At 63.4% G+C, this 57,671-nt stretch carries 41 protein-coding genes, 1 tRNA gene, 2 rRNA genes and 1 pseudogene (2 of these 45 cut by a window edge); 20 read left to right on the top strand and 25 right to left on the bottom strand.

Annotated elements, in window-relative coordinates; all coding sequences use genetic code 11:
• Positions 1–448, bottom strand: the 5' portion of a protein-coding gene (locus tag HMP06_RS04670; RefSeq protein WP_176496052.1) for a 3'-5' exonuclease. 572 nt of this gene lie to the left of the window's left edge; only the first 448 of its 1,020 coding nucleotides appear in the window; its start codon is at positions 446–448; its stop codon lies off the left edge, out of view.
• A gap of 113 nt (positions 449–561) precedes the next feature.
• Positions 562–1,383, bottom strand: coding sequence for a hypothetical protein (locus HMP06_RS04665; protein WP_176496051.1), 822 nt, complete (start codon positions 1,381–1,383; stop codon positions 562–564).
• 209 nt (positions 1,384–1,592) lie between these two features.
• Here HMP06_RS04665 and HMP06_RS04660 point away from each other — a divergent pair, with 209 nt between their 5' ends.
• Positions 1,593–1,889 carry an ArsR/SmtB family transcription factor gene (locus tag HMP06_RS04660; RefSeq protein WP_176496050.1) on the top strand — a complete coding sequence of 99 codons (297 nt, stop codon included), beginning with the start codon at positions 1,593–1,595 and terminating at the stop codon, positions 1,887–1,889.
• A gap of 116 nt (positions 1,890–2,005) precedes the next feature.
• Here the strand turns inward: HMP06_RS04660 and HMP06_RS04655 are convergent, their stop codons facing one another.
• The 4 genes from HMP06_RS04655 to HMP06_RS04640 all read right to left on the bottom strand — a co-directional run bounded on the left by HMP06_RS04655 (position 2,006) and on the right by HMP06_RS04640 (position 11,317).
• Entirely contained in the window at positions 2,006–8,134 is a 6,129-nt protein-coding gene (locus tag HMP06_RS04655; RefSeq protein WP_197940725.1) for a DUF3320 domain-containing protein, read from the bottom strand.
• Positions 8,135–8,424: 290 nt separating this feature from the next.
• Complete coding sequence (locus HMP06_RS04650; RefSeq protein ID WP_176496048.1) at positions 8,425–9,693, bottom strand: Y-family DNA polymerase; 1,269 nt, start codon at positions 9,691–9,693, stop codon at positions 8,425–8,427.
• Positions 9,690–10,142 carry a LexA family protein gene (locus HMP06_RS04645; RefSeq protein WP_176496047.1) on the bottom strand — a complete coding sequence of 151 codons (453 nt, stop codon included), beginning with the start codon at positions 10,140–10,142 and terminating at the stop codon, positions 9,690–9,692. Before HMP06_RS04645 ends, HMP06_RS04650 begins: the two co-directional genes overlap by 4 nt.
• A 332-nt stretch (positions 10,143–10,474) precedes the next feature.
• Positions 10,475–11,317 carry an SDR family NAD(P)-dependent oxidoreductase gene (locus HMP06_RS04640; protein WP_176496046.1) on the bottom strand — a complete coding sequence of 281 codons (843 nt, stop codon included), beginning with the start codon at positions 11,315–11,317 and terminating at the stop codon, positions 10,475–10,477.
• Positions 11,318–11,551: 234 nt separating this feature from the next.
• Between HMP06_RS04640 and HMP06_RS04635 the strand changes: the two genes are divergently transcribed.
• A complete protein-coding gene (locus tag HMP06_RS04635) occupies positions 11,552–12,256 on the top strand; it encodes an ArsR/SmtB family transcription factor (protein WP_176496045.1) in 705 nt (234 codons plus the stop codon).
• Between the two features lie 338 nt (positions 12,257–12,594).
• On the opposite strand, the gene HMP06_RS04625 is transcribed toward HMP06_RS04635, so the two are convergent.
• A complete protein-coding gene (locus HMP06_RS04625; RefSeq protein ID WP_232089866.1) occupies positions 12,595–13,701 on the bottom strand; it encodes a metallophosphoesterase in 1,107 nt (368 codons plus the stop codon).
• Positions 13,702–14,579: 878 nt separating this feature from the next.
• On the opposite strand from HMP06_RS04625, the gene HMP06_RS04620 reads away from it, so the two are divergent.
• The 6 genes and pseudogenes from HMP06_RS04620 to HMP06_RS04600 form a co-directional block, all read left to right on the top strand.
• The gene (locus HMP06_RS04620; protein ID WP_176496044.1) at positions 14,580–15,965 is read left to right on the top strand and encodes a hypothetical protein; all 1,386 of its coding nucleotides are present in this window, start codon (positions 14,580–14,582) and stop codon (positions 15,963–15,965) included.
• 86 nt (positions 15,966–16,051) lie between these two features.
• On the top strand, positions 16,052–18,826 hold the full coding sequence (locus HMP06_RS04615) for a phospholipase D-like domain-containing protein (protein WP_176496043.1): 2,775 nt from the start codon (positions 16,052–16,054) through the stop codon (positions 18,824–18,826).
• A 308-nt stretch (positions 18,827–19,134) separates the two neighbouring features.
• Entirely contained in the window at positions 19,135–20,727 is a 1,593-nt protein-coding gene (locus tag HMP06_RS04610) for a VPA1262 family N-terminal domain-containing protein (protein WP_176496042.1), read from the top strand.
• The gene (locus tag HMP06_RS04605; protein WP_176496041.1) at positions 20,678–22,798 is read left to right on the top strand and encodes a hypothetical protein; all 2,121 of its coding nucleotides are present in this window, start codon (positions 20,678–20,680) and stop codon (positions 22,796–22,798) included. The genes HMP06_RS04610 and HMP06_RS04605 overlap by 50 nt, the downstream gene beginning before the upstream one ends.
• A 409-nt stretch (positions 22,799–23,207) precedes the next feature.
• Positions 23,208–23,339, top strand: coding sequence for a hypothetical protein (locus HMP06_RS17970; protein ID WP_269473401.1), 132 nt, complete (start codon positions 23,208–23,210; stop codon positions 23,337–23,339).
• Positions 23,340–23,397: 58 nt separating this feature from the next.
• Positions 23,398–24,042: pseudogene (locus HMP06_RS04600) on the top strand (IS630 family transposase); the annotation flags it as partial.
• Between the two features lie 153 nt (positions 24,043–24,195).
• Here HMP06_RS04600 and HMP06_RS04595 read toward each other — a convergent pair.
• The 5 genes from HMP06_RS04595 to yhhA all read right to left on the bottom strand — a co-directional run bounded on the left by HMP06_RS04595 (position 24,196) and on the right by yhhA (position 29,497).
• Positions 24,196–25,272 (bottom strand): glycosyltransferase family 2 protein, encoded by a 1,077-nt coding sequence (locus HMP06_RS04595; protein ID WP_232089945.1) that lies wholly within the window; start codon positions 25,270–25,272, stop codon positions 24,196–24,198.
• A 487-nt stretch (positions 25,273–25,759) separates the two neighbouring features.
• Positions 25,760–26,134: a GNAT family N-acetyltransferase gene (locus HMP06_RS04590; protein ID WP_176496039.1), complete on the bottom strand. Its 375-nt coding sequence runs from the start codon at positions 26,132–26,134 to the stop codon at positions 25,760–25,762.
• An 88-nt stretch (positions 26,135–26,222) separates the two neighbouring features.
• A complete protein-coding gene (locus tag HMP06_RS04585) occupies positions 26,223–27,215 on the bottom strand; it encodes a hypothetical protein (RefSeq protein ID WP_176496038.1) in 993 nt (330 codons plus the stop codon).
• Positions 27,212–29,317, bottom strand: a complete 2,106-nt coding sequence (gene yhhB / locus HMP06_RS04580; protein ID WP_176496037.1) for a cyclophane-forming radical SAM/SPASM peptide maturase YhhB — start codon at positions 29,315–29,317, stop codon at positions 27,212–27,214. The genes HMP06_RS04585 and yhhB overlap by 4 nt, the downstream gene beginning before the upstream one ends.
• Positions 29,318–29,326: 9 nt before the next feature.
• Complete coding sequence (gene yhhA / locus HMP06_RS04575; protein ID WP_176496036.1) at positions 29,327–29,497, bottom strand: YhhA family cyclophane-containing RiPP; 171 nt, start codon at positions 29,495–29,497, stop codon at positions 29,327–29,329.
• 290 nt (positions 29,498–29,787) lie between these two features.
• Between yhhA and HMP06_RS04570 the strand changes: the two genes are divergently transcribed.
• From HMP06_RS04570 to HMP06_RS04560, 3 genes are all read left to right on the top strand, one after another.
• Positions 29,788–30,108 (top strand): hypothetical protein, encoded by a 321-nt coding sequence (locus HMP06_RS04570; protein WP_176496035.1) that lies wholly within the window; start codon positions 29,788–29,790, stop codon positions 30,106–30,108.
• A 196-nt stretch (positions 30,109–30,304) separates the two neighbouring features.
• Positions 30,305–30,499 (top strand): hypothetical protein, encoded by a 195-nt coding sequence (locus HMP06_RS04565; RefSeq protein WP_176496034.1) that lies wholly within the window; start codon positions 30,305–30,307, stop codon positions 30,497–30,499.
• 92 nt (positions 30,500–30,591) lie between these two features.
• A complete protein-coding gene (locus HMP06_RS04560) occupies positions 30,592–31,389 on the top strand; it encodes a hypothetical protein (RefSeq protein WP_176496033.1) in 798 nt (265 codons plus the stop codon).
• A 131-nt stretch (positions 31,390–31,520) separates the two neighbouring features.
• Here the strand turns inward: HMP06_RS04560 and HMP06_RS04555 are convergent, their stop codons facing one another.
• The 5 genes from HMP06_RS04555 to HMP06_RS04535 form a co-directional block, all read right to left on the bottom strand.
• Positions 31,521–31,952 (bottom strand): alpha/beta fold hydrolase, encoded by a 432-nt coding sequence (locus tag HMP06_RS04555; protein WP_176496032.1) that lies wholly within the window; start codon positions 31,950–31,952, stop codon positions 31,521–31,523.
• Positions 31,953–32,159: 207 nt separating this feature from the next.
• Entirely contained in the window at positions 32,160–33,152 is a 993-nt protein-coding gene (locus HMP06_RS04550; RefSeq protein WP_176496031.1) for a hypothetical protein, read from the bottom strand.
• The gene (locus tag HMP06_RS04545; RefSeq protein ID WP_176496030.1) at positions 33,149–35,824 is read right to left on the bottom strand and encodes a S8 family peptidase; all 2,676 of its coding nucleotides are present in this window, start codon (positions 35,822–35,824) and stop codon (positions 33,149–33,151) included. The genes HMP06_RS04550 and HMP06_RS04545 overlap by 4 nt, the downstream gene beginning before the upstream one ends.
• Positions 35,781–36,755, bottom strand: a complete 975-nt coding sequence (locus tag HMP06_RS04540) for an AAA family ATPase (RefSeq protein WP_232089864.1) — start codon at positions 36,753–36,755, stop codon at positions 35,781–35,783. The genes HMP06_RS04545 and HMP06_RS04540 overlap by 44 nt, the downstream gene beginning before the upstream one ends.
• Before the next feature lie 88 nt (positions 36,756–36,843).
• Complete coding sequence (locus HMP06_RS04535) at positions 36,844–37,176, bottom strand: hypothetical protein (RefSeq protein WP_176496028.1); 333 nt, start codon at positions 37,174–37,176, stop codon at positions 36,844–36,846.
• Between the two features lie 732 nt (positions 37,177–37,908).
• Here HMP06_RS04535 and HMP06_RS04530 point away from each other — a divergent pair.
• A complete protein-coding gene (locus tag HMP06_RS04530) occupies positions 37,909–38,841 on the top strand; it encodes a hypothetical protein (RefSeq protein ID WP_176496027.1) in 933 nt (310 codons plus the stop codon).
• On the opposite strand, the gene HMP06_RS04525 is transcribed toward HMP06_RS04530, so the two are convergent.
• A complete protein-coding gene (locus HMP06_RS04525; RefSeq protein WP_176496026.1) occupies positions 38,838–39,965 on the bottom strand; it encodes a hypothetical protein in 1,128 nt (375 codons plus the stop codon). The two genes, HMP06_RS04530 and HMP06_RS04525, sit on opposite strands and share 4 nt — an antisense overlap.
• Before the next feature lie 462 nt (positions 39,966–40,427).
• Between HMP06_RS04525 and HMP06_RS04520 the strand changes: the two genes are divergently transcribed.
• From HMP06_RS04520 to HMP06_RS04495, 6 genes are all read left to right on the top strand, one after another.
• Positions 40,428–40,715 (top strand): hypothetical protein, encoded by a 288-nt coding sequence (locus HMP06_RS04520; protein ID WP_176496025.1) that lies wholly within the window; start codon positions 40,428–40,430, stop codon positions 40,713–40,715.
• A 65-nt stretch (positions 40,716–40,780) separates the two neighbouring features.
• Positions 40,781–41,695: a hypothetical protein gene (locus HMP06_RS04515; protein WP_176496024.1), complete on the top strand. Its 915-nt coding sequence runs from the start codon at positions 40,781–40,783 to the stop codon at positions 41,693–41,695.
• Positions 41,696–41,699: 4 nt separating this feature from the next.
• Complete coding sequence (locus tag HMP06_RS04510) at positions 41,700–43,895, top strand: hypothetical protein (RefSeq protein WP_176496023.1); 2,196 nt, start codon at positions 41,700–41,702, stop codon at positions 43,893–43,895.
• 2 nt (positions 43,896–43,897) lie between these two features.
• Complete coding sequence (locus HMP06_RS04505; protein ID WP_176496022.1) at positions 43,898–45,094, top strand: AAA family ATPase; 1,197 nt, start codon at positions 43,898–43,900, stop codon at positions 45,092–45,094.
• Positions 45,084–46,991, top strand: a complete 1,908-nt coding sequence (locus HMP06_RS04500; RefSeq protein WP_176496021.1) for a hypothetical protein — start codon at positions 45,084–45,086, stop codon at positions 46,989–46,991. The genes HMP06_RS04505 and HMP06_RS04500 overlap by 11 nt, the downstream gene beginning before the upstream one ends.
• A 583-nt stretch (positions 46,992–47,574) precedes the next feature.
• Entirely contained in the window at positions 47,575–48,414 is an 840-nt protein-coding gene (locus tag HMP06_RS04495; RefSeq protein ID WP_176496020.1) for a hypothetical protein, read from the top strand.
• A 343-nt stretch (positions 48,415–48,757) separates the two neighbouring features.
• Here HMP06_RS04495 and HMP06_RS04490 read toward each other — a convergent pair whose 3' ends face one another.
• From HMP06_RS04490 to HMP06_RS04475, 4 genes are all read right to left on the bottom strand, one after another.
• The gene (locus HMP06_RS04490; RefSeq protein WP_176496019.1) at positions 48,758–49,828 is read right to left on the bottom strand and encodes a hypothetical protein; all 1,071 of its coding nucleotides are present in this window, start codon (positions 49,826–49,828) and stop codon (positions 48,758–48,760) included.
• A complete protein-coding gene (locus tag HMP06_RS04485; protein ID WP_176496018.1) occupies positions 49,821–50,921 on the bottom strand; it encodes a DUF4238 domain-containing protein in 1,101 nt (366 codons plus the stop codon). Before HMP06_RS04485 ends, HMP06_RS04490 begins: the two co-directional genes overlap by 8 nt.
• Before the next feature lie 81 nt (positions 50,922–51,002).
• Positions 51,003–52,895, bottom strand: a complete 1,893-nt coding sequence (locus HMP06_RS04480; protein ID WP_176496017.1) for a competence protein CoiA family protein — start codon at positions 52,893–52,895, stop codon at positions 51,003–51,005.
• 5 nt (positions 52,896–52,900) lie between these two features.
• Positions 52,901–53,110, bottom strand: coding sequence for a hypothetical protein (locus HMP06_RS04475; RefSeq protein WP_197940723.1), 210 nt, complete (start codon positions 53,108–53,110; stop codon positions 52,901–52,903).
• Positions 53,111–53,236: 126 nt separating this feature from the next.
• Here HMP06_RS04475 and istA point away from each other — a divergent pair, with 126 nt between their 5' ends.
• On the top strand, positions 53,237–54,724 hold the full coding sequence (gene istA / locus HMP06_RS04470; RefSeq protein ID WP_176495463.1) for an IS21 family transposase: 1,488 nt from the start codon (positions 53,237–53,239) through the stop codon (positions 54,722–54,724).
• Positions 54,725–54,741: 17 nt separating this feature from the next.
• The gene (gene istB / locus HMP06_RS04465) at positions 54,742–55,581 is read left to right on the top strand and encodes an IS21-like element helper ATPase IstB (protein WP_269473422.1); all 840 of its coding nucleotides are present in this window, start codon (positions 54,742–54,744) and stop codon (positions 55,579–55,581) included.
• A 445-nt stretch (positions 55,582–56,026) separates the two neighbouring features.
• Here istB and HMP06_RS04460 read toward each other — a convergent pair.
• From HMP06_RS04460 to HMP06_RS04450, 3 genes are all read right to left on the bottom strand, one after another.
• Positions 56,027–56,103, bottom strand: a tRNA-Met gene (locus HMP06_RS04460).
• A gap of 119 nt (positions 56,104–56,222) precedes the next feature.
• A 5S ribosomal RNA gene (rrf, locus tag HMP06_RS04455) occupies positions 56,223–56,337 on the bottom strand.
• Between the two features lie 179 nt (positions 56,338–56,516).
• A 23S ribosomal RNA gene (locus HMP06_RS04450) occupies positions 56,517–57,671 on the bottom strand; it runs 1,640 nt beyond the window's last position.

Below are 57,671 nucleotides of genomic sequence, written 5' to 3'. Positions count from 1 at the left end.
CCGTCAGCCCGGTCAGCCTGGCGATCTCCAGCGGGATCGGGCGGCCCGGATCCTCAAGCCAAGCGTAGCTACGGTCGATCGCCACGATCACACCGTCGCGGTCGTAGCGGAACCGGCGGAGAGCCAACTCGATGATCCGGTCTCTGGCGTGGTCGATCCCCGTCGTCTCCACGTCGATGGAAACGCCGATGAAGGGAGCGTCGGACGTTCCGAGGCCTGTATGTCCCTCCTTCAGTTCAAGACGCCGAAGCACCCGGTACTCGGGGTGACCTTCGAGCGCTTCGGCAAACCGCGACAGGCCGGCTGCTCCGGCATCGGGAGCCGAAGCGTCGCCGCTGTCGCGCCGCAAGGGGTGGCCCTCGGAATCGTGTCGGACGGCGCGAACCCGGTCTGGTTGTGCGACGATCCCGCGGGCTCGCGGTCCGACTGACTTTTCATTGTCGTTCATGTCGATCTCCTGGGCGCACGCGGGCCGCCTCGCCCGGGCGGACGATGCGGCAGCGGCGTGGATGTTGGAGCGGCGGGTTCTCGGGGGGGGCGCCCGTCGGGCCGGATCAGGGCTCAGGCGGCGAAGCGCTGTTCCAGGTTGAGGTCGAGGCCGGCGGCGAGCGGGCTGTCGGGTTCGGCGGCGATGAGCAGCAGCAGGTCACGGATGGCCGGCGAGACCATCACCTCTGCGAAGGTGGTGGTCGGATCGAAGCCCATGGTCACCTCCGCGACCGACGCCGGACCGGTGCCGTAGCGCCAGGCGAGGCGCTGCGCCGCTTCGATCGCGTCGGTGCAGATCGACGCATGAAACGCCTGCAGCGTCGTCGCTCCATCCTCGTGGACGAGCGTCGCGGTGAAGAGGCGCCTCGTGCCGCTCCCGAAAGGACGCCCACCACGGCCCGCGGCACTGCCGTTCCATTCCCGATCCGCGCCGCTGTCCGGGTCGGATGCATCCGCGCCCTCCTCGTCGTCCGACCCGAACGTCCCGTCGTCGTCCGGATCGGCGTCTGCGCCGCCGTCATCATCGTCGTCGTCCGGACCGTCCTCGACGAGAACGTCGATGAAGCCGGGTTCGGCATCCAGGCCGATCGAGAGCCCGTGCAGCAGAAGCGCACGCATGAAGTTCTCGCGGCCGAGCACCGCGTCGATCGCGGTGCCGCCGCCGAACAGCCGGCGCGGCGCGAGCAGCCAGGTCATCGGGTCGTGCTCCTCTCCGTCCCGCTGGAACCGCGCTCCGGTCTCGGCCGCGATCAGCGCAAGGCGGGTGAGACCGCGGCGCGTCGTGGGCATCGCGCGGTCGGACGCGGTGTCATGGTCGAGCGGGTCCTCGTAGTTCCTCATTATGGAGGGCGCCTCCAGGTTGCTGCTCCGGCGCGTCGGCATGAGTGCGGTCATCGTCATACTCCCTTCCCGGCCGTCTCCCGGGTCCCGATGGGGGTGCCGGCGGCCGTGGCCAGGATATAAGGAACGACAATTATAGTTCAACGGTTCCAGAACTGTGACGTAGGTTGTGTCCGTCCCATTCTGAATCACTTCGCTCGATCGCGGAGAATTCGGTTCCACGACGTCCTTGAGGTTAACGGCGCTTCGACTATTCTAAAGGGATGGAAAAGACTTCGGCGATGTCCGTGATGAGCGCGCTGGCGCAACCGACCCGTCTCGCGGTATTCTCGATGCTCGCAGCATCCGGTCCGGAAGGCCTCACCGCCGGCGAACTGGCAGAGCGGACCGGTACGCCCGGCAACACGATGTCCGCGCACCTCCTCATCCTGTCGCGGGCCAACCTGGCATCGTCCAGGCGTGCCGGACGCAACATCTTCTATGCGGCGGAGCCGGACGCCGTCCGGCAACTCGCGAAGTTCCTCGGACAGGTCGCGGATGGGAAGTCGCAGCATCGCTGACGGCCGCTAGCGGTTGGATCTGCAGCCATGCCGTCAATGCAAGCGTCGAGCAGTAGAAGTCGATTGGCATGCCCTTGCCAATGGAGACTCGCGACAGTTCCGCCACCCCCCGCCGTCTACGTCGCGAACCGATCTCTTATGTAGGCATGCGTCTCGCTTGGCCCGAACTCCTGGGTCGAGTTGCCTGCGCGCACGAAGAACCGTTCGGTGACGACACCCGCACGATCCGACGTGGACACGAACGCCGCAGAGCTCGAGCGGTCCATGTCGATGCGACATATCTCGACGCCTTCGTGCAGCGGAAAGCCGATCCGGATCCTGGACGCACGAAACGCCGTTCCGAAGTGCTTTATTAGCAGATTGGTTAGATGGAGCTCGAGCTTGTCGCGTCCTCCCCCGCCAAGCGTGGCGTAGTCGCGGTCCAGACCGGCCACCGTGCCGTCGTCCGCGACGCCGATCAGCAAGATGCCCCCGGAATGGTTCGCGAAGCCGGCGAGCGTCTTGACGACCACTTCCTCCAGCTTTCGGTTCACCTCGCTGCGCGCGATGTCCCAGCGGAGCGTCTCCTTGAATTCAAGGCGTTCGCCCTCCCCGCCCAGAATCAACGTCGACAATGGGCTCTTCGGACGTTCGGCCGCCTCCACCGACGGGGCCGCGGCACCGGTCACGAGCATTCCGTTGCGCCGGGCCAATCGTTCGCCGCCAACTGCACCTTCGATCACCCCGTTAAGCAGGTCCCGTAGCTGCCCGCTCGTGGATTTGAAGCCGACCGCCCGCGCTGCCGCCTGGATCACCTGGTCGTCCGTCGCACCGTAGTTCGCACGGACCACGGCCAGGATGGCCATCTCCAGTTCGGCCGGCGGAAGGCTGTCCGACTTCTTGAGCGACGGCGATCGCACGTCGGTTCGATCCCGCACCTTCGGCGACTTGCCGGGGATGGAGAGGAAGTCGCCCTCCTCGACAAGCCGTCCTTCGCGGACTGAGACGTCGATCGCCTTCTCGACCGCATCCTGGATGCGACCGCCGGCGCGCTTGAGGCCCCAGGCGTCACGGAGCCTATTGACCACCTCGAAGACATGCACCGGGCCCTCGATCCTCACGACCTGCTCCGCAAGCGCAGAAAGCGCCCCGCGTGGAGCGTCGTGAAGCTCGCACAGCAGATGCCGTGGACGCTCGATCAAAGCCTCCTCGTATATCGCCGTGGCTGGCGCCGCCTCGGTCGGCGCGAGGCCCACCTCGGTGAAACCCTCCCGCTCCACGGTGACGATCTCGACGCCCACGGTGCGCCGCTGCGAGCTGCCGGCCGCCTCGGCATCGTGCTCCGCCTTCGCCGCTTCGATTCGCGCCAACAGGAGTTCCATCTGCTCGTTCGGGCGCTGGAACCAGTCGGTGCTCCAGATGCGGTGGATCGTCCAGCCATGGCTCTCGAGCACCGACTGACGCAGACGGTCACGCTCCCGCGCCGAGCGCGCATCGTGGTAGGACGCTCCATCGCACTCGATGCCGAGGAGATAGCGCCCCGGACGCTCAGCGTCCGAGACGGCGAGATCGATGAAGAACCCGGCCAGGCCGACCTGACGGTGAACCTGATACCCTCGGGCATGCAATGTCCTGGCAACCTGCTCCTCGAACACGCTGTCGTGGTCGCGGCCAGTGCTTTCTGCCATCGTCATGCGCCCGGTCCTGGCGAAGTGCAGGAACAGCTTGAACGCAAGCACACCCTTGCGGGTCGCGGCGAAGTCGGAGTCGATGTCCTCGTCCGACATCGAGCCGAACACGTCGCAACGCTGCTTGGCACGGCTTATCAGCACATTCAGTCGCCGCTCGCCGCCATCGGTGCCAAGCGGACCAAACCGCATCGGCACCCTGCCCCCCGGCACGGTGGGGCCATAGCCGACCGAGATGAAGATGACGTCCCGCTCGTCGCCCTGCACGTTTTCCAGGTTCTTCACGAAGAATGGCTCGGATGGGTGCGACTGAAAGAAGCTCTCTACCTCCGGAGGCAGACCACGACGGATCACCTCGAGCTGATCCAGCACCGCCCGGCGCTGCGCGGCCGAGAAGGCCGCGACGCCGAGCGAGAGGTCGGGATGATCCCTGGCATGCGCCACGATCGCCTGGGCGACGATCTTCGCCTCGACCATGTTCGTCCTGGTCCCGCCCGCATCGAAGACGCCTTGCGGGATACGGTGGAAGCGAAGGCCCATCCCGGCATCGGCGGTGTAGGGGCTAGGCACGATGAACAGCTTGTTCTCGTAGAACTGCCGGTTGCTGACGGCGATCAGGGACTGGTGCTTGCTGCGATAGTGCCAGCGCAGCATCCGCATCGGGAGCCCGCGCGCCGTGAACAGCCCGAGAATGCTCTCGATGTCCGCGACCCGCGTGCCGGAGTCCTCGTCGTCGTCGGAGCCGCCACCCGTCATCTTGGAAAAGAAGGCGGTCGGCGGGAGCTGCTTGGGGTCGCCCACGACCACGACCTGCTTCGCCCGTGCGACAGCGCCGAGCGCATCGACCGGCTGGATCTGGCTCGCCTCGTCCATGACGAGCAAATCGAACTCGAAGATCCCAGGCGCCAGGAACTGCGCGACCGAGAGCGGGCTCATCATGAAGACCGGCTTAAGCGCCTGCACCGCCGGAGCAGCCCTCTCCATGAGCCGCCGGATCGGCATGTGGCCACGTCGGCGCGCTATCTCGGCGCGTAGAACTCCGAGAGGACCCACCGATCCGCCGTCCCGGGCGGGAACCCCGTCGTGGTGCGCACGGACGACCTCGAAGCTCGCGGACGCGATGCGCTGCCGGTCCATATCGGCGAACTCGCGCGCCAGCCGACCATGAAGGGTGCCATCGAAGGTGCCCAGTGCGGGATCGCGCCTGATCTGGTCTGCGTATACGGCCTCGTAATAGGCCATCTCGAACGCCGACACCGCGCCGTCCGTGCCAAGGCGCCCATCGGCCAGCCGGCCGACGAGATCGTCGCAGCCCAGAGCAGACGCACGCTCTGCCCGGTCACGATAGGCGGTCCACTGGAACAGCCTCTCACCCGAACCGTGCCATTGCCGCAGATGGGCATTCAGGACGGACAGTTCGACCATGTCGAACCGTGATACGTCGAGAGCTGCCGGAAGATCGAGCCGGAGCTGCTCGGCGACCGTGTCAAGGTCTCGGGCAATTGCCGCTGCGTCCGCCGCGAGCCGATCCGCCGACGCTGCAAGCGCCGCACGGTCGGCGATCCGGCTGGCAAGCAGACGGATGTCGCCGTTCCCGATCAGCCAATCGGCCGCCGCCCTTAAGGCCTCCCAATCCGTCCGTGCCCCCTGCCAGGCACCGCCGAATGCGCCGTGCCCCAGATCTGCCCGCTCATCGAGGATCGCGTTCCGCTGCTGCTGCTCGATGAGATCCGCCAAGCGTCGACGCCGGATCTCAAGATCCGCTGCGACATCTGCGAAGGCGACCGTGGTCGCCGTGTCGGCCGCGTGGACCCGCGCCACAACCGCCATCAGAGAGGAGATGTCGGCTCGGTCCGGCGAAAGCGCCTCGCCGAACGCCACCGTCCGCGTATCACCCAGCGCCGCCCACAGATCGGCGGCCAGTAGCGCCGCCTGACCAAGCTGATCGGAGGTCCGCTCGGCTCGCGTTCCGACCTCCACGCGGTCAGGCCGGTTGGCGGCGATCATGCGGGGTTCGGGGCCCAGGGCGTGCAGCGACCGCATCCATGCCACTACGGTCGTCAACGGAGCGCTGGCCGAACGGACGCCACGCCACGTCGCTCCGAACGCCGCGCGGGCGAACACCTCCTCGTTCTCGATGCTCAACTTCGCCGCCTGTCCCCTAGCCAGAGCGTCCAGGAGCATCAGGGTGCCATCAAGCGTGGACGCGGGAGAGGTGAGAATGGACCGCACGAGCCTGTTCGCGCGCCGCCATTCACCGCTCAGAATGCGCAGGAATCCCGTGCCGTGCGACGCGAGCGTCGCGCGAGCCGGAGCAAGGTCCATCGACCAGGCGCCATCGGTCAAATTGCCCGAGACCGCACTGAGCGCCTGCTCATAAGCCGCCACCGCTTCAGCGACGTCGGAGGCCCGCTCGACGCCGCCCTCCCATACGTCTGCAGCAAAGGCGGCAGCGTCGCCTTCCGGAGCGACGGCAACGCGCTCGGCGATCGAGGCGAGCCGTCGGACCCCTTCGATGGAAGTAGGGGCATCCCGACCCATCGCCCGCGAAAGGCCGCCCGCCTCGGCCATGAGGCGTGGCAATAAGGACGACAACGTTGCGACGCGCACGAAATCCTCGGGCGCGAAGCCTGCGGGCAGCTCTGCCAATGCGGCCGCCGCCTCGATGAGATCAGCCCCCCAACCGGCATCGGCGACCACAGACGTGAGGGCGTCTGCAAGGTCAGCGTGCCGCTGTCCGACGGCGAGCAACGCAACGATCGCGGCGCTAGCGTCCGCCCAGGTCGCACTCGACATGGCGGCGGCATCGATCGCCGGCGCGCCTGCGATGCGCGACGCGAGCGCGGCTAGATCGCCGATGCCATCGATCGAGCGCACGGGCGGACGCTCGAGCTCGGACGCGATCGCCGCCTGCGCTTCGTCAAACGCCGAAACCTTCTCGATGATCGCAGAGAGCCGGTCCTGAAGGCGCTCAACCTCGGTCGGAAGAATCGAAGAAAGGCCGACCCCGCGCCATGGGTGATCGGCAGGGCGGCCGACGACCCTGATACGTTCGGCGAGGTCGCTGACCACCGCGTGCCGCTCAGCGAAATCATCCCCTGTCCAAGTCTCGGGCGATACGAGCGCCAGATCCCCCGGCCGCTCGCCATCGAGCTTCAGCCGCGTGAGCTGGCCGATCACCTGATAAGGGGTCAGCCCGGACGCGGGATGCGTGTCGTGCATGCGTCGCGCATGATCGTTGAGGCGATCGCGAGCCTCCGTCAACCGGACGTGCAGGCTCCCGGGATCCTGACGTCTTGGCGCGCCTAGCTCCCAGGTCCGTCGCAGTTCCTCCAGCACCGCCTTCTTGTTCGCCTTGTTGCTATGCAACTCCAGGCAGGCGTCCCCAACACCGGTCGCGTCGAGGCGGCGCTTCACGACCTCTAGGGCCGCCATCTTCTCGGCGACGAAGAGAACGGTCTTTCCGTCGGCGACCGCCGAGGCGATGATGTTGGCGATCGTCTGGCTCTTGCCCGTGCCTGGCGGGCCCTGGATGACCATGTCGCGCCCGCGCCGGACCTCGTGCACCACCAGCGCCTGCGAGCTGTCGCTGTCCACGATATGGAGCATGTCGGACGGCGAGATGAAGGGGTCGATGTTGGCATCTTCGGGGATCATGCCCTCGCTGCCACCGAAACCGTCCGAAAGGAGTCCGCGCACGAGCGCCCGGTCGGTGATCTTCCCCCCGTTCGGCCAGGTTTGCGGGTCGAGATCCCGATACATCAGGAACTTGGCGAAGGAGAAGAACCCGAGCACGATGACGTCGGGCTGGACCTCCCAACCAGGCTTCGCGGAGACGGCTTCCGCCACCTCGCCGAAGTAGACTGCGGGATCGAACCCGTCGCTAGCCTCGAACGCGGGCAGTCGAATGCCGTGCACCCTGTCGAGGAACGCCTCCAGCGACAGATTGGAGGCGTAGTCCTCCTGGCGCATGCGCAGCTTGAACTTCTCGCCCGCGTTCCCGCGCTCGAGCTGCACAGGGACCAGAACGAGAGGTGCGAAGCGAACGTTCGCCGCATTGCCGGGATCGATCCACTTCAAGGCGCCGATCGCGAGGTACAGGATGTTGACGCCCTGCTCCTCCTCGAGCGTGCGCGCGTCGAAGTAGAGTTCAAGCAGGCGCTTCTGCAGCCCCTTCGGCGTTAGCCGGGTCTGCAGCCTAGTGTCGGAATGACGTGAGAAGACGCCCCGGTCGTCCGCGACGTCGTCCTCGGGCTGCGCGAGGTCGGCGATCTCGTCGGCGTCCTCCGCGGTTTCCTGATCCTCAGCCGCGTCGCCGGACGCCGCCGCCTTTCCGGCGAGGAAGGTCAAGGGCTTGGCCTCCTGGACCAGGATACGGAACACCTCACGCCCTACCTCGTCGACGATCTCGACGGCCTTTGCCCCCTTGGACGAGCGCGGCATGTTGAGCAGGCGGTTGCGCGCCGACAGGTCGAGCAGTTCGGTGCGCGCACGGTCCAGCTTCTCGTCGATGGGAAGGTCGCTCTGGAAGACGGAAACCGGCGCGTCTCCGTCCTCGATAATCGGGCTGCTTGCCAACGTTCCAATCCCCCTAGATTCGGTATCGCCAAATAGGCGACAAAGCGGACGCCAAGTCCAGCCATCCATAACCAGACCAACCACTCTTCTTGTTGTTATCCATGGATCAATCGGACGTAGCTAACGTTATCGTTTAGTCACTAGCAAGCCTACATATGCCGATCAGCGGCCGTTTCGCCACTCATCCTCCTCCGAATGGCGACCTCGATCGGCGCGGCTTGCGCGCAATTTGCCGGGCTAGGCCGGCGCTCAGGGAAGCGAGCGTCGTCGCGTCGCGCAGCCGACACACCTCAGGCTCTGACGCGGGGCACGTCCGCGAGATCCGTCGTCCAGGCCGGCGACCGCATTTCAGACCGCACCCGCCATTCCCGGCTGAAACCCCGGGACGCTGTCACCGCCGTCCAGCTTCCAAACCGGCCGTTGATTTCGTCGAGCGCAGACATCAGCCGATCCCGCCTACCCATGTCCGCTTCGAACAGCGTCCGAGGTCGCTTATCCTGGGGCAGCAGATCGTCGAGCATGATCCCCGCCTTCGTGTAGGCGTAACCGTCGCGCCATGCCTTGGTGGCACCGCGCCGGGCTGCCGCGATCAATTCCAGGCTGTCGTTCGTCATCGGATGTAGCGTCATCATCCGCGATCCGCCATATTGGGGTCGGTCGGGCCTATGACGGTTCGTGTGGAAGAACGTCGTCAATCGGGCGGCGACGAGCCCGTGGGCCCGCAGCTTCTCACCAGCCCGGAGGGCGTATTGGGACAGCGCGCCCATCATCTGCTCGAAGTCCGTAACCGGCGTCCCGAACGACCGCGTCACCGCCATGCCCTTGCGACGTGGTTCGACGGCCTCGACGGCATTAGACGGGACCCCGCGAAGTTCCGCCACCAAACGCTCGAGGACGACGGTTCCCATACCTCGCGCCTGCTTCATCGGCATGTCTCGAAGGGCAGCGGCGGTATGGATCCCCAGATCGGCGAGCTTGCGCCCGGTAGCTCCGCCAATCCCCCAAACGTCGCCGACCGCGAACGTATGCATCACACCCTGGCGCGTGCCCTCGTCGCGCAGGTCGGCGACACCGCCGAAGCGCGGATCCTTCTTGGCGGCAGCGTTCGCCAGCTTCGCCAGGGTCTTGGTGTGGGCGATCCCGACGCACGTCGGGATCGTCGTCCACAGCTGGACCTGCGCCCGCATCGCATGCGCATGCGCGACGAGATCCCGCCGCTCGAACCCAGCCAGATCGATGAACGTCTCGTCGATCGAGTAAATCTCGAAATCGCGTGCGAAGGGCTCGCATGCCGCGATCACCCGCCGCTGCATGTCGCCATAAAGTGCGTAGTTGGAGGAGCGGACCTTGATCCCGTGTTCGCGCACTTTGTCGCGCAGGTGATGAATGGGATCCCCCATCTTGATCCCGAGCGCCTTGGCCTCGGCCGATCGCGCTATGGCGCAACCATCGTTGTTCGATAGAACGATGACCGGCACTCCAACGAGGCTGGGATCGAACGCGCGCTCGCAGCTGACGTAGTAATTGTTGCAGTCGATCAGCGCGATCGGGGCGGTCATGCCACTTTGCGCGCGACGCCGACGACGACGCCCCAGATCTCGACATACTCGTCGACCAGAATTTCCGGAAATCCATCTGCTTCCGGCACCAGCCAATGCCGCCCATCGACCCAGCGCAGCCGCTTCAGGGTGCGGTCGCCGTGCACCAGCGCGACGACGATCGCGCCAGCCTTCGGCTTCCTGGCCCGGTTCACGACTATCAGGTCGCCGTCGTTGATCCCCGCCCCAGCCATGGACCGCCCATCGACACGCATGATGTAGCTGGCGGCCGGGTGCTCCACGAGCCAAGCGCCGAGGTCGATGGGGTCCTGCATGTCGTCCTGCGCCGGCGACGGGAAACCGGCAGGCGTGTCGCACAGGAAGAATGGAACCTCCTGCGGCACGAGATCGAATGGAATCTCGTGCAGTCTCAGCGCCGAATCCGCCCGCAGACTCTGATCATTCCGCATCGCCGTCCTTCTCGCCCCCCCTCGAATCACCGTGCCCGGCGGATAGCTTGTAGCTAGGCCCAACCGTCGGCCGACCGCAAGAACATTACAGGAACGTTGTGGCGGATTCGCGCGGACGTCGCGCACGCATCAATCGACGGGGATCACATGTCCGCCTTGGACGTCGACGGTCCTCGGGCGCTGATCGTGGTAAGGCGACGAGACCGAGGTGACCGCTGACGTTGGCGTCCAACAGCGCCAGGTCTTCCAAGGCGCGCCCCCGTTTTGAGCCACTCGGTAGCCGCGCCCGTCGACCTCCGCATCTGCGACTCGCGGAGCAGCGATCGCATTGGTCACGCCTCCATGAACTTTGCGAACGGCTCTCGGTAGTCAGGATGCCAGCGTGAAAGCGCAGGCCGGTTCGCGACGATGTCGTCCATCGACCAGCGCATACGCTTCTCATCCGTTGCGCGATCGACATCGTTGTCCGGGCACAGGATGTAGAAGTCTCCTCGCGCGACGCTCTCGAGCATGAAGTCCGCGACCTGCTTAGCGGTCCACGCTCCGTCCGGTTTCTCGGTCCGGTTCGTCATGCCCGTGAAGGTGAAGCCAGGAATCAGAAGATGCGCCGAGACGCGCCCGCCGGTAGCGTCGCAAAGTTCGTGGGCGAGAGACTCCGAGTAGCTTCGCACCCCTGCCTTGGAGAGGTTGTATGCGGCGTTGCCCGGTGGATTGGTGATCCCCTGCTTGGATCCCGTATTGATCACGATCGCAGGCGCGTCGCCGGCCAGCATGGCGGGAATGAAGGCCTGGACGCCGTGCAGAACGCCCATCAGATTGATCCCGAGCAAGCCCTCCCAATCCGAGCCGTTCTCCCATGTCTTCCCGGGATTTCCGCCGATGGCCGCATTGTTGACCAAGACCGAGACATCGCCCCAAGCCGCGAAGACCCGGTCCCGCAACCGCTCGACTGCCGCGAACGACGCGACATCGGTTGGAACGATCAGAACCTCGCCTAGCGAGGACAGCTCACGAGCAGCCTTGTCGAGTTTGTCCGTATCCACGTCCGCTATCGCGACTCTCATGCCAAGACCGAGAAGCCGGGACGCGACCGCACAACCGATGCCGCTCGCGGCGCCAGTCACCACGGCGACGGCTTTCGGGGCGAAAGCGGGATGACAAAGGTTTCCATCCATCGGCTTGGCATCCTGTCCGGTTCTTCAGGTAAACGAAAGCGGCTGCGCGCGGCGGTCGCGTCCGCGCAGAAGCGTCTATCGCGGCTGTTCCTCATCTCATAGTGCACCCGTTCACTTTGCGGGGCGGCGGACATCGGCGGATCGGTCGGGCGCGCGACCAGTGACGGCAGTCAGCATGCGGCGGCGCAACGATCATCAAGCAGGAGAGACGATGAAGACCGGGAGATCGAAAAAATGCCTGACGTCACCAAGATTCTGACCGCGATGGGTCAGGGGACTCGCCTCGACGTGCTGATCACCCTGTCGGTGGCGCCCAATACCACCCGGACATCGGGAGAGCTCGCCCGCTCCCTCAACGTGCCGCTGAACAGCATGTCGACCCACCTCGCAGTCCTGCTGAACGCGGGGCTAGTCGAGGCGAAGCGGTCGGGACGCAACATCCTATATCGGCTGAATGCGACGGGCATCGATGCCGTCCTCGATGGGCTTGCGGAGCGCCTCGGAACGACAAGGCGAAAATCGGAAGCCCTCCATTCTGGAGAGGTCCATTTCTCGATCGCTGCACCCCCAGAAGCTACCGGACCCGACTTGGATAACAGCCAATCGTCGTCACCCGCCCTCTACTGCGCCACCACCAAAACAGGTCGCTTTCAAGCGGTTGGGGATTATGGCCTCAACAGTCGCAAGTGGGCGGTCGGCGCGGACGTCCGCGTGACGGCGGTCTCGATCTATGGACGGCGCGGGAATCAAGAGCGGCCCGAGCAGGTAGATACCGAAATAGCGCATACGACGTGGCTAACCCATTTACACGCCGCCGCTGAACGACGGTGGATGAGCATGAGTCCGCCATGCCTCGAGGAAAGCAGGGAATCCTTGCGCGCGATATGTTCGCTGTTGACGGTGGAGGTGTCGAAGGGGTGCTCCACAGCGCCCGCGTGATGAGGGCCGAGGATCAGACCGTGAGGTTGGCCAACGTCGCGTCGTCGAGCGTGCCGCACAACCCGGGAACCTCGGCGAGCTGCCGCAGGCTGTCGAACCGCCCCCCGCTCTTCACGATAGCGGACGATCTCGAAGACTTGCCCGCGCAGGCCCTCGGCCGCATCGAGCTCCGCCTGCCCCGCTTCATTAACGTTAAACATCGCAATCCCTCTCAGTTCGGCGATCCGACAATAGGCTCGGCCTACCTCAGTCCGAACGCCCGGTGCCGCAATCGGAGCCATGGGACGCGCCGCAAATCCGGATGTGAAAACGTCTGAACTTCAAGTCCGGCGATGCGGCTACGCCGAACGTAACGTCACGCGGGTCATTTCCGACGGTCGACCAAGACGCAGGGCGAATCCCGGCCACAACCCCGTTCCGTTGCTGACATAGAGCGTCATCCCGTCGACGTCGTAAAGTCCGGATACGAACCCGCCATTGCCGTTCGCGACAAGCCGGTCGAGACCCACGACCATGCCTCCATGGGTATGGCCCGAAAGCTGAAGCGCGACACCGTGTGCGGAGGCCGCTTTTGCACGTCGTGGCTGATGGTCGAGCAGGATGACAGGAGCGTCGGCCGGCGCGCCCGTCAACGCCGCTGCCAGATCCGGTCCCGGCTGCCCGTGTCCGGGTGCGGAAAGATCGGTCACGCCGGCAAGAACGATCCGAGCACGTCCGCGCGTCACTATCGTGTGCGCGTTCGGCAGCATGCGCATCCCAAGCCCGGAAAGGCGCCGCATCCAAGCGGCGTAATCGAATAAGTATTCATGGTTGCCGGGTATCGCATACACGCCGTCGGGAGCGCGCAGACGCTCGAGCGGCTGCACGTCGGCACGGCGCATCGCCACCGACCCGTCGATGAAGTCGCCTGTGACAACGACGACGTCCACCTCCGACGCGTTGGCGCGGTCAACCACCGTATCCGCCCAACTCACCGGGAACAGCCTGCTGATGTGGAGATCGGTGAGCTGAAGCAGCCGATAGCCGTCGAATTCCCTCGGCAACCCGCGGATCTCGACCTCGATGTCCATCACCGGAGGGACGCGCGTCGCGTTGGCGACACCTAACGCTGCCAGGGTGACTGCTGCACCCGCGATCGCGTAGCGTAGGAAGTCCGGCGTTCCGAAGCCTCCTCCCGTCGTCAGGATGACCGCAAGCGTGCCCAGATCGAGCACGATCTGCAGCACCGCGAGGAACGCGATGGCCCCGAAGCCCCAGTTGAACAGGACGACGGCGGCCCGTGGGAACTCCGGAGCGAAGACCGATCCGGACGACAGCCTGCTCCAGAGATGAAACTGCGATGTGAACAGGATCAGCAGAGCGATGGCGCCTTTGCCCCACAGCGGCAGCGATAGCTGCAGTAGCCAGCGGACGATCACGAAAATGCTTGGGATGGCGAAGATCAAATGAAAAATGGCAGCCCCCGACCTGCGTGGCCTGTTTGAGCCACTGGCTATTCGGCATTCGGTATCTGCCCGGCAAGGCGGGACCGCAACCGTGACGAAACGACCCTAGTGCCGAGCTTACGTTTTTAGGCGAGATCAACCCCTGCCAAGAGCTGCCAAATACTTCGTAGCGAGCCTGACGAACCGCGTTCGGGATGCTCTCGAAACCCGGCAGGATCGCAGCGGCCAACTACTGACTGAGACCACTGTGACGAAGGCGTCAGCTTACGACACGGCCGACGTGCGATGATCAACGACCGGAAACTTCGACCTTCTCGTTATCCAGCCGTGCAAGCGCCGACGACCTATCATCAAAGACCTGGGCGTACCCGTGGCGCCCGCCGGGACAGGGCGAGCTTCAGACGGCGAAGCACGCAACAATGCGCTTGCAAAGGCGTAAGTGCTTCCCAAAGTCGGCGTCATCCGAATGACACAGTTAGAGGCTGGTCCGGATATTGGCCTGACGAAGGAGTCGCCTCTACTGGAACGAGAAGACACCGAGGGCAGCATGTGGTCGCGGCGGCCACCGATCTCTCGCGATTTCATCATGTTAGCCGAAGGTCTTTTGCAGTTCTCAAAGTTCTTCGCCGATTTTTCTCTATGGGGGTAAAATGTATTGCTCGGCTCAAGTAATCGTTGCGTAAAATCCATAACATGCCAAGCTAGCATTGCATGGGGATATGGCCCATTACTAGACTGCGGGGACGCCAGCCATGGTGCCGCCCCGCTGATGACGACATGAGTGGGCGATGGGGGCAGCTGTCGCGTCGAGGAAGCGAAAAGGGGGGGATATGCGGCACATATGGCTGATTGCATGTTTGCTGACAGCAAGCCCGGTCGTGGCACATGCAGCGGAGCGAGTTCGCATCGACTATGCCTTGCCTGCGGTCACCGTTACTGCGGGGGTCACCCAACGTATCACCAAATGTCCCTTGCCCGCGGCGGCGCAGGTGTCGCTCAAAGACAACGATCCACTTCTCCAGATCGAGTTCGCGTATAAGGTTGTGCTGGCCGGCAAGGCGTCGCCACGCCGGATCATTTCACTCGATGCGGAGAGCGGTTTTCTCGTCGATCGCGAAACCAAGGTTCATTTCAACGACGATTGGTATCTGAAGGATTTCAACGGGAAGACGACGGGACAGGGTGGCCCTCTCCTAATCTCTTTGATCAAGGCCGGGGCCGCCGTTGCGGCGATGACCGCGAACCCTATCGCCGGACTCGGGGTTGCCGCGGCGATCAAACCGCTCGGCGCAGTCGCGGAAGGCCGCGACAGGAAATCCAGGCAACCGCATTATTATGCGACGAATTGGTATCTCGAATGCACGTCCAGAGTGACCAAGGCGCTTGCCGAACTCGATCAGCGCAGGCACGAGGTAAATGCCCTTGAGGCTCGCATCATCACTGGCGACGCATCGACCGCGACCCAGGAGTTGCTCGTTTTGCGGCGTTCGCAGGTTGGCGAACTCGAAGCAGCACTTACCATCAACGCGACGCTGAAGGACGGTTTGACTCCGGTTTACGACGCCAATGCCGCCATCCCCAATCTAATCGCCCGGATCGGCGCGCCGAACATCACCGACTGGTTCGTGATGATGCCGCTGGAGCGTGAAGTTGAGACGCTCGATCAGGCCAAAGTTCAGAATAAACGCGAGGTCGCAGCGGTGTTGGCGGACGGCAAGCGCTATCCCGGAAAATTCGGATACGAGGTCAGCGTCGCACCCGATGCGCTGATCGCGGGCTGGTTTGGCTGCAAACCCCAGACGCATGCGTCCGCCTGTGCCGCAGAGGTCACGAGAAGCGGTGTGCTGGTAACCCGTGACATGACCTACGTTCGGCCCATACCAGCAGCGGTAAAGCTGCGACCTTGCGCCGATGCAACCGCGTGCACCACGGACAGGAGCTGGACCGATGCGAAGCAAGCGTCGGGCAGTGCAGACGTGAAGTTACCCCAGCTCTCACGGCACTTCGCGATGCGGACCGGCGGAAGCATCTTCGGCGGCAGGACGGTCGGAGCCGAATTCGGGTCGATGGGCGAGCCGACGATGCTCCAATACAACATCGGAAGCTCGGGCAAGGATGTCGCGGGCGTTCTCGATGCGAGCGTCGCGGCCGCGCAGACCGTGCGCGACGCAGACGCCGCGGCGACCAAGCGTAGGCTCGACGAGGTCAAGAACGCCAAGGATCTTCAAGCGCTACTCGATGAAATGAACGCTCCTGCCAGCTAGGGACGCCGTGCTCGAGCGCTTCGCTCCTTGGTTCTCGAGCTATCAAATCGGATAAGTCCAACACAACGACGCGACGGGGAGTGGCCATGACGGAAATCCAAGAAAAGCATCTGAAGTCGATCATTGCAGATGTCGGCAAGGGCGACGATGCGCTGACGGAGGAGTTGCTCGGGACGCTTTCCGGAACGCATTTGCCGGGTTTCCAGGACAGAATGCTATCGATCATCTCGGATCCGTCGATGCCGCTCTTCGACGAGCATGATGCAATGCATCCGGATGCCGTGATCGCGGCGGAATCGATCGTCAGGGCACTCGGCCGACCGGTCTTCATCATTGCCGACAATAAGGTCACCGAGGAATTTTCGGGACCGTCGAGCGATGTTTGGAAGGATCGGATCAGCGAGGCACGCGACCGCCTCAACGCCGTCATACCTTCGGTCGGCCGGATCGAGGTCAACAATCATCCCGATTTCAGCTGGGTCGGCACTGGCTGGTTGATCGACAGCGACATCATCGTGACCAACCGCCATGTCGCTGTGGAGTTCGGACGTCGTGACAATGCCCGTTTCGTATTCCGCACCGGCCTGAACAATGCGCCGATGGTGTCTCGGATCGACTTCCTAGAAGAATATCAAAGAGCTGCAGCCGCTGAGTTCTCGATCGCCGACATCCTGTGGATCGCGCCGACCGACGGTCCCGACGTCGCCTTTCTGCGCGTAAGCCGCCAGAACGGCCAGCATGCGCTGGCGCCTCCACTTCTGCTGGCGAGCGAGATCAACCCGGATGATTTCGTCGCTACGATCGGCTATCCAGCACGCGATACCCGCATCCCTGATCAGGGACTCGTCAAAAAGCTCTTCGGCGACGTCTATGACAAGAAACGGCTCGCGCCGGGGTCGATCATGTCCACAGGCGAACTCGAACTCGAGCATGACTGCTCGACGCTTGGCGGCAATTCGGGATCGGTGATCGTCTCGCTCAGAACCGGCGAGGCGATCGGGCTGCATTTTGCCGGATTGTTCAAGGAGGCCAACTACGCTGTGCCAGCTTCAAGGCTCGCCGCCCTGCTGGCAGATGCCAAGCGCGGACTTCTCGACACGCCGCCACGCCTCATAGCCACCCAGGCCCCGGTCACCTCTTCGCCCGGCGCCTTTGCGGGAAAAGCGGGAACCGGCAGCATCATGCGCGTCACCGTCAATGTGCCGATCGAGATCACGGTGCGTATCGTCGACGAGCTGAACCCTTCACTTTCGGTCATACAAGGAGATCCTGTCACTCCGGCCGCTGCCGGCATCAAATCCGCAGTGGCGCTTGCGAGCGCCGAGCTGCAATCCGATCCTGACATATTTGACGTTCGCGCAGGCTATCGATTCAAGGGTGGCTGGATCACCAACGAAGAAGTCGTAGTCGTCGAGCTGCGCGAGAAGCTGACTCCTTCGGCGCTCGCGGCGGAGAACCGGCGGCCGATCCCCCTCTCGTTCCTCGGGGTCGGGGTCGACGTTCGCACTGCTCCCCTCCCCGATCAGCTAACAGCCCTCGGGATCGATCCAATGGTGACCGAAGCACTCGCGCGCCCTGGTCAATACCGGGAGCCGCCGAACCTTAGCCTCGACCGCGTGCAGACGAGAATGAAGGCAATTTTCCACGTAAGCCCAGATTCCGGGTTTCCCAATCTCAAAGCCTTCATCGGGAGGGTCGAGCGCAAGTTGACCGCGACCATGTACGAATGGGAGCCCAATCATATCAGCGATGCTATAGTAGCGGCGATCGACGACGATACTAAAACGCTGAAAATGGTCACGCAGCGGAAGGGAACGGTCTCGGCCATCGAGGCGCTCCGGGATCGGCTCGGGGATCGCTTCGAACACGTCTGGGCGTCGGCCGGTGCCGGCGGCATAGTGCCGAGCGCCTATCACATTAAGGTCGCGAGCCGCGACGGCAAGGAGTTCTGGCTGTCGAGCGGGAACTGGAAGGATTCCAACCAGGCGGATATCGACCCGGCTGGAGATCATTCCGCCGATCCCGCCGCTCTCCAGCAGCACAACCGCGAATGGCACGCGATCATTGCCCAGCCCGACCTCGCACGGATGTTCCAGAAGTATATCGAATGGGATTTCGATGAAGCTAAGCGGCTGCCGGTCGCCGTCGCGCCCGCCAACGAACTGCCCGACCTCTTCGTCCCAGTAGGCGCCTTCTTCGAAGAGGCGCTTCGACGGCCCGCGCGCTATTTCGAACCGCTAACGCTCAATCGCGAGATTGACGTCCAACCGCTGCTGACCCCGGATCGCGACACGCGCGGCAACCGCCTGTTCTTGGCGCAGGCGACGAAGACCATCGCGGACGCCACCACGAGCATCCTGCTGCAGAACCAGTCGTTCAACATGCTCGGCGAGAACGCCGACGAGTTCGATACCTTCTTCGCGACCCTTCTCGCGAGACAGAAGGCGGGACTCGACGTCCGGATCATCTTCCGCGACGGACGCGAGTTCGGAACCGCGAGCGGAGTTAAGCAACAGCCGCTGCTCGAACGGCTCAAGAAGTTCGGCTTCGACATGGACCGGGTGAAGCTGCAGCTGCGCTGCCACACCAAAGGCATCATCGTCGACGGCGAGGTGTTGCTATTCGGAAGCCACAATCTCACCAATGAAGGCACTCTCTACAATCGCGATGCGAGCCTGCTGATCCGAGATCGCGAAATCGCTCAATACTATGCGGCCGTCTTCGAATATGACTGGGCCAATCAGGCCAGACAGAACGCGGATGAAGCGATTGGCGGGGTGCGCGTGGCCGGACGTGACGAGCCTACACCTACTGGTTACCGGCGTGTCCCGCGCACGGACGTAGCAGAAGCGATTGGCTGACGACTAGTTACCGGAACTCCGTGCGTCTACGTGCGACGGGCCGTTCTCACGGTCTAAACACGCCGACGTTTCCTCGGCCTACCTCGTCCTCGCGGCGACTTCGTGACGCGTCGGAGACCTGCTGACCTGCGGTCCAATAATCGTCCCTTGATCAATTCATCGCGCAAGGCGAATAAGGCAGTGGAAACAACAGGCGCCCGCCTGGCATTCTCACCTATGAGGCTGCTAACACACCGCTGGTCGGCGTGACGCTTTGGCGCGATAAGTTATATGGCGAAATAGAGACGCGGCCAGGAAGAAACTGCCAGATGGTCGACAGCCAAGCCGACTTCGCCAATGATCCCAGCCCCAAGGCTCAACTGGCCTGGTGGTTCTGGTTCGCCTATCTTGGTCGCCAAGATGGTGACACGGCACATGTTTATGGATGCGCGGCCGAGACCGATAAAGCGGCGGGTTTTCATAGCTCGAGAACGGTCAAGCTGCCATCTACGGCGCGGCTGGAGATCCGCCAATACGTCGTCACCGCGGACGCTGCCCGGGAGGTTCTCGACCTATTGGAACAAGGCGTCATCGACCTTTCGGCGCTCGATGAGGAAGCGCCGGGCACTGGCGTGCTAGCGGCGCGCGCCATCCTCGCACGCGGCTTCGGCAACGATGCGACGCGCATGCGTGCCTATACCGGCGATGCCAGACCCGGGGAGATATTCCCTGATCCGCAGGAAATCGCAGCGGTCCTACGTGAACTCCACGAGGAGCTAAATCTGGATTTCAGAAAGAGCTTCATAAATCATATCGGCGGCTTTGACGTGATCGACGCCCCTATCGCGTTCGACAACGAAAACCGCTTCGTCGTCGCGGCGCTCAGCGCCAATGCGAATGAAGGGACGGACGCCGTTTTGATCGCGCGCCGGGGAAGCACGGATTGCGCACTCTCGGCGCATATCATCGTCAGCGACGCCAGCAACGACGTAATGCTCAACCGGCTCGTGCCGCTCCCGATCGGTGTCGCGGAACTGAACCTCCCCGTCCCGCGGTCGATCTATGGACTCAAAGTGTCGATCTTCGACACAGATGGTGACGTCCTCCACGAGGTCGATCAGCAGTATTTCAGATCGATCCATTCCGTGATGAACGTCGTGACGTCCACGGTCCAGATCGACGACAAGCTGACGCAACGAGCGAAGGGCAAAGGCCGCGCTAAGGCGGCACAAGCGTCAGGCGCGGCGCGGGTGACGCGCCAACAATCCATCTTCGCCGCCGACCACGCCCCGGTAGCGGACCGTCTTACGGCGATGTCGACCTATCTGGCCGCCATGCTAGATGGCCACTCGCGCGACCGATGGTTTGCGCGGACGTTCGACGATGAGCTCGACGTCATAGCTCACTTCAACTGGTTGCTGGGCGATCCGGATATCGAGGCTGCCTTCATTGTCGATCCGTTCATCAATGGCGAGTCCGTGATGCGACTGCTGCGGCTGAATTGCACGGGCCTCACCCTCTCTGTGGTAATGAGTTGGAGCGGAACGGACGCCGATACCGGGGATCCGCTCGATGAGAAGCAGTCGCGCGCTCGCCTGGACCAGCTCCGGCAGACGCTTGACCAGGCCGGCCCTTTCATGGGGCCAGCGGTGACGGTGCTCAACGTGACCGACCAGCAGGGCAAGCAGGCATTCCACGACCGCTATTTCATGACCCGGTCGAGGACGGGCGATGTCGCAGTCTACCTGCTGTCCAATAGCCTGAACGGATTGGCCAAGAACTGGCCGTTTTGCATGAGCGAATTGACTGGAGCGGCGAAGAGCAAGGTCGCTCGATACATTACTGGGCTCAACAATGGTAGGGATATCGCCGATGACGAGCCGCTTCGCACGACCTTCGCCTGGCCGCCGCAAGGCGCTTAGCCGGGTTGAGGACGTCCCGGGCGGTCGGCAAGCGCTCGAATGGCTGTTGGAAACCAGCGACCTCAAGCGTCGGCCTTCGGGGACGATGCTGAACCGCTTATTGCCCCAAAGTCCCCGCGGATTTTTCTGGCAGGTAGGTTCGAACGAGCTCGAAAACTTGGTCAAGGAAACAATCCGCTCCAATCCCCGTCCACCGCCTCATCTCGGAACGATCCTGTGCGGGCTGGGAGAACTCGCAGCGCGCTGCCACGCTGACATTCGGACGCCCATCGCGCGATGGCTATCGCGCCACCGACGCCTGATCAATCTGCAGGATGTCCTGCACGAGGCGGCAACGGCGCGTGCGCCACGGCCGCGCCCGATAAGTGGGCGGGATCGGCAGCGGACCGCCCTCGGCATCGGCACGGTCGCCTACATCTTGTCGCAGAACTCGCTCACGCCGGAACTCTGGGCCACATCCGGCAAGCTGAAAGCGGGCAGAATCAGATTATCGTCGATGCGCCACGGGCTGACGTTCGTCGCGCGGCTGGCGCTGATGATCAATTCACAAACGCTAATGTGCTGGACCAGAACGACCGCCGATCAGGGCGACCGCTGGGCCGTGATCGCAATGCTCGAGGAGCAGGTCCTCTGGTCGGGAAATGACGCTGAACGCATAGCCGGAGCGCTGCTCGATGCGCGCGACCCGCTCTGCACGGCGCTTGCTGCGCGCCTCTTGGTTGATCCTCCGATTCTCGGATCCGTTCCGCCGCTTGCTACGAGTTGGAACCGGCTCGTAGCGGCGGGCGTGTCCCAGGAAGATGCGTGCTGGCTGTGTTCGCCAGCAATCACTGTCATCGACCAGCGGGCGCGTGAAGGTGCGGCGCGCTTCGACCAGCTACAGAAACGTCGAATGGCGCTCGGCGAGGATCGATTAGATCGGTCTGCGCTCAGCGCCGAAATCGCGCGGATCGAAGACCAGCTCGTCGTCGCGCGCGCGCAGCAGGCGGAGAATGACGCGGCGAGAACAGGCTCTCGGCCCGCCGTAGCAGATATGCTGCGGCGATCCGTCATAAGCCCCGAGAAGTGGCAGCTGATCCTGGAGGAACTGCCGCATACCCCCGCCGAGCGACACGCTCTCGCCGACGCCGTGGGCAAGGGCGAGGCGCGCCGGCAGCTGCTTTCGAGGATCGTCAGCGACCTGAGGGTAGCGATCGGAACTGAGACAGACCAGGACTTCGCCGACCATTTCCTGTTGGAGCAGCGCAAATTCCAGGAGATCTCGTCGGGCGCAGCGCTCGCCACTGTCGCGCTGGCAACCGACGCAAACAAGAACATTGGCAAAGCCACCTCTCAGGCGATTTTTGGGCTGGTCGGTGCGGCGCAGAAGGCTCTGGCCGAACCATTCCTTCGGACTAGACGCTTCACACGCTGGCGCTCGGCTCTCAGCCGGCATGCCTGCGCCGTGGCGTTCGCTTTCGCGGTCGCGGAAGCCGTGCCGGAGGAGCGGCGGGCCCAGATATCGCGGCTGGTGGCGACAGCGCTCGACCATGCGCGGGAGATCTTGAGACAGACACCCGAGCCATTCGTCGCCGATGAATGGTGGTTTCAGCACCTTTGCATCTGCACCGTCCGGTGGCTGCAGATAGAGAACCGTCATGACGAGATCGAAGCGATGGCCAAAGACATCGGCCTTCCAGCCTGGGCGCGCTCACTTGCAATTTGGTCTAATCCGGCAATCGCCTCCAGGCACACGCCACTCGCACTTACCCTGTTCGGCAAGGCCAATGCCCGCTGGCCGGGAGAGACCGCCACGTTGGCTCAGAGCGTGCGGGCGGTTGCGGCGCTGGACTTGGCTGTAGGCTGTTGCGGCACAGAGGCTGTCATTGATGGACTAACTCCGATCTGGCGCGAGATCATTGTCTCGTGGGGAACGGCCGTGGACACGGGGTGGTCGGTGATGGCTGAGCGGCTGATCGGTGCGGTTCGTGGAGACGAGCCTGCGCGTTCACAAGTGCTGGCGGATGGGAGGTTCGATCGCTCTTGCTGCCGGTCGACGATAGGGAGTTCGGGCGGACCGGCGACGGGATGAAGCGCACGGGAAGGCATCCTGTGGAGGCCGGGAGGCTGACGCACCAGCTGCGACCACCTGAGGCCAAGCGCCAAGCCGACTAGATCTCGCATCTACTTTTCGGCCTCAGCAAATCGAGGGTATCTCGTTGATCGCTTGATGCCGCCGATGCGCGGCTACATGGTTCGGGAAGGCGAAAGATCTCCGACACCGCCACCGTCCGCCTCTATCATCTGAGTGAAGAGGACGCCGCCGCAGTGACCCTGTTCTACGGAACGATAAGTGAGGCGAGCGCCGTGGCACAACAGCATCCGCAGGAGGTCTAGGCAGGCCTCTGGCCGGCGACCGAGAACGACGTCGTGGCCTTCCGCGATCTGGAAACACGCTGACCGGCCTTTCCTACAGGCGTCGCCTCGGCATATGATCGGGAATGGACGACGAACCCCGATGGCGCCAGACGGCCAGAGCGCTCGAGTATTGGGCGATAGCAGCGTTGGTCGCTGGATCGATGATCTACGGTCTGGCCATCGCCGCCAAGGATGTCATCGCGAGCATCCTCTAGTCATCTGGAACTGAAGTAAATCACATTGTATGAGGCGTTTTCCGAGAGGGAGGCGTTGATGGCTAACGCATTTTCGAAGGGTCGTCCGATTGAGCCGTTGGTGGTGACGGCGGAGGAGCGTGCGTATCTTGAGCGGCAGGTGCGGCGGCACCGGGTATCGCGCTCGCTTTCGGAACGATGCCGGATTATTCTGCGCTGCGCCGAGGGCTTGCAAAGCAAGGTCGTGGCGAGCGAGCTTGGCGTGCACGAACATACGGTGGGCAAGTGGCGTCGGCGCTTCTTGGCCGATCGTATTGACGGGCTGCTCGACGAAGCGCGCCCTGGCAGGCCGCGCACGATCGGCGACGATCAGGTGGCTGCCGTGATCGAGCGGACGCTGCGCACGACACCAACCGATGCGACACACTGGTCGATCCGGTCGATGGCGGCAGAGACGGGCTTTTCGCATACGACGATCCGCCGGATGTGGAACGCCTTCGGATTGCAGCCGCACCGTAGCCAGACCTTCAAGCTGTCGAGCGACCCGCTGTTCGTTGACAAGGTGCGCGATATCGTCGGGCTTTACCTTTCACCGCCAACCCGCGCGATCGTCCTCAGCGTCGATGAGAAGAGCCAGATCCAGGCGCTCGACCGCGAGCAGCCGGTTCTGCCCATGATGCCCGGCATCCCCGAGCGCCGGACCCACAGCTATGTGCGCCACGGAGAAGGCAATGATCGTATCAAATCTCGGAGATGGCGGCACACAGGTTTGACCCTAGCCACCAACCACTAGTGCCGAGAAGGGCGTCACCGGCGGTGGCGCCCTTTTCATTTGTAGATGACAAGTCGGTTTTCGGTGGTGACGCGACCGGCGATGTCAGATTGACCCCGCCCCTGGGCCCTCGACGGATCGGCGGATGAACAGGTCCGGACATCGATCAATCAAAGCGAAGATGGCCTCGATCGCACGTCCCGGGCTAGCCGCGATCCCAACGGCATCCGCTGCGGGCAGTAATGCCAAGACCGATCTCACGTCTTGGCTTTCGAGAAGCGTTGATCTTCCACACCCCGCGCTGAGGACGTAGGCCGGTAGGTATCGGAATAGCGCCAGCAGATGTGCGCTCCGTAGCCAGACGGCCTCCCGCTCGCCATCCTCCAAGATGGACGCCGCGAAGGAATCCACATCGACCGGAACCTTGAGACGTGAAAATTCCTCACGCCAAGACTTCGTGCGAGGAAAGCCGAGCGTGGCATAATGCAAACGCGGATCCTCCATCACCCGCCGACGAGACGACGCCGCGCCGGCCGGATTGACGCGGACCTTCTTTGCTCCGTGCATCAGCCGCGCACGGATGAACATCCGTGTCGTTTCCGCATGGATATCGTCGCCGATCCCGTCCGTCTCCTCAAACAGCCCGCCCCAGCGAAGATAGTCCGAGAGCTTGAACGCGCAAATCTTATCGTCAACAACGACGTCATCTTGATCCACGGCCTCCCAGTCCTCCATCGCGGCATCCACCACGCGCTCAGCTAGGATGTAGGTCGGATGGATGGCGGCAAATTCGGCGGGCCTGCCAGCCGCGCCTTCTAGCACCGCGTTCTCCACCTGATCGGAGGCTGCCTCCATCGCCGGAACATATCCGGGCCGGTATACCGTGTCGGCGTCGGCCTGCAGAACAAGAGCCTGATTTTCCGCGGTGCCAGATCGTCGGACGAGGTCGACCACCTCCTGGACACCGCGTCGGCGCGCCGGGACGAATCCGCGTCGCCGTTCCTCGACGATGTGGACTTGGCCAGGAAATTCCCGAGCAAGATTCGCTAGGACGTCTAACGTGCCATCGGTTGAACCATTGTCAACAGCGATCAGACTAAGGTCCGACATGCGGCCTACGTTTGGCGCGAGCAACGATCGTGCCGCGTCTCCTGCAAAGGCAGCCTCGTCAAGGCAGGGCATGACTACGAACGAGCGCATGTTGCAGTCTTCAGCGCCATCGCAAGTGAGGCGGCGCAGCGCCGCGAGCAAGGAATGTGGGAATTCAGGGCTAGTCCGTGAAGGTATCCGCCTGGATCAATCAGCTTGTAGAGCCCAACGAACCTGCCGCCGGCGACAACATCATGCCAGCGATCAATACCCTCGTCTCCAACTCTCGCCGCCGCTCGGCGGCAGCATGGCGGATAGCCGAGAAGCAATCCTAGCGCCGCCGTGTGTCGACCGGGCCGACGGTCGACACGGAGCGCCATTCGGGCCAATGCGGGTCGGCGCGCGAGGACGACGTAGCCATCCCAATCCGAAGCCGCGAAATATCCGTTGATGCGGGCCCAACGGCGCAATTCGAAACTCCGTTGCCCTGCGAAAAGCCTTATGGCCGGGCGCACGCCAAAGCGGATCTGGTCAACATCCGTTGTCGCCGAGGCAGGCAACCAGCGAGGCGCCCTGGCACTCATCTCGTCTCCCGAGACCGCCTCAGAATGAGCTGCCTGATGTCGGGTGGCGACACGTCCACGAAGCCCGCCGCTTCCGCAGCGATGCGGGACGCTGGATTAGACTTGCGCATGTGAAGGAAGATCGTCGGGTGCTGGCTGGCGTCGGCTGCGAGACGGTAGCCGATCCTTCCGATGCCACGTCCCTGAACGGTCCGGAGGAGATATATCTGGAGCGAGGCGTGCCGACCGATTGGCGGTTCGTCGATGACGTTGACGAAGACCTCACCAGCGCGAACGCCATCGAGCTGAATCTCCCAATATTCGCCCTGCGGGCCGTCACCCTTCGACTTTCTGCCAGGCCGCGTCACAAGCGAAATCTGCCTATCATCCACTTTCGGCCCCTGGATGTGCCTCGGAGACTTTGGCTTTGGAGTTGGACGCGCGGGCTTCCGCCGCCGCGATCCCGGCGAGGGACCCACGCTACTCATAGAGTTCCGGCAGCGCTGACCGTAGCCGCGCGTCCGCTGGCCGCCACATCTCGGCGGGGAAGAAGCCGGGCGAATAGGCAACCACAGCGTCAACAATCCGATCGACGACGCCCGCCTGCCGAAGCGCGGCTGCAACCGCGTCAATGCGTGCGAGGACCTCGGTGATTGGAGGATCAAGCCTCGGAAAACGGTCAGGCCAGTCGCCATCGCCGTCGTATCGATTGTTAAAATAGTCCATGTCCACGTGAAGAAGGATGGGTCCCGGTCCGATGTCCTCCAACCACGCCGACAGGTCGTCGGTCGCTCTAAAGCGCCCCGGGCCAGGAGACGACGCCTGCAAGAGATTTATGGCGGGGCGTTCGCTTCCTGGCGCAAGCAGATCGTCCACCACCGTCGGGCGCTCGATCGCGTGGTCGACCGTTTCTGAAATCTTAGGAGCCTGACCAAGATGCCGGACGTCGCAACTGGCGAACTCCCACAGAAACGGGGTCATGAAGCTGCCCATACCGACAGCTCCGCTTTCGCAGGCCGACCGCACGGATGACGGATCACGGACATCAAAAAGCCGCCCCGTGATTAGGTCCCGAAACCCGTCGTCGTCGACAACCAGACGCGGCGAGCCAAGGTCGCGGTGGTCGTCGATGTGCAGAATCGTGATGGGATCATTGGCAGCTGGCTTGGCCCGGTCAGCCCATTCGCTCCAGCTGGGAAGCGTCCAGGTGTCGTAAAGAGCGGTGAGGACGCGGCCACTGCGACATCGAGCCATCGCCATGCTTGAAAGAGAGATTCTACCCCAGTCCGCCAGAACCTCTTGGATACGGGTGTCGACGTGCCGCTCGGGCGCATTGGGCCATGCAAGCTCAAGACGCCACCCCGAGCCATCAAGCGAGGCCTCAGCATCCTTGTCGCAGAAATAGTCGCGCAACCGACCGTGGCGAGCGTGCAGTTCCAGCGGTAGCGCTTCAAGAGGCACCCGGAGCGTCACGCCGCTATTGGAAGCCTGCGCTCCCTGCTGGCAAGGACGTCGACCAGGGCACGACCCGCTGCGGTCAATTGGCTGTGCCTCAGGGTCTCGAAGGCCTGCTCAAGGTTGCGCTCGGTATCCTCGAGCTGTGCGACGGCGCGGTTGTGCAGACGCGAAGGCCCGCGATCACGCACGTGTTCCCAAAAACGCCGGAGCTCCACGAAGACAAAGGCCGCATGCAGCAGGCCCGACGCCGGCCGGAGCTCCTCACGCCATGGAGACACCACGAGCGCGCCCGGGACGGTCGTCGGGTGACGGCGCTCAAATAGGTAGAGCTTCTGATGGCGGTATTCATGCACAAGGGAATCCGCGAGATCGAACACGTCGACGAGACCGCTCCCTTGCCTGATCGAGACGTAGAGCGCGCCCGGCACGGAGTCGTCGCTGAACGAGACGATCTTGTCAGGGTGCGCTGTCGGATCCCTCACGAACTGGACTGCAGAACATATCGCCTGCAACTCCTCAGCCAGCGCTGGCCGCCATTCATCAATGATCCGGAGCGCTTGCAGGACCAGCGCGCGACCGCGCTGCGCGACGGACTCGTCCTCAAACACGATGGTGGCCCCGAAAGGCTTACGCAGCCACGGGTCATCTAGCGCGACCTCAAGCGACCCGACCGTCGGGACAGCAGCGGCCGAATGCTCAAGGTATTCGTCGTCAATCTCGATCGCTTGCCCAGCCACGTCGCAAATGATCCGTCCTTCGCCTCGGCCACGCACCGCGCGCTGCCACGCCACGGTGCCCGCCCGACCGGCGATCCTTCGAATTTGATCGACAGGCGGTCCGATGCAAAGGTCAGCAAGAATGTCGAGGGCCGCCCGGAGCCCGTCGGAATCATCCGCCAGGGCTTCCTCACGAAGGTCGGAGACGACATTACGGCTGGTCTCCGCCATCTCGAACTCGCCAAGGTCGAAGGCCGGGACGGCATCGTCGGATTTCGAGGGTCCGACAAGACCTTCGTGCAGACGCTTCCGGACGTGAGCGACCAGCGCCTTCATCTCCGCACAATAGACGGTCGGATTGTCGAAGCCACCATTGCCGAAGCGGTGGGGTAATGATCCCCCGCCACAGACGTCGACGATGTCGCAGTCGCGGCAGGCCTCGCACAATCCAGACCGTGTAAGCATGCGGCGATGAGCCGCGAGCGCAGTGGACGACGCGACCTGCTCGATCGAGGTATCCATCACCGATCCGACCAGTCGCGTCGCACCGGCACCCGCTACCTTGAGGACGTCGAGATCGTGCCAAGTCCCGTCGGTCTCGAGCGTGACGAGGCTCACGTCACCGAACCCAAATGCATCCGTCCCCGAAGGAAGACCGGCGATCACATCCAAAAGGGCCTCAAAAGTGCGCACCCTCAATTCAGGATAGCTATAGAACCAAGCATCGAACGCCTCGATCAGCCATCGCTCATAGAGCCCGGGGTCCACAAGCCGGCCTGGTGGCAGATGATCGTGATGCGAGTCGGGCAGAAGAAAATCGAGCTGCGGAACCCCGTGCGCCGCGAAGAACGAGAGAAGCGTCTCCGGTTTAACCGATGCGTCGATGACCGCAATGACCCCTGAAAAGACCGAGGGCCGGAGCTTGAGCCGTTCCAGCGCTGCTTCGACGCGATCATAGCTGGACCGACCCTTGCGCGTCTTGCGATGCAGGTCATGCGCACCACGCGGACCATCCATGCTCAGAGAAACCGCGATGCGTTCGGACTCAAAAGCATCGAGCGCCGCATCCGTCAGGATCAAGCCGTTGGTCTGCATGCCAACGTCTAGTTCTACTCGGGGGCCGACGGCTGCCCGAAGTGTTCGCGTAAAGTCCACGATGCGCGCATGGCCGACGAGCAAAGGCTCGCCGCCGTGGTAGATGACGGTAACCCGATCAATCTCTGCAGCAGCCGTGTATTCGGCGATGCGCCGCGCGAATGCCGCTTGGCATTCGTCGGAAAGTAGACGCGGCATAGTGCGCCAGCTCTGGTCGGCGTGATGATACACGTAGCAATAATCACAATCGAGATTACACCTCGACGCGATCTTTACGAGGAAAGATGTGATCCTCGCTCCGGGCATGACCCAATCCTATGAACGACTGTGACGGTGGTGCATCCGGTCGTAGCTCGTGATGACATCGCTTGCAGGCGTGCCGGTGACGACGCGATCGCGAAGCCGCTGAAGGGCGGGGTTTGCAGAACGGGAAGCTATCACCGCGGAGCGGGTGGAAGCAGCGTTCCGGTCGATCACTTCGGACATGATGTGTTCTCCTTATCTTCCTGGCGGTCTAACCGTTCACATTCGATAATTCAACCGCCATGTCGTGACCGAAACGGGTTGTGCGGTTGAGGCTGAGTTCCACGAGTGTCGCCACCAGGCATGATGCAGCGTGGATGCCGAGAACAACATTTTCAGCTCTTTCCCTGTTTTTCCTGCGTGCCGTCCCTCATATGCGTGGCGTGCGATACGCAGGTATAATGGCGGGCAAAAGCATTAAGGACGACCCTCGGGCTCAATCAGTCAACTATGTGACTCCCGGGAGACGCTCGATGCCGAACGCGATTGAATTTGAACAGGCGGCAATCCGTAAAGCACGTTTCGATCGGCGGACCAAAAGTGTTGTCCGCAGGGCTCGAGACAACCCGCTGAGCGCTGAACAGGAAGGCTTGATTGACCAGAAAGGTCTCAGCACGGTATTTAACGCAGCCACCGATCCCATCCTTCCAACGGCGCCACTTTTCACAGCTGCCATAGATCGACTAGCGGTGCACTCCAGCTACAACGCTTCGGTCACAACCGAGCTCGATGGCATGTCGAATGAGATGGGACCGGAACTCGCCGCGATACGCGCGGAAATCGCGCCATATTGAACCGGTGCCCGGCGCTCCCAGTGGGAAGTTCTGACGGTCCAGATCTCGACGCATGCGGTACCGCGCATCGCGATCGACGTCGGCATCCATGACCGCGCGGCTTGAAGCGGTTGACGCAGGCAATGTTCAGAGCCGGCGTGAGCGACGGTGGGATCGTAAATGTGGTCTCGGCTCGTAATTACGACGGTCGCGACAGATGAGCATCGTCATAATGCTCATAGTCGCGCTCGCCTTCGTTCTTATCGGGAGCGCCATAATCATCGCACTCGCGCGCGCGACGGACGAACGGAAGATATACGCGTTCCGCATGGTTGGCGTTATGGCGCTCGCACTCGGTGTCGTGCTGATCATCTCGGCAAGTGCGATGTGGCGCTGGGCCACGACCGCGTGATCAACGCGATCCCGTCAGGCCTGCGATGAGCATACACGCCCCCTACGGCCTCCCAGATCACACCGGTTGGATCCAACACCCTAACCTTCAACATGTCGCACCCCAAGCGCGGCGGGACGCCTCCATTCTCGCTGAGCGACTTCAAGTTCCAGCTGTCGGGCGGCTCGCCCAATGTGAAGCCGCAGGTTGCGAGGACCCTTTCCGTGGGTTTCATAATCGAACCAGCGTTCGCGCACGGCCTGCGCATCTCGCTCGACTACAAACGTTTACGAACCTCTCGAGAAATCAGCGACTACTCCGTCCTCGACCCGTCCTACATAGTGGCTCACGAGGACCAGCTTCCGGGTCGGGTCGTCAGGGCGTCGCCAAGCGCCGCGGACATCGCCAAGGGATACACCGTCGGCAGAATCACTTTCATCGACTCCACATACCTTTCCGTTGGACGGTCAAGCCTCGAGGTCGTAGATACCGCTGTCGATTACAGCCTGGCGTCCCCTATCGGCGGCTTTCGAGTCTTCGCCATCCCCTACATCTCGCATCACCTCGATCCCTCGCGACGTGACCACAAGTCTCCCGAGTATCTTGCGCTCAATCCGCGCGGCAAAGGGCTGGTGATCTTCTCGGCCTGTTCCCATGCCGGGATCGTGAACGTGCTTCATGCCGCGCGGCGCGACATGCCGGATGTTCCGATCCATGCCGTCATCGGCGGCTACCATCTGTCGGGCGCTAACGAAGCCATCATCGGCAAGACCGTCGCCGACTTCGCTCAGTTCGACGTGGACCTGATACTACCCGGCCACTGCACTGGATGGCGCGCCGTGAATGCATTCGAGCGCGCCTATGGCGCGAAGGTGGTGCCGATCGCCGTTGGTATGAAGATCGCCATCTAGGTCCTCCGGCATTCCGAGTTAATCCGCGGAGCAGCTATCCCAACGCCAGATCTCGAGCGCCGGGTTGATCCGGCGACGAGGGTTTCGGGAGCACGTACGCCGCGACCGGCCACGTTACGCTTCCCGAGGGGTCAGACACCCTCGCTCCCTATCGGAAGCCCCAGGAGCGATTGGCCATCCTTAGGCAGATAAGCCGCAACGTAGACCAGCGTCTTGATCCGGGCCGGTTCAGCCTCCGCTTCGGCGGAGATCGGGAACCCGGCGAAGCTGTGGCCGACGAGAACGACTTTGCCCTTCTCCTGGTCCACCATGGCCGAAACGGCCTTCTGGTAGAGGGCGAGGCTCACCTTTTCGGGTGCGACCGGATTTCCGGGCCGGCCCGGCAGATTGACCGTGCGAACACGGAAGCCATCCTTCTCGAGGCCGGCTTCGACCTGCCCCCAGATTCCGGCCGTCTCCCAGGCGCCATGGACGAGCACCACCGTGGGCTTCGTCTGCGCAAAAGCCGGCGCTGCCGCGGTGATCGTCAGAAGCAGAACGGATGCGATCGATTTCATCTTCATCGAAGTCTTCCAAGGCTACCCCGGGACACACAGCGTGCCCGGTTGTCGTCTTTGAAATAATCCAGCTGGAGCGCGCTTCACATTATACACTGATGCAGTCGGTCGCGGGTGTTCTGCGGGCAATGCCAAGCCCTCCCCCGCGGTGGTCAGACGATATCCGTGCCCGCGGAAACCCTGTCCGTAACCCCGCTGACCGAGCGCACGCGGTCAGCTAGCGCTGGTCGATCTCTTCGGCCTGGGTCTAGGCTTCGCTATGGGTTTGCCGTCCGCGACAGCCAGACCGTTCCGACCTGCGGCCCTGATGGCCGAAGTACCGGTCTCGGCCGTGCTGTCCGTCACTGCGAAGACGATGGTGTTGTATGGGGCGATGTTGCCGTCGGCGTCCACGAGCGCCATCGTGCTCGGATCTAGAGCCCACCGGTCCCACCTCCACATGTTCTCCCCGGGGACCTGCACGACCACGTAGGATCCCTTCCGCAGGCGCGCCGACGTGCGGGACCCACTGAAATCCAGACCCAGCTCAAATTCCTGAACCTGCTTGTTCCACTCGCGCCGAATGAGATTCTGGGTGACGCCACCAGCGAGCGCGACGAGCTGCGGCAACGCCGGTTGCACGGTGCCCATCAGCTTGAGCCCCTCCTTGAACAGAGAACTCTGCAGCACGTCGATGATCGCCTGATCGCCCTCGTTGCTTAGAAGGACGGTGCGGACCTTGAAGGAGAGACCGTCTCCGGGAACCGTCAGACCAGTGAAGATCGGCAGCCCACTTATCGCTGCCGACTCCTTGTCGCCCACCTTGAGCACCGTTGCGAACCGCAGGTCCTGGGCTTCTGCACCGGCCTGATCCCGACCCTCGAAATCGATCAGCACCTTATGTTTGCCAATTATCCCGGGATATGCAGCCACGCGGAATCCATCGAGCGTTACCTTGATCTGCCGACCGACGAGCGACGGGTCAGCCACGGACCGGATCGCCGGCGTGACCGGGATCAGACCATCATCGTTACGTCCTGCCTCGATGAAGCCGTAGACGTGCGTCGAGTAGTTCCAAGGCCTGTCGAACAACGCTAGACCCTGGCCCCGGGCACCCGCCTCAAGTAGCTCCCGCGCCCCATCGATGTCGCCAAGGTGCTCGAGAAAGGCGGCGACAACCGTCTCGCTCTGATGGCAGAGGCTCAGCTGCTCGTCGAATTCGGTCATGTTCTCGTCCTACTGCGGCTGCGGAGGCGATCGCGGATCGTGTCACGGATATCGCCCCTTATCGTATCGGCGACCTCGATGGTTACCGCGAGCGCATAGGGCACCATCAACTTCGTCATCCCGGGCATGTTGCAGTTGGCCTGCACGTTGATGACGAAATCTCCCCTCTCATCCATAGGGACAGCCTTCCTGTTTCCCTCATAGACCGCGTGGATCAACGTGCCGCGACGCGCGAAACCGACGGCGGGCTGGAAGCCCACGCGCTTCATCCCCTGCCAGAGCTGCGTCTTGCCGCTATCGTCGATCATATTGAGACCAATCGTCCGGTATTGCGAACTATTGGGCGTAACCGGCGTGAGCCACGCCAGCGTGACGACCACCTTCCTGAATTCGGTCGACGCAAAGAACTCGTCCGGCAGTGGAACACGCCACTCGTGGCGACCCTTGATCCCGATCGAATCCTCGCCGAGAAGCGTGACACGATGCGGACCCCCGAGCGAAATCCGGCTCTCGTCGATCGGCCCGTAGCCGATCGCCCGCGAGACTGCCTCCTTCCGTCTGGGCAGCGAACCCGCCGACGAGTGTATCGAGGCCATGTCCCGTCCCAGCTCTCCCCAGCTTGCCCCATGACCGATGAGCGCCTTCAGCACGGACGCCGCCGTTGGCCTGGTATACCATGGTCCTCCCGCGTTGATCGGAGAGTCGTCGAGAACGTCCCCGATGAGCAGTCCAGTCCGGGTTGCAAGCGCGGCGGCGTTGCTAGTGCCGGCCGACAGACGGGTCATCGTCAGGTCGCCATGATTGGGGTCCGGCGTTGCAACGCTCTGACCAAACCTCGCAGGATGCTCTCGACCGTGGACCCGCAGGATCTGGCCCTCGGTCGGATGTGCGACCTGGCGGCCACCTGGAAGCATCACGTCAGGCTTCACCGATCGATTGAACCCATGACCAAGCCCTGACGCCAGGTTGGGCGCTTTGAAATCCACAAACGGATCGGTCGCATTCCCAGTCAGCCTATGCGGCGATCCGTCGCTATGCGCGGCCGCCACGGTGAGGCCGTTCACCGACTCGGCAGGCGAAAACAACGTCCGTTGTGCCTTGGCCGCGTCTATTGCCCGCAGGATCTCGCCACGCCGATGCTCAGGCGTCGCCAAGCGCATGTCCGCGCCAGTCGGGTAGCCGGGCACCTCAAACGTGTCACGGATGTTGCCCGCGCTGACGACGAAAAGGACCTTATACTTCCACGCCAAATGATCGAGCAGCCGGGCCCATGGGCTGACCGTCCCCGCGAACCCGAAGGCCTCGTCGCAGATCGAGTGGTTGATTATCACGACGTCGGGTCCGCTGGCAGGTTGCCCCCCTGTCCCCTCCTTCAACTCGATCACCGCGCGATGAATGATGCCGAGCGCGAGCTTGTCACGAGGCGGCGCTTCGAAGCCGCCGTCGGGCAGGAGGACAGGCACCACCTTCAAGCGGCGGTCCAGTGGCCCATCGTCGTGATGGAGGTCCCCGCGAAGTATGAGCGACGACATGGCGGTGCCGTGCACCCGCTTGCTCAGCGGGGCAAGCGTGTCAGCCACGTCAAGCTCTATGACGTCGAGCCGGTTGCGCAGCTTCACGTGATTGGAGACAGGCCAACCGTCAATAAGCGCTCCAATCGAGGCGCGGACGGGGTCCTCCGGGCCCTTGCCATCGTCCAGATCCTCGTCGGTGACGAGGTCCTCAAGACTAAACCGGAAGCCGCTCTGCGGCCGGATCGACATGATGTCGTCATCCAGCGCCAACGGTCCCGAACGCTCGACGATCGCGTCCACCGCTGCGCCTGGAAGATGCACGAGCGCCGAATGATACAGGATTTCGTCGATCCGTAGCTCATCCAGAATGGCTCCTCCCAGTCTTTCGACCGTGTCGCGGAGTTCACCAACGGCACGAGCGCGGGTCAGCGCGTCGCCCCGATACCAGAGATCGACTTCGACCCGCAGGTCGTCTCCCGCGTGGCGGCTCTGTTCGAGCTTCAGGCGCTGCCGGGCGGCCTCGCCGATGCGGTCCTCCGGGCCCCAGGGACGAATGTCGTGTAAAAGTCCAAAAAGCCCCCACCAGTCACCATGGCCATCCGGTGGAGACTTGTTGGCCTTGAAGAGGTCCCACAGGTTGCGCAGGCTCCGGAACGTCTCCCGCGTCGGCATGCCCAGATACAGCGCCCCGCCCGACTCCTCGTTTGCAATCGCGAGATCATCCTCGCCACCATCCCGATCGTCGAGCAGGAAGTCGAAATCGTCCTCATCAAGTTGGTCGGTATCGTTCTCCTCCCCGTCCTCGTCAGGCAGTCCAAGACCAGGATCGAAATACGAGCGGACCCCGCGGAGGATCGCAACCTCTTCGGCCAACCATTCCAACCCGATCTTCCTCGCGGCGTTCACGAATCGCTTCGGTGACCCTATGATCTCGATCACGAGAGCCCGCTCCGGGGCCAACGACGAAGGATTGTCGAGCACCTGGATGTCGTCGCGATCGAGAATATTCGCGAAGTCGCGATCGATCCGGCTAAGCCGCGCTGCCTGCGTTTCAGGAGCGACCGTATAACGGCGGCGCTTGTCTTGACGACCGTTTATTCTAGCAAGACCGTCGTCAGGTGTCCGAGTGAGCGGTAGGATCTGGTTCTTGTCGGCCATTCTCAATCGCTACCCCTGCCTTCGGACCGAACCGCTTCTTCCACACCTTTAACTGCTGCGCGACGACGACGTTCGGCAGCCCGTTCGACAGAACGATCTTGCGCTTGACGTCCAGCAGGAACTCCTCCGCCTCTGCGTAGCTGCCGCCTTCCAGACCACGGGCAAGTGCCGCCGGATCGACACCGAGCGCTCGGCGATCCGCACCGACGTGCTCAAGCCAACGCCGGAGATCCGCGCGAGACGGCATCGGCAGTTCCAGTCGAAGCTGGAAACGACGCCAGACCGCGCGATCAAGCAGCTCGGGATGGTTCGAGGCGCACACGATGACCGTGTAAGACGGCAGGTCGTCCATCTGCAGCAGCAGCGACGACACCACGCGCTTGATTTCGCCGGTCTCGTGCACGTCGCCACGCTCCTTGCCGAGAGCGTCGAACTCGTCGAGGAAGAGCACACATGGCGTCGCGCGCGCGAAATCGAACACCCTGCGTAGCCGGGCAGCCGTCTCACCGAGATAGCTGTCGATCACGGCATCATAGCGAATGGTGAAGAATGGCACGCCGAGATCGAATGCGATCGCCTCCGCCAGTGTCGTCTTGCCGTTTCCGGGCGGTCCCGCGAGCATGACCCGGTGGCGCGGATCGAGCGAATTCGCACGGAGCAGATCGGCGCGACTCTGCTCTTCGATCAAATCCCTTACCTGCCCCTCCACCTCGGGTGGCAAGGTCAGGTCCTCGAGGCTTCGGCGAGCGGGCCGCTCGATCAGCAGGTCGCGGACCTTATCGGGAAGAACGCTGCCGCCGACAGCGCGCGGAGCCTGCCGCGGGCGAGGTGCCACTGCGCCGAGCGCCTTGGCGAGACGATCAGCAAGCGTGTGATGCTGCTTGCCGCGTGCCTCTGCGACCAGCGCCGCGACGGTGCGCTCGAGCTTCACATGATCGTTCTGTGCGCCGGCCTCCGCCAGCTGAACTACGAGGTCCGCTCTGCTCATCTGTCACCGCAATCGGCCGAATCCTCTCGATTCAACCGCCTTCTCGTTGTGGGCCGCTCCGGGTCCGCTCGTCAAGATCAAGCAGATGAACCAAGTGTAACAGATATCCGCGCAGTTTAGTAACACTTTCTCGATCGAGATGAGCGACTGTCTCGCCGTCGGATCCGTAGACGTCAGCTCTTCCAGGTGGAGGCATCTGTGTAAGCATGCGACGCATCAGCGCTGGCCTCGGAGTGCTGCGCCCGGTGCGATAGCGCCAGAGATCCTGTCGCGAAATACTCAGTTTGCGCGCTACCGCGGTGTAGCCGCCGACCGCCTTTGCCAGACGTTCCAGCCCGGCCGCCACATCGTTGTCCTCTGCCATGCCCAGGAGTTGGACGGTCCGAGCCGAAATGGCAAGCGAAAGGTGTTACTCTGTAACGTTATATGTAACGTTTAAGTCTTGCGTATTGCACGAATCCCGGCGGGGCGACGCACTGCGGCTGGCAAATCGCTGGCCTGATCCGCAAAAAGACCGGAGCTCCGCAGCACCGGGGAAACCTAAGCGTGGTGCCACGCCGCTTGGCTCCATCTGCGCTCACCATCGGCTTCCGCGCCGCACCAAGGGCGCGGCCGCCGGAGCTCCATGCCGACGTCAGAGGCACCCACAAATGATCCGAAGCGCGGCTTCAGGCCGTGGGAGTTTCATTGCGATGGAAGATTCTGATGAGAAAACAGCATGCAAGACATCGATCTGACGGGCGTGGACCCGCGCCGCTGGCCGGAGATCCGTCGCCGCGTCGCCGCGATGACTGCCGACACCGTAATCGGACGCGGCGACGGCCCAAGGCATAGCGAGCGAGAGGATCGGCGCACGCGTTGGCGTCCTCGCAAAAAGTTAGATCGGGCCTGGCCGTCGACTCCGACCGCGGAATGTCATTCCGCAGCGGGATCCGCACTTTGATCACCGCGGCCGCCCCCGCGAAACGCCACGGTGACTACTGCGAGCACCTTGCCGGCGAAAGCGTCGCGTCGGGGGCAAGGCCGCACGCGCCGAACCACTCTTGGCCGCTCATGATCTCACCCACCTCAAGCCTCCCATTGGAAGAGAAAACATATGCAGAAGGACATCGATCTGTCCGGAGTGGACCCAGCGCGCTGGCCTGAGATCCGTCGGCGCGTGGGCATTCTCGATGAATTCGTGGCAGTCCACCGCCCTCCCCTGGAGGTCCGGGCGGCATTCGCCAGTCGGATGGGTCTTTCGGTCTCACAGTTCCTTATGCTGGCACGCGTTTGGCGCACGACGCGGGACGCATCGGCAATCCCGGGCGCGCGCTCGAGGAACGCCGTCGCGACGACGAGGCGCCTGCCCGCCCGGCCGCTCGAGGTCGTGCGGGAAACCATCGACGCACTCGGACCCACGGCGCGACGGAGGATCGTGCTCGCAGAGGTCGCCAGGCGGTGCGCGGCCGAGAGCGTAGCGACGCCATCGGACAGCACGGTCGACAATCTACTCGCAGACGCCCGGGCGAACATGGTGTCGACCCCCGACGTCGCCGCCGAGACGCTCATCGACGAGTGCGCCGTCAAATTGCCAGTCGCTCAAGGTGCCGAGATCATCATGCCACGCCTGTTGATCGCGATCGCTCTGCCAAGCCGCGTCATCATGGCCACCCGGGTAAGCTGCGATCCGGACATCCCGCCGTCCTTCCCGGATTTGCTGACGCAACTCGACGCCATTGGTGCGGCAATCCCGCCGATCCGGGCACCGCACTACAACGACGACCAGTCCGGTCCCGATCAATCGGGCAATCCAGCGGACGACCGACCCTCACTCAGGCGCGTGCTCGGCAATCGGCTCGGGAACCTCCAGATAGTGCACCGCGCGTCGATGGCGAGGCCGGGGACGGCGCTCGTCGCATCTCGTCACGCTTCCGCCATCACGACCGCCGACGCGGTGGCGGCGATCGGCGCGGCCGTATCGGCGCACAATGCGCGACTGGTCGTCAGCGGCGGTCAGAGAATAGAGCCGACCGCGCCCCGTCCCTAGGCATCAGCGAGGAACTTCAGGATGCGTAGCGTGTCCGGCGCGGGCCGCGCGGAACCCTCGGCCACGCTGGCCGCCATCACCGCGGCGTTGTGCTTCGCAACGCCCAGCTCAATCGCAGTAGTCGCATCGGCGTCATTGTACTTCAGGCCGCTGTCGGAGACTGCGTCGCTCTCCGTCCGCGCCCGAAAGAGCCTCAAGCCGCCCACAGCGTCGCCAGCGACGATCTTGAGATACCGGCCGAACCGGCGACCAGTCCCGACGATTCCGAAGAACGGTCCGGTCCCTCCTGCCTCATATCTCGCGCGCAGAGACATCAAGGCGTCGCCGTCGGCACCCGCGACGACATCGATGCGTTGCGTCCCGTCGGCCCAAGGCCAAGCCGCGGCCTCCGGCGCGGAGATCCGCCGCAGAGCATCACGCGAGGCTCGTGCATAAGCTGAGCGGCTGTCGCCCACCTCGCCGACGCTAAATCCTAAAATCAGTCGCGACGTGCGGTCGACGACCGCAAACATGATATGGTGTCGGCCATCCGGTCGCAGCAGCTCGCAGGCCGACGCGTCGAGGCCGGGTCGGAGGCCGACGAGCTGCTCGGCGCGCTGCCGGCGCCGCTCGCGCTCCACCATCGTGCGCAGCGTGTTCACATGGGGCAGGTCCGCACCCACGAGACGTGGATCAGCGGCAAGCTGCGCGACCAGCCGCGAGACCTTCGCTTCCCTGCCGCCCGACGCCACCACCCCGGGCAGGATCGACTGAATGGTGTTCACTACATCGCCGTCCAGCCGCGATCCCCGCCGCCCCGGCCGCTTCGCGAAGGTGCCGAGCGAATGCAGCGTCGACGATGCCTTCCACGCGGCCGCGATCTCATAGAAGCGGCTGACCGCGACTTTGGCCTCCCGCGCCGCCTCCGCCGCAGTCAGCTCGCCAGGTTCGTCGACCCAGCGGCGCAGAACAGAGATTCGCGCGAGCGTCGCCAGCCGCCTGTCCGTGGGCATGCCCGCCCACAGTTCGAGCTCCTGCTCATCGGGCGCCCGCCCGAGCGCAGCGCGAAGCGCGCCATCGGGATCAAGTCTGTCCTCCGCAGCGGAGCGGATGTCCGTTTGACCAATGCGGTTCCGTCTAGCCATCCGAAATCGCTACAGCGCTCACGTAAAAAATACAACAATAATGCAGAATAGGGGTTGCACCCGTAGCTTTTACAGCATACTTCCGTAATCCGCCCGGAGCGATTCTCCGGTTTGAGGTCGGGAGCGTCGTGATGAGCCAATACAATCGGGAACACCGCAGAAATGGTGAACCAGATCGTCGTTTCGCCGCAGCGCGCCACTCCCCAACGCTCGCCTGGTTGCACGGCAGAGCCTCCAAGATCACGCTTGGGGATACGTTCGGCAGCCGATCCGTGAAACCGATCGCCATCCCCCTCCCGAGCCGCCGAATCGCGCGGTGGCAGCTGGACGTCCCCGACATATGACCCGCCGCCGCGCAAATCGCGCGGCATCCAGTCCGATCAGAACCGGACACCGAACCAACCGAGACCGCACGCGGTCGGCGGATCGCCGACGCGTGCCTTGGATACAGGAAAGACCACCATGAGTGACAATAACGACATTCCCATCCGTCTGGACCGCGTTCCGGCGTCGGAGGCGCGGAAACGAGCTGCCGCGCGGCGCCGGGCGGCGAAAGCGCCGTGGTCGCGTGCGCGACACACCCCGCGGGTCCAGCGCGGCTACGGCAACGTGGTCTGCATTCGTGACTGGGTGCTGCGCGCGGCGGAAGAGGGGCATTCGCACGCCGATGACCCCCTGGCCAAGGCAAGGATCGAGCGCTGGATGATGCGGCTCTCGTGCCGCAGTCCCGGCGACCGCTTCCCCTCCTGAACCCGGGCCCGTCCCGGAAACCTCCCCCGGGACGGGCCGCCAACACGTGGCTGGAGCAAAAGACCATGAGCAACACGACCGCAACCGCAGACGACATCCCGACCGGCGTCATCAGGATCAGACACCCGATTGAGTGCCGCCCCTACCGCCCCGAGCCCGGACCCGCCTGGTCGCCCAGCCGGCACCGGCGCGGCAGCGACACCCGCGACCCGCGCGACGCTGGCAGGCCCCGCCCGGTCGATCCGCCGACGCGTCACGCTGCCAAGCTCGTCGCCGCCCGCGACCTCGGCGCCGTTCGCATCAACTTCCGCTACGCATCGTTCATGTCGATGACGGCCGCGCACAGCGAGAAGGCCGGACGCGACCAGTATTTCGAAGGTCCGCACGAAACCTACGGCTTCCGCTGGGACGAAGTGAATCCGAAACGCCTCGACCTGCAGTATCAGGCGCTCCGAATCGAGTGGGTATCGCTTGCCGGAAAGGCCCGGCACATGACCCTCGACTGGGGCGTGGAGACCGAGAACCACCAAGTCGTCTTCGGCGAGGACAAGGCGAGCGAGGACTATTTCGATGACCCCGACCTCGTCGAGCGGCTCGAGTTCGCGCAGGCGCTGCTCGAAGACCACGGCGCGTCGCTTGAGCGCCGGGTCAAGGGAGGCCTGAGGAACCGCATCGAGCGCCGCGTCGTGAAGGACATCTTCGACGCCCGCCGGACCGAGTTCGAGGAGGTCGACGCCGCCCGCGTCCGCCGCCACGTCCGCGACGTAGGCGGCTCCGCCCGGCTGATCGACGTGCTCGACATCATCGGCAAGCATGACGCCCTGTCGCTCGACACCGCCCGCGCCATGATGCACCGCCGAGTGATCTCCATGCCGATCTCGGCACCGCCAATGGCCGACACGCCGGTCACGCTCCCGCCCGTCGCGGTGAAGGGAGCGCTGCGAGCGTTCCTCGCCGCGTTCGTGCCGCCCGAGGCATAGTCCGATGTTCATCCCGTTCTGGTGCCCCGAAGGGCACATCCTGAAATACCGCAACCGCCTGATGCGCTTCGAGGAGGCGCTGGGCGGTGGCATCCTCCGCTTCCGCTACATCGACGGGGACGAGGAGGTCGTCCTCGTGCCGAATGGTAAGGGCGGCGCGATGGGGCTGCCCACAATCGAGTGGATGATCGCCGCTTTCCGCGGCGGCGTCGTCGTGGACCCCCAATACCAAGCCGATACCACCCTTCGGCGCGAGAACGTCCTGCACCTCGACCGCCCGGCGTGCGATTCGATCGATCCTCTGACGGGCTGGCGCTACGACTGGGCTGATGCGGCCCTGAGGGACAAGATCGTCAAGACCGACGCCGCCGCCGGGCTGTGGATCGCAAAGAACAACCACGGCGGCAGGAAGCCGCACCCCAGGTCGCTCCTGCGCTGGATGGCCGAACTCAGAAAGCACGGCTTTCGCATCGGCGCGCTGGTCAGCACGGCTGGCCGCGCAAAGGGCCACAGCCAGCTCCCGGACATCGAGGACCGGCTCGTACACAAGTGGGCGATGCGCTACTGGCGCCCCGGCACGCTGAACGGCCGACTAGCGGACAAGGACGCCGCCGCCGCCGGGCTCTACGGCGACTGGCAGGCGCTCAGGGACTTGGGCGTGCCGTTCCTGAGCGAGCAGGAGCCGTCCTACGAGACGGTCCGCGAGCGCATCAACAGCCTCGAGTGCTACTCGACTCACGCGTCGCGCTACGGCCGTCCGGCCGCCGACCGCATGTTCTCGCCCGCCGGCGAGCCGGTCGAGGTCGACCTCCCCTTCGAGCGCATCTTCATGGACGGCGTCGAGTGGGAGCACAGCGTCCACTACCTCGAGCGCCTCAAGATCCCGATCGGCAAGATGAAGTCGACGATCGCGATGGACGCCTTCTCGCAATACATCTTCCCGCACCCCACCTTCGCCGGCGCCTTCCGCCCCCAGTTCGGCCTCGCCGCGCTGCGCGCCGTCATGATGCCGCCCGACCTCACCCCCGAGGAGATCGCCGAGGACCCCAAGGCCGCGATGATCTACGGGCTGCCGTCCGACGTGATGTATGACCGCGACCGGACGATGATCTCGCCGCGCATGGTGCCCGGCGCAATCAAGATCTTCGCGACCGCGGAGCTCGCCGAGGCCTACCACAGCGACGCCAAGGCGAAGCTCGAAAACTACCACAAGTTCGTGAAGCGGACGCTGTCGGCCATCCCCGGACGCATCCTCGGCCCGCGCGCCAAGCACGACACCGGCTACGACCCGATCAGGAACACCCGGGTCACGCGCGCGCAATACGCAGACGCGGTGGAACAGTGCCGGCGCCTTTGGAACAGCAAGCCCAAGAAGTCGCTCGGCAACAGGTCGCCGATGGACATCATGAAGGACTTTGTCGCCAGCGGGCATGCTCGCTTGACCGACCCCAAGGAGGTCATGCGCACCTTCGCCAGCGTGCCGAAGAAGCCCTGCATCCTAACGGACGACGGCCTGATCTACGACAACGTGCACTATCGCTTCAACCGCGAGGGGACTGCCAAGGCCCTCAGCTCGAACTATCACAACACACCGTTCGCGAAGCGTATCAAGGCGAGCGCGAGGATCGAGGTTCGGCTGCGCGTCTGGGACGACGACATCGACATGATCGAGGTCTACGACGAGGAGAACAAGGAATACTTCCCGATGTGGTCGACCGACCCCGGCTACGCCGGGGGGCTGAACCGCTGGGAACACGAGATCTACCAGAAGGAGCTGCGCGCCGGTGGGCGCGGAGCCATCACGAACCGTGAGCGCCTGCGCAGAAAGGCGGTCCACCTCGACAACCTGCAGAGGACGCTCTCCGGCAAATCCTTCCGCGAGCGCGAGAAACCGATCGAGCTCCTCGAGGCCGAGGAGCGCCGCCTCTCCGGCAAGCGCGCCTTGAACCCAGCCTGCGCCCAGGTGCCGGAGCTACACATCCCGACCCACATCGACGGCGCCGCGCGCGACGACATCCCCATGCCTCCACCTCAGAACCGCGATGAGGAGATGGATCCCGACAGGGCCGAGGGGTCCGCCGACCTCCGTTCCGATCCCGCGAAGGTCATCGCCGAGGAGCTCGGCGACGCCGACGCCATGGTCGAGCCCTCTTGGACTTTCGGCGGCGACATCAATGACGAAGACGCGGAGGAGGAGTGACCATGACGACCTACAAGAAACCGAAACGCACCACTGGCCTCGCCAAGCCCGATCCCAGCGACCTGTTCGCGCAGGCGCGGGCCGAGTTCGCCGAGGACATCGTGAACAACATGTGGGTCGACACTGCGCGGCAACGTGCGATCCTGAACAAAGTCCGCCGCTACATGCGCAACGCGGCGAAGAAGCGCCGGGGCACGCCTCTCGGCGGCCGACGTCTCAGCCAGTTCAGCCAGGCCGGAAAGAGCGCCATCGCCGAGCGGCTGATCGCCGAACTCGAGGAGGAGGCGATCGCCGCCGGCAGGGAGCCGAACAAGCACCGCGTGGTCCACATCACGATCTCCTCGCGCATGACGTTGAAGATGCTCTTCATGGCCATCCTCAACCGCCTCGCGGATGACTTCCTGGACGAGCCGGGCTCCCGCGCGCTCGCGATCGGCAAGAAAGGCGCCGACGACATCCGCGGCAAGTCCAACGACAACGTCATGGTGCTGGAGCAGCGCATCGAGGAGTGGGTCCGCCGGCTCGGCGTCGAGCTGATCGTCATCGACGAGGTCCAGATCCTCGTCACCAAGCGCGATCGCAACCTCGCCGACCTCGACTACGGCCGCGCCTATCTCACCGAGGACGCGTTCGAAGTCACCAAGAAGCTCCAGTCGTTCATCGACCGCGGCGTCGTGCCGATGCTCTTCATCGGTGACGAGACTTCGGAGGACTTCTTCAAGCTCAACGGCCAGTTCGCCGCCCGGCTCGGGGACCCGCTCAAGCTGTTGCCGCTCGACGTGTCGAAGTCCGCCGACCGACAGCAGTTCATGAAGTTCTGCGCGGACTACGACGAGGAGGTGGTCAAGCGGGGGGCGGTGCCGATTCCGACTTGCCTCGACCAGCCCGCAGTCCTGACCGGCCTCATCAAGGCCTCCGGAGGACACATCGGCCGAGCGGCACGCATCATCCAGCAGGCTCTGCCCGCCGCCGTCGAGCGCGGGGCCGCGACGATGGAGGCCTACGACCTCAGCAACGCCGTGCGGGACTACGCCATGGACCTAGGCTGGGTCGACCACGACCCGTTCTCGGTCGTGCCGGCATCGCCGGCCGCGCCCGCGCCGGCGGTCCCGCCGGGCACCGGTGAGCCGGACTCGCTAGCGGACGGCCCGAAGGGATCCCTGCCGGTGGCAGAGCCGGAGCCCGTCGGTGCGGCATGAGCTGATGAGCGGCCGCCGCCTCCGGTTCCCGCTGGAGGTGGGCGCCCGCGAAAGCATCCCGGGCGTGGTCGCGCGCGGCGTCCGTCAGCACGTCCTGGTGCGGACGGCGCCCGTGCTGGAGGCCGCCGGCGTCGACATCCGGCACCTCGGGCTCAGCCAGATCGCCACGCCCGAGGAACTCGAGCGGCTCGCGTTCGTCGCGCGCTGCCCGGCGAACGAGCTCGTCCGGCGCGCCGGCGTGCGGCTGGTCGAGCGCGGCGACGAGAAGTCCTACGACGCCGCCTTCGGCAGGCTCATCATCCCGCGAGCCTACCTCGAGTTCAACCGCCGCCGGATCGGCCCCGGCACCCTCGCCGGCGAGGGCTACCACCGGGCCAGCTGGATGAACCTGCTCGTCCCCTACTGCCCGGAGAGCCTCGAACGGCTCGTGGACCGCTGCGACCACTGCGACACGCCGCTCGGGTGGTTCCACTCGCACGGCATCGGGTATTGCGATCGCTGCGCCCTCCAGGTTGGTCCGTCGACCGAGGCGCCGCTACCCGAACCCCTCGCCGACGACTACCGGCTGTTCGCTTCTCTATCCTCGCCGGACACCCGCGGCGTTGAGGCCGCCTGCATGCTGATGCCCGCGACGCTCGACGACATCTCGCCCGGCTCGCTCGTCCGGCTGGCGTTGCTCCTCGGCGGCCTCATGCAGCCGACCTACGTCCCAACCCTGTCGCGCCACGGCGTCACGAGGTTGCCCACACCGACACTCGCGGCTGTCGTCACCACCGGCACTGCGGCGCTGCGCTCCTGGCCGGACGGTTTCCGCACGTGGGTCACCCGGCAGGCCGAGGAGCTGAGCGACTCGCCCGCCGACCTCGAGACGCTACGCGCCCGGATGAAGCGGCTCGCCGACCGCAACGCGGAGGCCGAGGATGTCGTGCGTACCGTCACCGACGCCATGCCCGACCTCCACCGGCACGCCGCGCACGGCTTCGCCGTCAACCACCCCTACTACCTCTACAAGCCCGTCCAGAACATGCTCGGCCTCTCCTCCCCGAGCATGGACGTCCTGAAGAAATGGTCCGGCATCATCTTCCGCAAACTCAACACCGGCCGCAAGGAGCAGGGGCAGTTCGACGTCGCCCAGATCGACGCCCTGGTGCCGGTGTTCAGGGATTCCCTGCGCGTCGGCGGCTGCGCCGAGTCCATGGCGCTGCCGCACTACGCGGTGGAGCAGCTCTGCGCGGCGGGCCTCCTCGAATGGGAGAACCATCCCGTCCTGCTCGGCACCGCCACGACGATGAAGGTCCGCGGCGTCAGCCTGCGCCGCCTCGCCGCCGAGCTGGCGGGCAAGGCGCGCGGCGTAGACGACAGTACCGAGGCTTGGCCGGCCGACCTCGTCAGTCTGGCGTCGGCCAGCCGAAGGATCGGGGGCCGGTTAAAGCCCTGGGCCTCGATCATCGGCGCCCTGTGCGCCGGGAGTGTCCCCTTCTGGATGGACGGGCGGGTGCCGACCACGACGTCGATCCAGGTCCGGGCGAAAGACCTCGCCCGGTTCGACGCGGTCGTGGACGCCGACGCGCCGCCCGGCTTCGCCGTCGCGCACGCGGTCAGCCAGAGGGACGCCGCCGAGATCCTGAACATCGCCCCGAAATACATGCCGGAACTCGGCCTGGCCCTCGACTTCCCCTTCTTGCGTAAGGGACAGATGCTCGTCGCGGAACGCGCGGCGGTGGTCGCCGCGGTCGCGCGGGTGGCTTGGAGCGCCGAGATCGCGCTGCACATGGGCCTGCATCACCGCAGCGTCGAAGACGAACTATCCGCGCGCGGTATCAACGCGTTGCCTTCAGGATGGCCGCGCGAGCGGCTGATCCTGGAAGGGATACTTCCACACGCGCCGACATTCTAACTTAATGGGGCCGAACCTCGGCGCTCGCCCGACAGCGCTACGGCAACGCCTGGTGCAGCTCGCTTCAAGGACGGGATAACCTTCAGAATGAGGGTGAAGATTGAGGATCGTCGAGCGACGGAAAATCCAAGATCGCGAAACACAGTTCGGTCGTACGCGCTCACGGATCGATATGTCACGACTGCGCTGGCTTCGACGACCTAGCGCGCGCACTGCGCTAGCCTAGTCGCGCAATATGCGTTCGACACGTCAGACTAAAGGTCGCGTCGTGATGCAAAATGCCTCCGCGGCGGGATTCGGTCCGGCCGTCGAGCATGTTGACGCCAATTTTGACATGCCGCTCGGCGCAATCGGCGGATCCACGGCAAACAGGCTGATCTCCGCGTGCAGCTCGTCTGGTGGTCGTGCGGTTACCAAAATAGGGCTAGCTGCTCACGCGGCGCGTCTAGGCCGATCGCGTCGTAGAGGACGGGAGCGAACCCACCTGCGGGGGTGTGCCTCTTCGGAACGAGCGATCCGCAGCCCGACAGTTATCGCAGTTGTCTCCGTAGCGCGGCGCTTCAACCCCCGCTAATATGTCTGCATGTTCAATCTCATCGTGAAATCAGGCGAATGGGCGGACCGCCGCGACACGCTGGGCGCCGACCGCATCTTTGAGAGCACTGAACGGCCCATCGCGCTTCGATATAAGGCCGGTGACGAACCGGATTTTGAGCAGCTCCGTTCGCTGCCATGTCTCTTCATGGTTGAAGGGACAGGCGACCAGATCGCCCGCGTGGGTGAGCTCATCGGCGGCCGGGTGCGTGGCGGTCAGGCGACGCTCGAATACCGGTTCGATGATCGAATGCCACTCATCCGCAACAGCGACGTTTACGCAAACCGTGACGCGTTCGGGATCGATGACGCCTTCGAGTTCTCTCGCAACCACTGGGCGATCAAGGAGATCGACCTGTTCCAGTCCCTTCTGCGCTTAGGTTCGCGAGCGCGTCAGCGGCCGCAGGTGTTCCGCTTAGACGATATCGAGAGGGTCGATCCAAACTTGATTTCGGTGATGATGCCATTCTCCACCGGCTTCAATGCGATCTACCGGGCTATCGGTAGAAGCGCGGAGGCCGCCGGGTTCCGCTGCCAACGCGCCGATGAGATCTGGGAACGGGCGGAAGTGATCGCCGACGTCGTGGCGCTGATCGATCGCTCGAGCGTGGTGATTTGCGACTGCACCGGTCGCAACGCCAACGTCTTCTACGAAATGGGCATAGCGCACACGTTGGGTCGGGAGGTCATCCCGATCACGCAGAACGAGGCGGACATCCCCTTCGACATCCGACACATCCGGCACATTCAATATTTACCGAACACCGAAGGCAGGCGTCGGCTGGCAGTGGACCTGCGGCAGCGGCTGGAATTCTTGAGAAGAAAATAGGCTTCGTTGCAGCCCAAGGCGGATGGCCATCGGGATCTGTTCCGCTGGTGAGCTCGGTCGATCGTCACCTTTTAAGCTCGCAACCTACCCTAAGACATTCGGGCTACGGTCCCAATCCCGGAACACGGTCCCGAGAGGGTCTTGCAGAAACTGACTAAATCAGCTCGCAAAAACGGCAGCAAACCAACGAATGACATAATAAGGTTGTGCCAGCGAATGACTTAGAGAGTGGTTGGGGCTGTCGGCGCCGGAGCTGGCAATCACATAGCAATCACGGCGCCATGCGATAATCGATGGCCGACGCCGAATCCGGTTGCGACCAGCTTTGGCGACAGTCACGTGTCTACCATTCACGGATCCAAGCCTCACCGGCGTCGATCATCTCGGAGATTGGATCGCCGGGCAGGTCAGCGCCACGGTCGCGACCTGTGCCGACATGCTCAACGCACTCGAAAAACCGATCCCGGATGCGGAGTGCTTCCTTGGGCGGCCACCATTGCTCTAGCTTTTCGACCAGGGCAGGAAAATCTTCGGTCGCTTCCGGACCGCAGAACAGGGTCGACGCCAGCTCCACCAGCGGGCGATCGGCCGACGCTAACACATATTGCCGGTTCGTGCTGTCCCGAAGTCCTGACAGCCTCCCGAATTCGCTAAGATATGTCACGTCCCACGCGGCATTGCGGACGCCGAGTATCGCCTTCTCCCTATCCTCCGCCTTAAGTGATTTGAACATTTTCGCGCTGGCAGCGCGAGGTCCGAAGTATCGCGCCGCATACATGAACGCCGGCGCGGCAAGGATGAAATCATTGATCATCCAGTCGAGCAGCCCCAATACAGAATCGAGACGGCTCCCGCCGAGAAGGGAAAGTTGGGCGGTCTTGAGCGTCGCGATGTAGTTACGGTTCCACCGGTTGAGCGCCGTTGACAGCTCAAGCATTTCGACCGGCGCGACCTCGCCCAGGTCGACGGTGGTCGCACGGCGCATCGCCACGTCGATCCATTTTTTCGCGGCACCTCGATCGGCCGCCCGAAACCAGCTCAGTTCCCCCTGCGCCGCGAGGTCACCCTTACGATGCGCAAGCTCGTGGAAGGCGAGCCCGGGTTCGATGTCGAGGTTCATAGTCTGCGCGAAGGCCATCAGATTGATTGCCACCTCGGTCGGATGGTCCCATCGCCGCGGGGCGCCCTCGCTGGCGAGCTGCGCCATGCGCGAGGCGAGATTCCGGTCCACGACCAGCACCGTCTCCAGACCTTCGACTTGATCCGCGTAGAAGAGAGCACCGAGATCCAGAAGGCCAACCGACGGCGGAACGAATCCCGGCACGAGGCAGCCGAGCGACATCAGGCGGGCACCGATCTTCTCCGCCTCCTCGAACGGAAAGTCGGGCTCGAGGAAGACGATGAACTCATCCACGCCGACGCCGCCCTTCCAGGTCATCCATCACCGCGAATGCCCGGTCGGTGCGCGCGACCCGAGCGGGATCGCGGAATGGTGGTATCTCGTAGCTGCCAAGCCGAGGTGGGATCGGCAGCCGTAGCTCGACGAATGAAAGATCGAGAGCGATCGAGGACGGCGCCTCGCCACTGCCTTGCCGCGTCCGCACTTGATCACCGTTATCCTCGACCACCTCTTCTCTAAATAGGACCCGCTCGGTCTTTCGCAGCGACCTCCAGCGCGTTCCGCAGAACACGAGTTCCTCACGAGCCGTATCCGGCGCGACCAGCATCACCGCGTGGGCCGCTTCCCACTGTAGGTCGTTGATCAACCGCACGTCGGCGGCGTCGGTCACTCTAACTGCACCTCGGCCGTTAGCTGATACATAATAGGCCGCCGGGTCGTAGCCGAACAGGGCGAGGCGCGGACCAAGTGGTAGAAACAGCTGGAGGCCGACGTTCGCATAGCCGGTGACGTTGATATGCTGCCCCTCGAACAGCCGATTATGGAGGACGACCGGCGCATCGGATGAGACGAAGGCAACCTCGCTCTCATTAACGACGACTACGAACGCGAGATCGGCAAGGAGGTTGGCGCCGATGGTGGCATAGCTCACGATCTCCGAAACGGCGTTGGTCCGCGTGATCCGAACCTTGTCGAGATGTTCGAGGATGAAATCGTTGCCCTCAAGCTCAGCCTTCCTGCGCAGCACCGCCTTCAAAGCCTTGACTGACCCTTCGTTGTGCTGCTCGGCGGCGGTCATCGTCCGGCAATGCTGAATCCCGAGGAAGAAGATCAGTCGCTCGTGGTCCTCGCTGCCGGACGCGGGAAGCGTGCGGTATTCGATCGCATCCTTGAATAGCTTGGCCGCGTGCCCCTCAATTGTCCCGAACGCTCGCTCGGCTGAAGGGTCTTTTCCATAGAAATAGTCACGACAAGCCTGGCCACGGATTGGAGCCTGCGGTATAAACTTTCCGGTCCGGATGACGAACACGCCAACCCGTGTCGCATCTTCCGAGAACAGCCGCATATACATCTGCGGAACGTAGTGGTGGCTCTTGTTTTCTGGCATCCCAACCCGGAGTTAGAGCATAGAATTTGATGTCGGTCAGGCCAAGGACCGCGCGACCATTCGCGAACGTCGCGCGGCAAACTACCGCCTCTTCCGCATCAAGCTAACGACCAGCGCGAAGTCGTGTGAGTTGCAACAATAATCGATAGGCCGAGCCCCGCTAAGACTCGGGTGACCGGATTTCAGAAATAGCTCGGCAAGCTGACTGTTAGCGAATGCCGTCCGAGCGGCGGCCTCCAGCCGACCTCGTAATTCGGTGAGCTCACGCTCCGCCGCGATCCTCTGCCGGCGCACCTGCCCATCTCGATCGAGCTGATGCTGAACCCGCCGCATGGCTTCGTCACTCTCGCCAGCGAAATCGATGAATGTGGTCCGCGCATCTTTGACTCGCTGTTCCAACCAGGCGGGAGCTTCGTCCTGAAGGATTTCGCGTGCCTGTGCCTGGATCCAGTCGATGCGCTCGGTTTTGGCCCTTTGCAACGCTGCAGCCTGTTTCGCATCTTCAACCGCGATCAGGTCGATATTACGCTGACGGATCGCTTCGAGCGGTAACCCGCATAAATCATTGACCACCTTGGGAAGATAGCCCGACACCATCGAATGCAGCTTGGACAAGCGCGAAGTCAGTAACTGATAGGCATCGCCGCCGGTCTCGACCAGCTGCGCCGCCGTTATGCGATCGATGCGGTAACTGTTCGCCCAGCTCGGATACGCAGCCTCACAGTCCTTGATCTCTGCATCACGCAGAAGGCGCGTCACGATTCCGCGCAGCTCAACACGCCGATGAAGCAGATGTTGAAGATCTCGTTCTATGAAGAATTTCTGATCCTCCCGACTCCAGAATACGGCCTGCCCCATGCCCGAAAGCGTGGCGAGATAACCCCATATCGCGCTGTGCGGGCTTCCGTAGGATTCGCTACTAAATCCGGCCTCGCTCAGCCGTTTGAGCGGATATTTGGAAAGGTCGGTGCGAATCATCCATTCAGGGAGCCGAGACGATAGGTCTCGCTCGTTGGGGAAATCACCCTTCACCTCGAGGTCTCTGCCGCCCGGCGAGTAAGTCTCACTCGGCTTGATCACATAGACGTATAGCGCCTGAACCTGCCAGATACGGTCAGAGACGGTGAACCAGTGCCCACCATCGGCCTGGAGGCCGATAAGCGCTTCTAGCCCGCTCCGACGCACCGCAGCTGTAGCCTCGTCATTCCAATCCGCGGGCGGCTTTCCGCGCCGTGCGCGTAAAATATGCCCTTTGAGCTTTGCGCCCCGCTCGGATCTTTTCTCGGCAACCGCAGCGTCGAGCTTACGCTTCGCGGCTGCGGCCTTGCGATGATGGATCCAGCTTCGCGGCGAGCGGTGTAGGATCGCCGCGTCCAGTTCAGCGGTATCCATCGTTCCAGGCTTCAACCCCGACAAGTCGATTTCGACCATAGAGATATTACGGCCCTGGACCTTTCCGCGCTTCTCCTCTCCAACCGCATGATGGACGAGGAACTCGACGGCAAGTTCGTTGCCATTGATCCGGACGAGTGCGTCAGGCTGGAACGTGTCGAGCTTGTGCTCGGGGAGAACCTCGTCGAATCGATAGATGCCGCCGGAGAAGACACATTCTTCGACGCCTTCATCCTCCAAGATAAGGTTCGGCAGTGTCAGCGTCTTGCTCGCCGCCAAGATTTCCTTCGCATAGCGATGCAGTGCGGTTTCTCCCGTGCATTGAGAGTCCGGCCGGTGCGCGAAATGCCGCCGCTTGTCGCGAGGTTGCCTGAGGGTCAGCGGTTCTTCGCAATCGAGGCAGCGGAACGGCCCGAGCCGCGGGCCCGAAACAGACGATACATGCCGCGCAACGCCGTCACCGCAGCGAGCGAAGGGGACTTTGAGATGTGCCTGGCCCGTTGGCTGCGGTCGCAGTCCTGCGGCGGCACATGGACGGCGCGGTGGAGTAGCAGGCGTGGGATTGGTGCGATCCACAAACATAGGCTCTACACCTTCGCATCCATCGGACACACGCGAGCCAGTCTCTTTCCGATATCGTCACCGCGAGCGACATCGATCGAGAACAGCTCGAGGCAATCCGCGCTGGAATTGACGGCATACTCGCCGATCAACCCTTCATCGCATCCAGCTTCGCTGTGATGCGGATAGAGCAGAGTCAGTTTGCTGCATCTGTAGAGGCGTCCATAGGCCATCATTTGATACACATCGGCCTGTGGATGCGGCGGTGACAAAGCAGGCCATCGGAACGCCGGCGGTGTGCTGAGCGTGGCGGAGTAAAATCCGGCCGTTGGTAAGGTTGCTTCTTTTGGGAGCGGCCGGGGATGTTTGCCGTGGAGAGCTATGCCGCCGTTCGGCGCTTCGTGTTCGTTGAGGGTCACAGCCGTCGGGAGGCAGCGCGGGTGTTCGGGCTGAACCGGGAGACGGTGGCCAAGATGTGCCGGTTCTCACTGCCGCCGGGATATACGCGCAAGGAGCCTGCAGCGAAGCCGAAGCTGGGGCCGCTGCTGCCGGTGATCGATGCGATCCTGGAAGCGGACCAGACAGCGCCGGTGAAGCAGCGGCATACGGCCAAGCGGATCTTCGAACGACTGCGCGACGAGCATGGCTTTGCCGGCGGATATACCGTGGTGAAGGACCATGTTCGGCTCTGCCGGGCACGAGGGCGCGAGACGTTCGTGCCGCTGTCACACCCGCCGGGTCATGCGCAGGTGGATTTTGGCGAGGCGGTCGGCGTGATCGGCGGCGTGCGTCAGAAGATCCACTTTATGTGCATGGACCTGCCGCAGTCGGATGCCTGCTTTGTGAAGGCCTATCCGCGCGAGACGACGGAGGCGTTCCTCGACGGGCATGTGTCGGCGTTCGCGTTCTTCGGCGGCGTGCCGCTGTCGATCCTGTACGACAACACGACGATCGCGGTGGCGAAGATCCTGGGCGACGGGAAGCGTGAACGCACGCGGGCCTTCACCGAGCTGTGCAGCCACTATCTGTTCCGCGATCGCTTCGCACGGCCGGCCAAGGGCAACGACAAGGGCAAGGTCGAAGGGCTGGTCAAGTTCTCGCGCGCCAACTTCATGGTGCCGGTCCCGCACGCTGCCAGCTTCGACGATCTGAACGCCATGTTGGAAGAGCGCTGCCGCGCTCGACAGCGCGATCGTGCCGGCCGCCATGCCGAGACGATCAGCGAGCGGCTGGTGGCCGATCGCACAGCGCTGCGGGCGCTGCCAGCGGTGCCGTTGGAGCCCTGCGAGAAGCGCAGCGGGCGGGTCTCGTCGATGGCGCTCGTGCGCTATCGGACCAACGACTACTCGGTGCCGACCGCCTACGGCTTCCAGGACGTGGTGGTGAAGGGCTTCGTCGCCGAGGTCGTGATCCTGTGCGGCGGCAAGGAGATCGCTCGCCACCAGCGGTGCTATGGCGAAGGCGTGTTCGTCGCCGACCCGCTCCACTATCTGGCGCTGATCGAAACCAAGCCCGGCGCGCTCGACCAAGCCGCGGCGTTGCAGGGCTGGGCGTTGCCGGACGTGTTCCAGCACCTGCGACACCTGCTCGAAGCGCGGATGGGCAACCGGGGCAAGCGTGAGTTTATCCAGGTGCTGCGCCTGCTGGAGGCGCTGCCGCTCGACATCGTCACGGGTGCCGTAACTCACGCGATCCAGATCGGCGCGGTCGGGTTCGATGCGATCAAGCTGATCGCGCTGGCGCGCATCGAGCAGCGACCTGCCAGGCTCGACCTGGCGGCGTATCCGCACCTGCCGCGAACGGCGGTGAAGACGACCTCGGCCGCCGATTATGCGGTGCTGGCGGCATGAGCGGCGCACCCGATACGATGCCGGTCGGCACGATGAGCGGCACGCCGCAGGTGCTGCTGGCCCATCACCTCAAGCAGTTGAAGCTGCCCACCGTGCTGCGCGAGTATGACAAGGTGGCCCGCGAGTGCGCGCGCGATGGCACCGACCACCCGCGCTATCTGTTGCGGCTTATCGAGCTCGAGTTGATCGATCGCGAACGGCGCACGATCGAGCGGCGCATCCGCGCGGCACGGTTCCCGGCGGTGAAGAGCTTCGACACGTTCGAGTTTACCGCGATCCCGAGCCTCAACAAGATGCTCGTCCTGGAGCTTGCCCGCTGTGAGTATGTCCTGCGGCGAGAGAACATCATCGCGCTGGGCAACAGCGGCACGGGCAAGACGCATGTCGCGCTCGCCCTCGGTCTGGCCGCCTGCCAGAAGGGCTTTACCGTGACGTTCACGACCGCCGCCGCGCTGGTCAGCCAGCTGCTGGAAGCGCGCGACGAACGGCGCCTGCTGAAGATGCAGCGCGACCTTGCAGCGGTGAAGCTGCTGATCATCGACGAGCTTGGCTATGTGCCGCTGTCGCCCACGGGCGCCGAGCTGCTGTTCGAGGTGTTCTCCCAAAGGTACGAGCGTGGCTCCACGATCGTCACCTCCAACCTGCCGTTCGAGGACTGGACCCAGGTGCTCGGCAGCGAGCGGCTCACCGGCGCGCTGCTCGACCGGCTCACTCACCACGTCAGCATCCTGACGATGAACGGCGACAGCTACCGGCTGAAGCAGTCCGCCGGCCGTCGACGCTCGGCCGCAAGGGCAGAGCAAAACCAGGGCACCGAGATCATCGACCCCGAAACCGGCGAGATCACCGACACCTGATCGACGACGACAACGATATGAAGAGGGCCCCGATCGGGGCCCTCTTCATATCGTCAGGCCCGCATCAACAATGGCCTGCTTTTACTCCGCCCCGCTGGCCTGGAATCCGACCGGCGTTGACAGTGCGACACGTTTCATTGCGCCCCCTTCATGGCGGTCCGGACGCCAGAGCGGCGGGCAGCGTCGATGAAAAAAGTAGCCGCTCGCCGATCCATTGGCGACGACTGATTGGTCCGAGTTGGACCTGCCCGACCGAAACACCGCGTGGCCACTGACTCAGATCTGGTCAGACTGGGTGGTATTGGCTATTGAGATCAAGCGTTCGCGAGCGTCTGCACGCCTTACGCCAACGTCCACATTTTGAAATGGCTACGGCCGCCATAGGCGAAGGACGCCGGACACAAAAAAACTCCCGTGGCTGATGCCTCGGGAGTGTCGGGGATGTTGGTTGCGGGGACAGGATTTGAACCTGTGACCTTCAGGTTATGAGCCTGACGAGCTACCGGGCTGCTCCACCCCGCGTCAACGGTATATCCGGGAGAGACGCAAACGCCTCCGACGAATCGGAGGCGCGCGGCCCTAACGGGCGAGACATTTGAATGGGTTCTGAGATAAAATCCGCGCTGTTCACCGGCTACAATGCCTGGCGACGACCTACTCTTCCAGCACTTAAGTGCTAGTACCATCGGCGCAGTCTGGTTTCACGGCCGAGTTCGGGATGGGATCGGGTGGGGCACAGACGCTATAGCCACCAAGCAATGAAGCCGGTGAACGGCGGGATTTGGGTCTCATGGCGCTCCCGGCAAAGGGAGCGCCTTAAAATCGATGCACGCATTACCATGTGTTACGTAGTTTTATCAGGCGTTGCTCTTAATCATCCGACACATCGTCTGATCAATGCTGGTTTACCCAGGATTGTCATTGATGGTGGGACTCTCAAGCGCGAATAGAGCAATTAGTATCGGTTAGCTCCATGGATTACTCCACTTCTACATCCGATCTATCAACGTCATGGTCTCTGACGGCTCTATGAAATCTTATCTCGAGGGAGGCTTCCCGCTTAGATGCTTTCAGCGGTTATCCCGTCCATACATAGCTACCCTGCTGCGCTCTTGGCAGAACGACAGGTACACCAGAGGTATGTTCAACCCGGTCCTCTCGTACTAGGGTCAACTCCTCTCAAATTTCGACGCCCACGGCAGATAGGGACCAAACTGTCTCGCGACGTTCTGAACCCAGCTCACGTACCACTTTAATTGGCGAACAGCCAAACCCTTGGGACCTGCTCCAGCCCCAGGATGTGATGAGCCGACATCGAGGTGCCAAACAACCCCGTCGATATGAGCTCTTGGGGGTTATCAGCCTGTTATCCCCGGCGTACCTTTTATCCGTTGAGCGATGGCCCTTCCACGAGGGACCACCGGATCACTATGACCGACTTTCGTCTCTGCTCGACTTGTCAGTCTCACAGTCAGGCGGGCTTATGCCATTGCACTCTAACAGACGGTTTCCAACCGTCCTGAGCCCACCATTGCGCGCCTCCGTTACTCTTTAGGAGGCGACCGCCCCAGTCAAACTACCCGCCACAGAGGGTCCCTGATCCAGTTTCATGGATCGAGGTTAGACATCAGAAAACAACAGGGTGGTATTTCACCTATGGCTCCACGTCAGCTGGCGCCGACGCTTCAAAGCCTCCCACCTATGCTACACAGTTCTTTCCTAATGCCACTCTGAAGCTGCAGTAAAGGTGCACGGGGTCTTTCCGTCTAACCGCGGGAACCCCGCATCTTCACGGGGAATTCAATTTCGCTGAGCATGTCCTGGAGACAGTGGGGAAGTCGTTACGCCATTCGTGCAGGTCGGAACTTACCCGACAAGGAATTTCGCTACCTTAGGACCGTTATAGTTACGGCCGCCGTTTACCTGGGCTTCATTTCAGAGCTTGCACCCCTCCACTTAACCTTCAGGCACCGGGCAGGCGTCAGGCCCTATACGTCGTCTTGAAGCCGACTTAGCAGAGCCCTGTGTTTTTGCTAAACAGTCGCTACCCCCTGGCCTGTGCCCCCCAACAGAGCTTGCGCTTAGTTGGG

Source organism: Sphingomonas sp. HMP6 (assembly GCF_013374095.1).
In the GTDB taxonomy this organism is placed as follows: Bacteria; Pseudomonadota; Alphaproteobacteria; order Sphingomonadales; family Sphingomonadaceae; genus Sphingomonas.
Note: the sequence above shows the minus strand (reverse complement) of the source record. Positions and strands in the feature narration are given on the sequence as shown.

Bases quoted from the DNA above. Each gene is read 5' to 3' on its own strand.
- HMP06_RS04665 (WP_176496051.1), bottom strand. From the start codon at position 1,383: ATGACCGCACTCATGCCGACGCGCCGGAGCAGCAACCTGGAGGCGCCC.
- HMP06_RS04660 (WP_176496050.1), top strand. From the start codon at position 1,593: ATGGAAAAGACTTCGGCGATGTCCGTGATGAGCGCGCTGGCGCAACCG.
- HMP06_RS04650 (WP_176496048.1), bottom strand. From the start codon at position 9,693: ATGACCGCCCCGATCGCGCTGATCGACTGCAACAATTACTACGTCAGC.
- HMP06_RS04645 (WP_176496047.1), bottom strand. From the start codon at position 10,142: ATGCGGAATGATCAGAGTCTGCGGGCGGATTCGGCGCTGAGACTGCAC.
- HMP06_RS04640 (WP_176496046.1), bottom strand. From the start codon at position 11,317: ATGGATGGAAACCTTTGTCATCCCGCTTTCGCCCCGAAAGCCGTCGCC.
- HMP06_RS04635 (WP_176496045.1), top strand. From the start codon at position 11,552: ATGCCTGACGTCACCAAGATTCTGACCGCGATGGGTCAGGGGACTCGC.
- HMP06_RS04615 (WP_176496043.1), top strand. From the start codon at position 16,052: ATGACGGAAATCCAAGAAAAGCATCTGAAGTCGATCATTGCAGATGTC.
- HMP06_RS04610 (WP_176496042.1), top strand. From the start codon at position 19,135: ATGGTCGACAGCCAAGCCGACTTCGCCAATGATCCCAGCCCCAAGGCT.
- HMP06_RS04605 (WP_176496041.1), top strand. From the start codon at position 20,678: ATGACGAGCCGCTTCGCACGACCTTCGCCTGGCCGCCGCAAGGCGCTT.
- HMP06_RS17970 (WP_269473401.1), top strand. From the start codon at position 23,208: ATGGACGACGAACCCCGATGGCGCCAGACGGCCAGAGCGCTCGAGTAT.
- HMP06_RS04595 (WP_232089945.1), bottom strand. From the start codon at position 25,272: ATGCCCTGCCTTGACGAGGCTGCCTTTGCAGGAGACGCGGCACGATCG.
- yhhB (WP_176496037.1), bottom strand. From the start codon at position 29,317: ATGCCCGGAGCGAGGATCACATCTTTCCTCGTAAAGATCGCGTCGAGG.
- yhhA (WP_176496036.1), bottom strand. From the start codon at position 29,497: ATGTCCGAAGTGATCGACCGGAACGCTGCTTCCACCCGCTCCGCGGTG.
- HMP06_RS04570 (WP_176496035.1), top strand. From the start codon at position 29,788: ATGCCGAACGCGATTGAATTTGAACAGGCGGCAATCCGTAAAGCACGT.
- HMP06_RS04565 (WP_176496034.1), top strand. From the start codon at position 30,305: ATGAGCATCGTCATAATGCTCATAGTCGCGCTCGCCTTCGTTCTTATC.
- HMP06_RS04560 (WP_176496033.1), top strand. From the start codon at position 30,592: ATGTCGCACCCCAAGCGCGGCGGGACGCCTCCATTCTCGCTGAGCGAC.
- HMP06_RS04555 (WP_176496032.1), bottom strand. From the start codon at position 31,952: ATGAAGATGAAATCGATCGCATCCGTTCTGCTTCTGACGATCACCGCG.
- HMP06_RS04550 (WP_176496031.1), bottom strand. From the start codon at position 33,152: ATGACCGAATTCGACGAGCAGCTGAGCCTCTGCCATCAGAGCGAGACG.
- HMP06_RS04545 (WP_176496030.1), bottom strand. From the start codon at position 35,824: ATGGCCGACAAGAACCAGATCCTACCGCTCACTCGGACACCTGACGAC.
- HMP06_RS04535 (WP_176496028.1), bottom strand. From the start codon at position 37,176: ATGGCAGAGGACAACGATGTGGCGGCCGGGCTGGAACGTCTGGCAAAG.
- HMP06_RS04530 (WP_176496027.1), top strand. From the start codon at position 37,909: ATGCAGAAGGACATCGATCTGTCCGGAGTGGACCCAGCGCGCTGGCCT.
- HMP06_RS04525 (WP_176496026.1), bottom strand. From the start codon at position 39,965: ATGGCTAGACGGAACCGCATTGGTCAAACGGACATCCGCTCCGCTGCG.
- HMP06_RS04520 (WP_176496025.1), top strand. From the start codon at position 40,428: ATGAGTGACAATAACGACATTCCCATCCGTCTGGACCGCGTTCCGGCG.
- HMP06_RS04515 (WP_176496024.1), top strand. From the start codon at position 40,781: ATGAGCAACACGACCGCAACCGCAGACGACATCCCGACCGGCGTCATC.
- HMP06_RS04510 (WP_176496023.1), top strand. From the start codon at position 41,700: ATGTTCATCCCGTTCTGGTGCCCCGAAGGGCACATCCTGAAATACCGC.
- HMP06_RS04505 (WP_176496022.1), top strand. From the start codon at position 43,898: ATGACGACCTACAAGAAACCGAAACGCACCACTGGCCTCGCCAAGCCC.
- HMP06_RS04495 (WP_176496020.1), top strand. From the start codon at position 47,575: ATGTTCAATCTCATCGTGAAATCAGGCGAATGGGCGGACCGCCGCGAC.
- HMP06_RS04485 (WP_176496018.1), bottom strand. From the start codon at position 50,921: ATGCCAGAAAACAAGAGCCACCACTACGTTCCGCAGATGTATATGCGG.
- HMP06_RS04480 (WP_176496017.1), bottom strand. From the start codon at position 52,895: ATGTTTGTGGATCGCACCAATCCCACGCCTGCTACTCCACCGCGCCGT.
- HMP06_RS04475 (WP_197940723.1), bottom strand. From the start codon at position 53,110: ATGATGGCCTATGGACGCCTCTACAGATGCAGCAAACTGACTCTGCTC.
- istA (WP_176495463.1), top strand. From the start codon at position 53,237: ATGTTTGCCGTGGAGAGCTATGCCGCCGTTCGGCGCTTCGTGTTCGTT.
- istB (WP_269473422.1), top strand. From the start codon at position 54,742: ATGCCGGTCGGCACGATGAGCGGCACGCCGCAGGTGCTGCTGGCCCAT.